The organism is Streptomyces sp. CNT372, assembly GCF_000377145.1.
On sequence record NZ_KB897777.1, the window covers coordinates 1 to 57671 of the forward strand.

Consider the following 57671-nt stretch of genomic DNA (forward strand, 5'->3'; position numbering starts at 1 on the left):
TAGCCGACGAGGGCGGTGGCGCCGGCCGTGTCCGGGCGGGCGAGGACGACCGCGTCCATCACCCCGTCCAGGCCCCGCAGCGCGTTCTCGACCTCGCCCAGCTCGATCCGCTGACCACGGACCTTCACCTGATGGTCGCGACGGCCCAGGAACTCCAGCTCCCCGTCCGGGAGATAGCGCACCAGGTCACCCGTCCGGTACAGCCGACCACCCGGCACCGACCCGAACGGGTCCGGGACGAAGGCCCCCGCCGTGCGCACCGCGTCGTCCAGGTAGCCCCAGGCGACCTGGACGCCGCCGATGTACAGCTCGCCGGGAACACCCACCGGCACCGGGGCCATCCGCTCGTCGAGGACGTAGAGGGAGGTGCCGGCGATGGGCCGGCCCGCCGGGACTCCGGTGCGTTCGGGCAGGGGCGTGGCCGGTGCGAGGGTGTGGACGGCGCAGCCGACGACGGTCTCCGTGGGGCCGTACTCGTTGACGACCGTGGACGCGGGCGCGAGGGCGCGGAAGCGGTCGACGAGGACGGTGGGAAGTGCCTCGCCGCCGACGACGAAGCAGGCCTCCAGGTGGTTCAGGCCGCCCTCGGGGAGGAGCCTGCACAGGGCCTGGAGGTGGGCCGGGGTGAGCTTGACCAGGTTGGGGCGGGCCGGGCCGGTCAGCACGTCGACCAGCCCGTCCAGCGGGGCTTCCTCACCGACCAGGTGGAGGGTGCCGCCCGCGGCGAGCGGCAGCCACAGGCTGGTCACCGCGAGGTCGAAGGCGACGCTGGAGTGGACCGGGGCGACGGGGGCGCGGCCGGGCGTGTACGCGTCGGTGGCCCAGCTCAGGTAGTGGGACAGCCCGCGGTGCGGCACGACCACGCCCTTGGGGCGTCCGGTGGAGCCGGAGGTGTAGAGCACATAGGCGGCGGGGCCGGCGCCGGGCAGGTCCGCCGGGTCGGCCGGGGCCGGGGGCAGCGCCCCGGCGTCGACGAGGACCGTGTCCGCCGCGACGTGGGCGGCCTTCTCGCCGGTGCCGACGACGACGGCCGCGTGGGCGTCGCGGACCAGGGCGGCGAGCCGTTCGGCGGGCTGGGCCGTGTCCAGGGCCAGATAGGAGGCCCCGCACTTCCAGGCGCCGAGCATCGCGGCGACGAGGTCCACCGAACGGGGCAGGAGGACGCCGACGACCTGGCCGGGCCGCACGCCCGCGGCGCGCAGCGCGGCCGCGACCCGGCGGGCCTGCTCGTCGAGTGCCGCGTAGTCGGTGCGGGTGCCGTCGGGGGCGACGGCGGCGGTGTCACCGGGGCGGGCGGCGGCGTGCCGCTCGAACAGCTCCAGGGCGTCGGTGCCGTCACCGGCGGCGGGTCCCCCGCGTGCCCAGCCGGAGAGCCGCACCTGGTCCTCGACGGAGACGGTGGTCAGGGTGCGCAGCGGCCGGTCGGGGTGGTTGACGGCGTTGAGGCCGAGGGCGACCACGGCGTCCAGGAGACGTTCGGCGGTCCGCCGGGTGAACAGCTCGGTGCTGTACTCCAGAGTGAGCCGGGCACCGCCGGGATCGTCCGCCACGAACAGGGTCAGATCGAACTTGGCCGTCTCGTTGGGGAGTTCGAAGCGCTCCGCGCGCAGCCCGGGGGCGAGGTCGAAGGCGTGCGGCATGTTCTCCTCGGCGACCATCGCCTGGAACAGCGGCTGACCGGGCCGGTCCTGGCCGTGGCCGAGGGCGCGGACGACCTCCGCGAAGGGCACGTCGGCGTTGCCCAGGGCGGTGGCGAGGCGGCCCCGGACCTGGTCGAGCAGCGCGCGGAAGCCGTCGCCGCGGTCGATCTCGGAGCGGACGACGAGGGTGTTGGCGAAGAAGCCCACCAGGCCCTCGGTGCCCGTGTGGTGACGGCCCGCAGTCGGGACGCCGATCCTGATCTCGCGCTGACCGCTGTAGCGGGAGAGGGTGGCGGCGAAGGCCGTGTGGAAGGCGGCGAACAGGCCGGTGCCGCGGTCGGCGGCCAGGGCGCGGAGCTGCTCGGTGGCGCGCTCGGAGAGCACGGTGGTCACCCTGTCGCCGCGGTGCGCCGGGGTCGCGGGGCGGGGGTGGTCGGTGGGCAGGTCCAGGACGAGGTCGTCGGCGAGGTCGGCGCGCCAGTGACCGAGCTGGCGCCCGGCGACGCCCCCGGCCAGCCAGTCACGGTGCCACACGGCGAAGTCGCCGTACTGGAGGGCGGGTTCGGGGAGGGCGGGTGCCGGGCCGCCGCCGGACGTCCGTCCGGCGTAGAGGGACCGCAGTTCGGACACGATGACGCCCATGGACCAGCCGTCGGTCACGATGTGGTGCATGGCCAGCAGCAGCACATGGTCGTGCTCGGCGAGCCGGTAGAGCACCGGGCGCAGCAGCGGTCCGGCGGCGAGGTCGAAGGGGGTGGCGGCGCGGGCGGCGGCGTCCCTGCGGCACTCCTTCTCGGCGGCCTCGTGGGTCAGGTGGTCGAGACGGACGTGCTCCGTCCGCCACCCCGGCTCCGGGTGGATGAACTGGCACACCTCGCCGTCGGCGGTGCCGAAGGTGGTGCGCAGGATCTCGTGGCGCCGTCCGAGGGCCCGGACGGCGTCGTCGAGCGCGCCGGTGTCCAGCGGGCCGGTGAGGCGGACGGCCACGGGGACGTTGTAGGCGGCCGACTCCGGCTCCAGCTCGCCCAGCAGCCACAGGCCGAGCTGGCCCGGGGAGGCAGGCATGACATAGACCTGATCTGCGGACATGAGTTCCTCGCTGTTCCGTCGCACGGTGCTGCCGGGCGCTCGAAGGGTGGGGTCGGGGGCCGGCGCGGTCGGTGGCGGTGACGGGCGCGACGGCGGCTGTCGGAAGGGTGGGTGGGTGGCGGTTTCGGGTGCCCGGGGCCTCGTGTCGGGCCGCGGGTGGCGGGTGGCGGTATCGGGAGGGTGAGGGCCCGGGGCCGCGGGGGCGGGGTGGTGACCCCGGCCCCCGCGTCGCGCGGCGCCGGTGGGGGGGGGGTGGGGGCGGTCCGGCTCAGGCCGTGCGTTCCGCCGCCTCGGCCAGCGCGCGCAGCACCTCCGTCCACCGGTCGGCGAGCACGGCCGCGTCGGCCGGCGGCTCCCGGTCGCCCGCGAAGGTGAGGACGAGGGCGTCCTCCGCGCCGCGCAGCACGTCCACCCGGACCGGGAACTCGGTCTGGGCCACCGACCAGCCACGCTGTGCCAGGGGGTGCGCCGGGGCGACGGCCTCCGACACGGCCCCGAGGGACTCGTCCACGGGGTAGTTGTCGAAGACGAGGACGGACTCCAGTGCCCGGCCGCCGGTCATCGCCGCGAGTTCGGCGCAGGCGTGCTCCTCCGCCTCCAGGCGCTGGAGGTGCAGCCGGCGCACGGCCTCGGTCACGGTCTCGTCCGGCCGGAAGCGGAAGCGCACCGGCAGGGTGCTGATGAACGGGCCCACCGCCGCCTCGGCCTCGGCCGTCGCGGGCCGGCCGTTGGTCGTGACACCGAAGACGACGTCCTCGGTGCCCGCACGGTCCGCGAGCACCCGTGCCCAGGCCAGTTGCGCGAAGGTGGCGTAGGTGGTGCCCGCGCGCCGTGCCGCCCGGTCGAGGCGGTCGGTGAGCTCCGGGTCCAGCGCGCGCTGCACCTGGACCGGCCGGCCGTGGTCGCGCTCCGGGGCGGTGGCCCAGGGGCCGGCGCTGTCCGCCAGCAGCTCGTCCCAGTGGGCGAGCGCCGCGTCCCGGTCCTGGCTCTCCACCCAGGCGACGTGCTCGGAGAACGGGCGGGCGGGCGCGGCCCCGGGCTCGGTGCCGGTGGCGAACGCCTGGTAGGCGAGGAGGAGTTCCTGCCGCAGGCGCATGCAGGACCAGCCGTCGAGGACGCTGTAGTGGTGGTGCTGGACGAGGATCTGGAGCTCGTCCGCCAGCCGGTAGCGCATGATCCGGATCAGCGGCGGGCGGCCGAGGTCGAACCCGGAGAGCCGCAGCTCGTCCAGCTCGGCCAGCATGCGGCGCTCCTGCTCCGCCGCGTCCAGCCCGCGCAGGTCGCGCTCCTCGAACCAGGGCTCGACGTGGTCGGCGACGACCTGCACCGGGGTGTCGCCGTCCAGGCCCTCGTAGGAGGTGCGGAGCACGGGGTGGCGGTCGAAGAGCCACTGCCACGCCTTGTGGAAGGCGTCCTCGTCCAGCCGGCCTGGCAGGGCGAAGCCCGACTGGATGACGTACAGGCCGGGGAACGGGTGCCGGTGGGCGGTGGTGAGCATATGGCGCTGGATGGGCGCGAGCCCGTAGCGGCCCGCCGGGGCGCTGTCCGGCGCGGCGGCCGGTGCCGGCGTGCCGGTGCCCGTCGGGCGGGCGGCGGCGGACGCGTCGACGGCACGGGCGAGGTCCTCGACGGTCTGGTTCTGGAACACCATCCGGGGGGTGACGGCGAGACCGGCCGCCTGGGCCCGGGTGACCATGCGGATACAGGTCACCGAGTCGCCGCCGAGGGCGAAGAAGCCGTCCGTGGCGCCGATCCCGGTGATCCCCAGGAGTTCCTCCCAGACGCCCGCGAGCAGCAGCTCGGTGGGTGTGGCCGGGGGGCGGCCGGCGGGCCCCGGCGTCGCGGCGGGCGCGTCGGGGGCGGGGAGCCGGCCGCGGTCGACCTTGCCGTTGGGCGAGAGGGGCAGGCGCTCCAGTTCCACCAGGGCCGCGGGGACCATGTAGCGGGGCAGCCGGGCCGCCAGCCGTGCGCGGACGGCCGCCTCGTCGACCGGCCCGGCGTCCTCCTCTGTGACGACGTAGCCCACGAGCTGGCGGCGGCCGTCGGTGGTGACGGCGGCGGCGACGGCCTGGCGCACCCCGGGCTGGTCCCGCAGCGCGGCCTCCACCTCGCCCAGCTCGATGCGGTGGCCCGCGATCTTGACCTGGAAGTCGGCCCGGCCGAGGAGTTCGAGGCTGCCGTCGGGGCGGTAGCGCGCGAGGTCCCCGGTGCGGTACATCCGGTCGCCCGGGGTCCCGCTGAACGGGTTCGGCAGGAACCGGTCGGCGCTCTGCGCGGGCGCGCCGGCGTAGCCCCAGGCGAGTCCGGTCCCGCCGAGGTACAGCTCCCCCGGCACGCCCTGGGGGACGAGCCGCAGGTCGGCGTCGGTGACATAGGCCGTCTGGTTCGCCATGGGGACGCCGTAGGGGATGCTCTGCCAGCCGGGGTCGACCTGTTCGATCTCGAAGATCGTGGAGTCCATCGACGCCTCGGTCGCGCCGCCCAGGCTGATCACCCGGGCCCCCGCGGCCCGGGCGCGCAGCCGGTCCGGCAGGGCGACGGGGATCCAGTCGCCGCCGAGGAGGACGACCCGCAGGTCCGGCAGGGCCGCCACGCCGAGGTCGTCCATGCCGTCGAGCAGCAGGCCGAGGAGGGCGGGGACGGAGTGCCAGACGGTGACCCGGTGCTCCCGCATCAGGTCGAGCCAGTGGCCGGGGTCGCGGTCCCGGTCGGGGCCGGGCAGGACGGCGCAGGCGCCGGTGATCAGGGTGCCGAGGAGGTCGTACGCGGTCATGTCGAAGCCCAGGGAGGACACCGACAGCACGGCGTCACCGGGGCCGACGCGGAAACGCCGGTTGAAGTCGGTGAAGTTGTTCACCCGGCCGCGGTGGTCCAGCAGGACTCCTTTGGGCCGCCCCGTGGACCCCGAGGTGAAGATCATGTAGCAGAGGTCGTCCGCGCGGGCCGGGCAGGGCACGGGGGTGTCCGCCAGCAGGGCCAGTTCGGCGCGCACGGCCTCGTCGTCGAGCACGACCACCGGCGCGTCCACGGCCGGCAGCCGGCCCGCGACCGAGGAGGTGGTGACGACGGCCCGCACGGCGGCGTCCCGGAGCATCATGGCCAGCCGCTCGGCGGGCTGCTCGGGGTCGACGGGCAGATAGGCGGCTCCCGTGCGCAGGACGCCGAGCACGGCGGCCGGCAGCTCGGCGGTCCGTTCGACGGCCACGGCGACGACCCCGCCGGGGCCCGCGCCGCGTCCGCCGAGGAGCCGGGCGATACGGGAGGTGGTGCGGTCCAGTTCGCCGTAGGTGACGGTGCCCGAGGGCGTGCGGACCGCGGGGGCGTCGGGGCGCGCGGCGGCCTGCTCGGCGAAGAGGTCCGGCAGGGTGCGGTCCCGGGGGTACTCGGCGCCGGTGGCGTTCCACTCCAGGGCGGCGCGGCCCTCCTCCTCCGCGGTGAGCACGCCGAGGTCGGCGACGGTCGTGGCGGGCGTGTCGATCAGGGTGAGGAGGGCCTGCTCCAGGTGGGCGAGCATGCGGTCGACCCGGGGCGCGGTGAAGATCCCGGCGTCGTACTCACAGGACACCTCGATGCCGTCGGGGCCGTCCAGGAGCGAGAGGTCGAGGTCGAACTTGGCGGTGCCGTTGTGGGTGTCGAAGGTCTCCGCCTCGACCCCGGGCACCCCGATCCCGCCGCCGACGTGCTGGTACACGAACATGACCTGGAACAGCGGGTTGGCGTCCGCGCTGCGCTCGGGGCTGGTCCGGGCGACCACCTTCTCGAAGGGCACGTCCTGGTACTCGAAGGCGGCCGTGACGTCGTCCCGGATGCGGCGCAGGGCCCCGGACGCCGTGTCCGCGCCGTCGAACCGGAGCCGCAGCGCCAGGGTGTTGGCGAAGCAGCCGATGAGGTTCTCGGTGCCGTCGGCGGGGCGGTTCATCGCGGGAGTGCCGACGAGGAAGTCGTTCTTGCCGCTGTAGCGGCGCAGCACCAGGCCGAGACCGGTGAGCAGGGTCATGAACGGTGTGGCGCCCTGCTCACGCGAGAACGCGTGGATCCGGGCCGCGAGTCCGGGGGAGAGCCTGCGCCTGCGGCGGCCTCCGTCGCGGCGGGCCCCGGCCGGGCGGAGCCGGTCGGTGGGCAGGTCGAGGGAGGTGTCCGCGCCCTCCAGCCAGGCCGCCCAGAAGTCGAGTCCCTGGCCGAGGCGTTCGGTGCCCGCGGCGGACTGCTGCCAGCGGGCGTAGTCGGCGTACTGGACGGGGAGTTCGGGCAGGTCCGCCGGCCCGCCGCAGAGGGCGGCGAACTCGCGGAACAGGATCTCCACGGAGGCGCCGTCGGTGGCGATGTGGTGCACCACGACGGCCAGGACCTGGTCCTCCTCGCCGAGCCGGATCAGCACCGCGCGCACCGGGAGTTCCGCGGCGAGGTCGAAGTCGTACGCGGCCCAGCGGTCCACGATCGCGCGGGCGGCCTCCTCCCGCTCCCCGGCGGGCAGGCCGGTGACGTCCTCGGTGGCGAGGGAGAAGCCGGCGGCGTCCGGCTGGGCCACCGCGACGGGCCCGTCCGGGCCGTCCGCGTAGCGGGTGCGCAGGATGGCGTGGCGCTCCACGATCCGGCGCAGGGCGAGGTCGAAGGCGCCCGCGTTGACCGCGCCGCGCAGCCGCAGGGCCATGGGCACGTTGTAGACGCCGGAGCGTTCCGGGTCCTGCTGCCACAGGACCCAGAACTGCCGCTGGGCGGCGGACAGGGGCGCCGGTCCGTCGTCGCCGCTGCGGGTGACGCGGGGACGCCCGGCGGCGCGCCGCTCCCGCAGCAGGCGGGTGAGAAGGGCCTGCCTGGCCGGGGTGAGCCCGGCTATCCGGGTGTCGAGGTCGTTCATGCCGCGGCGCTCCCGCGTGCCTCACGCACCGAGCGGGGGGTGAGGTCGGTCCAGACCTCGGCGATGTGCGCCAGGCACTCCTCGCGGGTGCCGCTCACGCCGGTCTCGGTCCATCCGGCCGGGAGCGGGCGCTCGGTGAACCAGACGGAGTACTGCTCCTCGTGGTTGACGACGACGCGGAAGCGGACGGTGTCGCTGCTGCTCATGTGCTGCCTCACTTGGTGGTGGCGGTGGTGGCGGTGGTGGCGGTGGTGGCGGTGGATGCGAAGAAGTCGTCGACCCGGTGCCCGGTGCCGGCCGCGCGGGCACGGTCCAGCACCCAGGAGCCGACGGCCAGGTCCAGGACGCCGAGCCCGAAGGGCGAGAAGACGACGGGGCGGGAGCGGTCGATCCCGACCCGGCCGGTCAGGACGTCGGCGAGGGTGCCGGTGACGAAGTCCCGGTCCCCGCTCCGCTGCTCGGCCAGGTGCAGGGAGGTCCGCTCGCGCAGGGCGTGGTCGGTGTCGTCCGTGATGTTCTGGGCGGCGAGCACCAGCTCGGGGGCGAGGTCGCGCAGCGAGAGGTGCAGCACGAGGGGTGCGTGGTCGAGCAGGCCCGGGTCGTGGATGTGGGGTTCTCCGGCGACGGTGGTGAGGACGACGAGATCGCACTCGGTGAACGCCTGACCCGCTTCGTCGGCGACGGAGTACTCGGGGGCGCCCTCGGCGGTGATCTCCTCGCCGAAGGCGCGCGCCGCCTCGGGGTCGAGGTCGTACAGGGTGAACCCGCCGGTCTTCCACTCCAGGTCGCGCAGGAAGCGCCAGACGTGGCGGGCGATCAGGCCGGTCCCGACGATGCCGATACGGCGGGCGTCGCGCCCGCCGCTCAGGGTCTGGGCCGCGAGGACCGCGGACGCGGCGGTGCGGGTGGCGGAGATCACGGAGGACTCCAGGCAGGCGGCCGGGTAGCCCGTGTCGGGGTCGTTGAGGAGGAGGACCGCCGAGGCGCGCGGGATGCCGTGGGTGCGCGGGTTGTCGGGGTAGCTGGCGATCCACTTCAGTCCGGCGACGCCGAACTCCCCGCCCAGGTGGGCCGGCAGGGAGATGATGCGGGCCCGCGGGTTGTCGGGGAAGCGGAGGAAGCCGCTCTGCGGGTTGACGCTGTCACCGCTGTCGTGGGTGAGGTAGGCGCGCCGCACGAGGTCGACGCATTCCTCCCGGCTGCCCTCGATCTGCGCCGTGACGGCGGCCTCGGTGACGAAGGTGAGGGACGGCGGGGAATGGGGGGTGCGCTCGGGCACGGGGTTCCTTTCGTACGGGCGGGGCGGCACCGTTTGTGGGCGGCGCGGAAGTGCGTGGCGGTGCGGGAAGTGCGTGGTCGTGCGTGGCGGTGCGGGGAGTACGTGGGGTGCGGGCGGCGGCCGGGGTCAGACGGCCGCCGCGACGCCCTGCGGGACGGGGAGGCCGGGGACGGCCGGCGCGCGGGGCGGGACGGCGGCCCGGTGCGGGGCGAGGGTGCGCTCCACCCAGGCGGGGTCGTAGACGGTCCGCGCGTAGGGCACACCGCGGTCGGCGCAGAGGAAGACCGTGGTGGGCCGCCGTCCGGCGGGAGGCGGGTTGTCGATGAAGTACCGGTTCATCGCGGCGTAGACGCTGCCGGTCGACCCGCCCGCGAACAGGCCGTGCTCCTCGTACAGGGCGCGGCAGCCGAGGACCGTCTCGTACTCGCTGACGCGGACGACGTCGTCGATGACGGCCTTGCCCACCAGTGGGGGCACGATGCTCGACCCAAGTCCGGGGATGTAGCGCCGGCCCGGCTCCCCGCCGAGGGCGACCGAGCCGAGGACGTCCACGGCGACGACGTTGACACCGGGGAACTGGTGCTTCACCCGCTGGGACAGACCGGCGATGGTGCCGCCGGTGCCGACGCCGACGAAGAGGTGGTCGATGTGCGACAGCGCGCCGCTCAGCTCACCGCCCGTCAGTTCGTAGTGGGCGTCCGCCGCGTCGAGGTTGGCGTACTGGTTGGTCCAGTAGACGTCTCCGATCTCGTCGCACAGTTCGGCGACGCGGGCCAGCCGGGCCGGCAGGAAGCCGTCGCGGCCGGGGTCCATGATCTTCTCGACGCGCTCGCAGCAGGAGCGCAGGACCGCCTCGGTGAGCGCGTTGCAGTTGGCGTCGATGACGGGGACGAAACGGATGCCGAGCGAACGGCAGAACGCGGCGAGGGAGGAGGCGAAGTTCCCCGACGAGGACTCGACCACGGTGGTGCGTTCGGTGATCTCGCCGCGTTCGACCGCCTTCTTGAGGATCCAGTAGGCGGAGCGGTCCTTGGTGCTGCCGTTGGGGTTGGCGTACTCCAGCTTGGCGAAGAGGCTCATCCGGTCGTCCGGCAGGGACAGCAGCGGGGTGTGTCCGACGGAGGCGCCGATCATCTCCAGGCGCTTGGCCAGGGCGTTCACGAGCGGCCCCCCGGAAGGTAGCGCGGCAGCGGGAACTGGGCGGCCAGCTTCTCCACCTCGGCGCGCAGCCCGGCGGCGGTGAACTCGTCCAGGGTGAAGTCCCGTTCCCCGACCGGGCGCATGGCCGTGAGGACGGAGTGGATGATGCGGGCGCAGACCCGCATCTCGGCGGGACCGAGACCGCGCTGGGCGACGGCGTTGGTGCCGATGCGCACACCGCTGGTGACCGTGGCCGGCCGGCTGTCGCCGGGGATGCGGTTCTTGTTGACGACGATGCCGATGGACTCCAGGGCGCGTTCGGCGGCGATGCCGCTGACGCCGTCGCGGGTCAGGTCGAGCAGGACGATGTGGTTGTCGCTGCCGCCGGTCACCACGTCGTGGCCGAGCGCCGTCAGCTCGGCGGCCAGGGCGGCGGAGTCGTCCAGGATGCGCTGCGCCGTGGCCCGGTAGGAGTCGGTCGCGGCGAGGGCGAAGGCGCGGGCCTTGGCGGCGATCGCGGGCAGGACCGGGGCGCCCTGGAAGAAGGGGAAGACCGCGCGGTCCAGGGTTTTGGCGATGGTGCGGCCGGTGCCGGGGAGCACGGTGTCCGCGTCCCGCCCGGACAGGATGATCCCGCCGCGCGGTCCGGCGAGCTGCTTGTGCGTGCAGGTCGTGGTGATGTGGGCGTGGTCGACCGGGCTGGGGTGCAGTCCCGCGGCGACCAGGCCGGCGATGTGCGAGATGTCGGCCATCAGCAGGGCGCCGACGCTGTCCGCGATGGCGCGGAAGCGGGCGAAGTCGACGGTCCGCGGGTACGCGGTCGCGCCACAGACGATCAGCTTGGGCCGGTGGGCCTCGGCGAGGGCGGCGACCTCCTCGTAGTCGATCCGGCCGTGCTCGTCGAGGCCGTAGTTGACGGCGGTGAAGTACGTGCCGGAGTAGGCGACGCCGTAGCCGTGGGTGAGGTGGCCGCCGTGGTTGAGCCGCATGCCGAGGACGACGTCACCCGGGTCCATCAGGGCGGAGAGCACGGCGTAGTTGGCGGTGGTCGCCGAGTGCGGCTGCACATTGGCGTACCGGGCGCCGAACAGGGCCCGGGCGCGGTCGACGGCCAGTTGCTCGATGGGGTCGATCGCCTCGCAGCCCGCGTGGTAGCGGGCGCCGGGGTACCCCTCGGCGGTGACGTTCATGGAGGAGGTGGCGAGGCAGGCCAGGACCGACGGGTCGGTGACGGAGGAGGAGGCGACCAGCATCAGCGAGTTCTGCTGGCGGGCGTTCTCCTGCTCGATGGCGGAGACGAGGTCCTCGTCGTCCGCCACCAGCAACCGGGCCGCGTGGCGGGCGAATTCTTCGGTGGCGAGCATGATCGGGCAGCTCCTTGGGCGGAGTCGGGTGTGCGCACGGGCACGCAGGGGTGGCCCGTGTGGTCACGGACGGGTGCGAATCGGGTGCGGGCGCGAGGACGGGTGCGGGCGCGAGGACGGGTACGGGAGCCGTGCGGGAGGGTCAGACCTTCTGCGGCACGGGCGCCGGCGCGGGCCGGGGCGCGGCGGGCGGCTCCGGCACCGGGTCCAACGGGGTGGGGTCGCCGTCGCGGCGGATGACCAGGCCCGGAAGACAGGTGGTGAGCAGGGCCATCACGACCATCATGGTGTACATCTGCCGGCTCAGCAGGCCCAGTTGGACGCCGATGTCGAGGACGATCAGCTCGGTCAGCCCGCGCATGTTCATCAGCAGGCCGAGCGTGCCGCTCTGCTGCCAGGACAGCCCGAACAGCCGGGCCGGCGCGATGGTGCCGAGCAGCTTGCCGCCGCAGGCGACGAGGAGGACGAGCAGCATCTCGACCGTGTTGCCGGCGGACAGGGTCCGCAGGTCGATGGACATGCCCACCACGATGAAGAAGACCGGCAGCAGGAAGGTCGCCACCTGCTCGATGGGTTCCAGCGCGTGCTTCTGGACCATGGGCTTGACCGGCCGGGGCATGCAGAGGCCGAAGACGAAGGCGCCGAAGATGGCGTGCACGCCGATCCACGTCGTGGCGCACGCGGAGAGGAACACCCCGGCGCCCACCACGGCCGAGAGGTACGGCGCCCCGCCGCCCGCGCTCATCCGCTCCACCAGGCGCCCGAGCAGCGGCCGGACGGCCAGGGCCATCACCGCGAGGAAGAGCAGCAGCCAGCCGGCCATCGCGGCCACACCGAGCATCGACCCGGCGGTCACGACGACCACCACCACCGCGAGCACACACCAGGCGACGGCGTCCCCGAAGGCGGCGCAGGCCAGGGCCATCACGCCCACCGGCGAGTGCTGCATCCGCCGGTCCGCCAGGAACTTCGCCAGCACCGGGAACGCGGTGATGGACATGACCACGCCGATATAGAGGGCGAACGGCACCTGCGCCACGCGCTCACCGTCCACCACACCGTGCTCGCGGTAGAGCAGCAGCGCCAGCGGCAGCCCGAGCAGGAACGGTACGGCGGTCGCCGACACCGAGACGCCCACGACGACGCGCCGACGCCCCTGCAGCAGACCGGCGTTGAACTCCCAGCCGATGAGGAACACGAACAGCACCACGCCCACCTGGGCGAGCACGGACAGGTAGGGGCGCACCTCGGTCGGGAACAGCACCTCCGTGGGATTCCCCGGGAGGAGGCCGAGCAGGGACGGGCCCAGCACCAGGCCCGCGAAGATCTCTCCGACGACGGCGGGCTGCCGTGCCCGGATCGCCAGCCGCCGCAGCACCACGCCGGCGATCAGGATGACCGCGGTGCCCGCCATCACCATCGTCGTGATGGTCTCACCCTCTGTTCCGGGGCCGGCCATGGCCCGCACCACCTCTCTGTCTGGGAATGTCCGGGCCGTGGCGGCCCGTCGCGGTCTCGGGGCGCCGGCGTCCGCGGGCGGCGGACGCCGGCACGCGTCAGGCGCCGGGAGCGCTCCGCGCGTAGCGGGCGCGGGGCAGGGCCACGGGGCCGGCGTGAGCCGCCGGGGCCGCCACGGTCTGCCCCGCGTCCAGCAGTTCCTGGACGCAGCGGGCGGCGCCGCGGGCGGTCGGCTCGTGGAAGAAGGCGTTGAGGTCGATCTCCACGCCGTGCCGTTCGCGCAGCCGGGCCGTGAGCCGGATGGCCAGCAGCGAATGGCCGCCGATGTCGAAGAAGTCGTCGTCCGCCGCGACCTCCGGCACGCCCAGCACCTCGGCGAGCAGGGTGGTGATCTCCCGCTCCAGGGGCGTCAGTCCGTCCGTGGCGCCCGCCGCCCGGGCCGCCGCTCCGGCGGGCGGCTCGGGCAGCGCGGCCCGGTCGATCTTCCGGTTGGGGTTCTTCGGCAGTTCCGCCAGGCGCAGCAGGACCGGGGGGATCATGTACCGCGGCAGCCAGTCCGTCAGGTACCCGGCCAGCTCCCGCGGGGACGGCGTCCCGGCGTAGTACCCGACGAGGCGCTTGTGTCCGGCGCTCTCGTCGACCACGGTCAGCGACTCCCGCACCCCGGGGTGGGCGAGCACGGCGGAGTCGATGTCGCCCAGTTCGATCCGGTAGCCGCGGATCTTGACCTGGAAGTCGATCCGCCCGAGGAAGTCCAGGGTCCCGCCCGGCAGCCAGCGCACCTGGTCGCCCGTGGCGTACATCCGCGCGCCCGGCTCGTCGCCGAACGGGTCGGGCAGGAAGACGCCCGCGGTCTGCGCGGGCCGGCCGAGGTAGCCGCGTCCGAGGCCGTCCCCGCCGATGAAGAGCTGACCCGGCACACCCACCGGCACCGGACGCAGCCACGCGTCCAGCACGTACACGCGGGTGTTCGCGATCGGCCGGCCGATCGGCACCCGCCAGGTGCCCTCGGGCACCTCGCGGACCTCGAAGGTGGCGGCGATGCTGGTCGACTCGGTCGGCCCGAAGTCGTTGATGAGGAGCGGCCCGCCGAGGTCGACGACCTCCCTGGCCCGCTTCGGGTCCATGGTGTCGCCGCCGACGACGAGTTCCCGGGCGCCGGCGAAGACCGTCGGGTCGTAGGCGGCGACCTCCGTGAACAGGGGCGTCGCGAAGACGACGGTGTCCGCGCGGGCCTCGCGCAGGGCCTCCCCCAGCCGGGGCGGGTTGAGGACGGTCGCCTGGTCGAACCCGTGCAGGACCGCGCCGTTCAGCACGGCGCCCCAGATCTCCAGGGTGGCGGCGTCCCAGGCGGCGTTGGAGATCTGCGCCATCCGGTCGCCGGGCTCGATGCGGACGAAGTTGGTGTCCCGCACCAGCCGGATCACGTTGCGGTGGGTGATGCAGATGCCCTTGGGCCGGCCGGAGGACCCCGAGGTGTACATCACGTAGAGCAGGGAGCCGGGCACGGTCCCCGGGTCGACGGCCGCGTCGTGGGCGGGGTCCCCGGCGACCTCGGGTCCCATGAAGGCGTCGACGGAGACCACCGGAGCGTCCCACTCCATGCCCGCGGGCCGGTCGCCGGAGGGGGTCAGCAGGACCGCGGGCCGTGCCTCGTCGAGGATCTGCCTCAGCCGCCGCGGGGGGTGGCCAGGGTCGAGGGGCAGATAGGCGCCGCCCGCCTTCACCACGGCCAGCATGGCGACGACGACCGCCGGGTCCCGGTCCACGTGCAGACCGACCAGGGTCTCCGGGCCGACGCCCAGGTCCCGCAGCCGGGCGGCCAGGGCGTTGGCGCGGCGGTCCAGCTCCCGGTAGGTGCTGCGGTGTTCGCCGTACACGAGGGCGGGAGCGTCCGGGGTCCTGCGGACGTGCTCGGCGAACAGCTCGGTCAGCGTGCTCTCGCGCGGGTAGCCGGTGGCGGTCTCGTTCCAGGAGGCGACGTCGCGCTCCTCGGCGGCCGAGGCGTTCGGCAGCAGCCGCAGCGGCTCGTCCGGTGCGGCGGACACCTGGGCCGCGAGGGCCCCGAAGTGGGCGGCGAACCGTTCCACCGTCTGACGGTCGAACAGATCGGTGCAGTAGGTGATCACGCCTTCGAGGGCGCCGTCCGTCTCGCCGAGGGTCATCCCCAGGTCCGTCTGGGCACTGTGGCGGGCCACCGCCACGGACTCCACGTCGAGACCGCCGAGGCGGGTACGGACCCCGCCCCGGCCGGTCTGGAGGGCGCCGAGGCCCTCAAGTCCCGCCAGATGGGCGTTGGTCAGGCTGAACATGACCTGGTAGCCGGGCGACCGGGAGGCGTCGCGCTGGAGTCCCAGGCGGCGCACCAGCTCGGGGAAGGGCATCTCCTGGTGGGCCAGCGCGCCGACCACGGCCTGCCGGGTCTCACGCACCCGCTGGGCGAAGGTGGCCTCCTCCGTCACCGTGGCACGGACGAGGAGGGGGTTGACGAAGTAGCCGATCACCCGCTGCAGGGCGGCGTCGTGACGTCCTGAGCCGGGCACGCCGACCAGGAAGTCGTCCTGCCCGGTGAAGCGGTGCAGCAGGACCTGGAAGACGGACAGCAGGGTGACGAAGAGGGTGGTGTCCTCGGCCTCCGCCCGCCGGCGCAGCTCCCGGGTGACGGCCGGGTCCAGGGTGAAGGTCACCGTGTCGCCGCGCAGGCTCTGCACGGGCGGCCGGGGCCGGTCGGCGGGGAGTTCCAGGACCGGCTCGCAGCCGGCGAGGGCCGTGTCCCAGTACTCCCGCAGGCGTTCGCCGCGCGGGGACTCCAGCAGGCGCTGCCGGCGGGCGGCCGACGCGGGGTGGGCGGCTTCCGGCGGCTCGGGCAGGGCGGGGCCCCGGCCCGCCTCATGGGCGAGGAGCCGGGCCAGTTCCTCCGTCAGCAGTGCCATGGACCACATGTCGGCGGCCACATGGTGCAGCGTCAGCGACAGCACGTCGCCGTCCGCGCGGCGGAGCAGGAGGGCGCGCAGCACATGGCCCTCGTCGAGGGCGAACGGGCTCTCGGCGCTCCTCTCCAGCCGGGCGGCGAGGGTGTCGTCGTCCCACGCGCGGGCGTCCTCGACCGTGAAGTCGGCGGTCCGGGAGGGGAGCACGGTCTGGTAGGGCTCGCCGTCCGCCCAGCGCAGGGCGGTGCGCAGCACGGGATGCCGGTCGACGAGCTGCTGGAAGGCGCGGCCGAGGGCGTCCGGAGCGACGGGCGACAGCAGCCGCACGGCCACCGAGATGTGGAGGGCGGAGGTGCCGGGGTGCTGCTGCTCCAGGAAGACCATGGACTGCTGGCTGGGCGCCAGGGGCAGCCGGCCGTCCGGGGCGGGGGGTGCGGTGTCACCGGTGCTGCCGGTGGGCCCCGCGTGTCCGGCGTCCCCCGCGTCCCCGGTGGCTCCCGGGGCGCGGACCGGCGCGGCGGGGGCGGTGAGGGTCAGGGCGTCGACACAGGCTCCGGCGAGCAGTTCCTCCAGGGAGAGTTCCACGCCCGTCGCCTCGGCGACGGCCGCCTGCAGCTCCACCGCGGCGAGCGAGTCCAGGCCCTGGGCGACCAGCGGCGCCGCCGGGTCCACCCGGACGCCGAGCCGGCGGCCGGCGAGCCCGGTGACCACGGCGCGCAGGTCACCGCCGCCGGCCGGGTCCGTGGTCGCGTCCGCCACCGGGGCGGAGGGTGCCGAGGAGGGTGCCGTGGCCGTGGCCGGGGCAGTGTCCGACCGGTGTGCGACCTTCATCGCGCCCTCGGCGAGGGCCGCCCGCGCCGCCGAGCGCTGGATCTTGCCGCTCGTGGTGCGGGGGATCACGCCCGGCCGTACGAGGACGACCGACCCGGGGGTGACGCCGTGGTCCCGGACCAGGGCCGCGCGGACGGCGCCGACCACCTCCTCGGCCTGCTCGGTCACATGGCCGTGGGCCGTCTCCAGGACGAGGCAGACCTCCTCGCGCCCGTTCCGCTCCACGCCGAAGGCGGCGGCCCCGCGCCGCAGCGTGGCGTGGGCGGCGAGCGCGGTGGTCTCCAGGTCCTGCGGGTAGTGGTTGCGGCCCCGGACCACGATGAGGTCCTTGCTGCGGCCGGTGACGTACAGGCGGCCGTCGCTCAGGAACCCGTAGTCGCCCGTGCGCAGATAGGAGCGCGTGTCGCCGGGGAGCACGGCGCCGAAGGTCCCGTCCGGGACGGGACGGCCCCAGTAGCCGTCCGCGACGTTCTCGCCGCACACCCAGATCTCGCCGACGGTTCCGGGAGCGCAGGCCGCACCCCGCTCGGCGTCGGCGACGACCACGTCCAGCGCCTCGGCAACCGGTCCGCAGTCGACGACCGGGAGACCGCCGGGCGCGGGCTCGGGGCGCCGGCCGGGACCGAGGCTGTCCGCGTCGAAGGTCCGGGCGACCTCTTCCCCGCCCACCCGGCGGCCGGAGACCATGAGGGTCGCCTCGGCCAGGCCGTAGCAGGGGAAGAACGCCTCACGGCGGAAGCCGGACGGCGCCATCCGCTCGGCGAACCGCTCCAGCGTCGAGGCGCGCACCGGCTCCGCGCCGTTGAAGGCGACCCGCCAGCGCGACAGGTCGAGCCCCGCCAGCCGCTCCGCCGGGATGCGGTCCACGCACAGGTCGTAGGCGAAGTTGGGGCCGCCGCTGATCACCGCGCCCTGCTCGGACATCAGCTCCAGCCACAGCAGCGGGCGGGTGATGAACGCGGTCGGGGAGAGCAGGGTGGCGGGCGCACCCGCGTAGACGGGCTGGAGGATGCCGCCGATCAGCCCCATGTCGTGGTACGGCGGCAGCCAGCTGACCACCCCCGTGTCCGGGCCGGAGCCGAAACGCTCCTGGATCTGGGCGGAGTTGACGACCAGGTTCCGGTGCGTCACCCGTACACCGCGCGGCGTGCCGGTGGAGCCGGAGGTGTACTGGAGGAAGGCGACGCCGTCGCCGTCGACGTCCGGCCGCCGCCAGCCGTCCGGGTCCGGGAGTTCGCCGTCCACCGAGAGCAGCACCAGCCCCGGTGCGCCCAGTTCGGCGGTCAGTTCGGCGCCGCGCCCGAGATCGGCGCCGGGCACCAGCGCCGCGGCGGGCGCCGAGTCGGCCAGCACGGCGAGGTGCCGGGCGGAGTACTTGCCGCCGCTGGGCGGATACAGCGGGACGGCGACGGCCCCGGCGTACAGGCAGCCGAGGAACGCCGCGACGTAGTCCAGGCCGGGCGGCAGCAGCACCAGGACCCGTTCCCCGGCCAGACCCCGCTCCGCCAGCATCGCGCCCACCGACCGCGCCCGGGCGTCGAGCGCCGGGAAGGTCAGCGACGGGCGCTCCGCCCGGTCGGGGCTGACGAAGGTGTAGGCCGTGCCGTCGCTCAGGGCGGCGCGCTCGGTCACCACGTCCACGAAGGTCGGGGCGAGCCGCACGGCGCGGTCCACCGGCGGGGCCGTCTTGTCCAGCAGATCCATGGCAGGGGCTTCCTCACGCGGTCATGACGCGGTCGTTACGCGGTCGTTCGGGTGGGCACGGGCGCACGGCGGAGCACACGCCGGTACGCGCCGTAGCGGGCCCGGGCGCGGGCCGATGTGCGGTGGGTCGTGGGAGATGGGTGGTGGGTGGTGGGTGGGGGACGGCGCCGGGGCCGGCGCCGTCCGCCCGGTCAGGCGGTGCGCCAGCGGATCCAGCGGCTCGCGCCGGCCAGTCCGGCGGCCGTCATCGCCGTCAGCACGGCGATGTTGAGCAGGAACGCGGAGCCGAGGTCCCCGACGAGGGCGAGCCGCAGGGCCTCCGCCGCGTAGGTCGGCGGCAGCAGGTAGCCGAAGACCTGGAGCGGCACGGGGAGGGACTCGATCGGGATGAGCACCGGCGCGACGAGCAGCAGGACGAAGATCATCAGATTGACGATCACCAGCAGCAGGTCCATGCTCCGCACCAGCGTGCCGATGGCCAGCCCGATCGCGGACAACGCCAGACAGGCCAGCGGGAGGACGAGGAGCAGGGCCGGGGAGATGACGAAGTCCGTGTCGTACATCAGCTTCGCCGTGATCATCGGGGTGATCAGGCCCGGCATGATCAGCAGCAGCCGGGAGAACACCATGGCGGCGAGGAAGGAGATCCGGCTGATGGGCAGTGAGGCGTAGTAGACCATCATCCCGTCCTGCCGCAGCACGCCGATCCGCTGCGCCAGGGTGCCGATGCCCTCGTTGGCGACCGAGAAGACGGCCGCGCCGCTGACGATGAAGAGCAGACTCTCCTCGTCCGAGAGCCCGTTGCCGATCCGGGTCAGACCGAACACCATGGCGGCCGGCATCAGCAGGCCGAACATCAGGACCCAGGACCAGGTGCTGCGGACCTCCAGCATCTGCTCCAGCCAGAGGTACTTCAGGTCGGTCCCCATACGCCGCAGACGCTCCCCCGCCCCGCGCCGGGCCGGCGCGGCGCCGGCACGCGCCACCGGGCCCGCGTCCCCGCCCGCGTCCGGCACCGGGGTGCCCTCGCGCACGAGCAACGCCACGGGCGCGGCGCCGGCCGCGCCGGTGGCGACCGGGGTGCTCATGGCCGGGGCGGGCGCGGCCGTGCCGGTCGTGGCCGGGGTGCTCGCGGCCGGGGTGCTCGTTGCCACCGGGCCACCCGCCGCGTCGGCGGCCACCGCCCTGCGGTAGTCCCGGGCCACGCTCGCGGCCGGGGCGACGGCGGGGCGGCCGGGCCCGGCCGGGCCCGCGGCAGCAGGCACGGGACCGGCCGCCTCCGGCACGGAACCACCGGCCGCGACGCCCATCCCGCTCGCGGACGCCACCGGCGCGGCGGCCGGGCGGGCGGCCCCCGCCGCGGACGGATTCGCCGCCGCACCCGTCTGCGCGGAGCCCGGCATACTCCCGGGTGCGGTCGCCGCCGCGAGTACGGACGGGGCCTCCGCCCCCACCGGGCCCACGCCCGCCGCGCTCGCGGGCGCGGTCCCGGCCGGGTCCGCCGCCACCGCCGTACCGGCGGACACCGCGGGCGCGGAGCCGCCCGACCCGGTACCCGGCCCACCCGCGCTCGCCGGTGCGACCGGCGCGACGGACAGGGGTCCGGGCCCCGCGGGATCCACGGCGGCGGGCACGGGACCGGCCGCCTCCGGCACGGACCCACCGGCCGCGGCACCCATCCCGCTCGCCGACGCCACCGGCGCGACGGCCGGGCGGGCGGCCCCCGCCGGGCCCGCGCCCGGCACGGCGCCCGTCCCGGTGCCCGCCGTGCCCCGCGCGGCTGCCGCGGCACCGCGGCCGTCCAGCGTGAGGTAGACGTCCTCCAGCGTCGGCCGGGTCAGCCGGAAGTCGGCGACGCGGTCCATGCCCAACTCGTCGTGCACCAGGCGCATCAGCTCCGGCATCCGCGCCGAGTCCGTCTGCACGAGGTAGCTGCCGTCCCGCTTGCCCGCGCCCACCTCCCCCACCCCGGCGAGGAGTTCCCGCTCGTGGCGGGCCAGCTCCCCGGCGCCGCGGACGGACAGCTCCAGCCGGACCCGGTCGCCGAGCGCCTCCTTGAGGCTGGCGGGCGTGCCCATCGCCGTGATACGCCCGCCGTCCATGACCGCGACCTGGTCGACGGCGGACTCCGCCTCCAGCATGTTGTGGGTGACGAGCACGACCGTGGTGCCGTCCTCCGCACTGCGCCGGGCCACCATCTCCCAGACGCGGCGCCGGTTGTGCGGGTCCAGCTCGTTCGTCGGTTCGTCGAGCACCAGCAGCTTGGGCCTGCCCATCAGGGCCATGCCGAAGTTCACCAGCCGGGTCATCCCGCCGCTGAGCTGGTCGACATAGCGGTCGCGCACCTCGCCGAGCCCCAGCTCGTCGATGAGTTCCGCGGTCTGGCGGCGGGCGTCCGCCTCCGGCTGTCCGCGCAGCCGGCCGGTGTAGTGCAGCGCCCGGCGCACCTCCACCAGCCGCATCGACAAACCGGTCTGCGGCAGGAAGCCGGTCATCGCCTTGACCTCGTCCGGGTGCGCGACCGCGTCGATGCCCTCGACGAGGATCTGTCCCGACGTCGGCCGCATCAGCCCCAGGAGCTGCGAGACGAGCGTGGTCTTGCCCGCGCCGTTCGCGCCCAGCAGACCGAACACCTGGCCGCGGGGGATGCTGAAGGTCAGGTCGTCGTTGGCCTTGACGACCTGGTCCGACCCCCCCGCCGGGAAGACCCGGGTCAGGTTGCGGACCTCGATCGCGACCTCGCGTGATGTGTGCTTCATGACGTCCTCAGATCTCTTCCGTCGTACGGGCGATGACGGAGTCCTCCGGCAGGAATCCGAATCCCACCGGCACGGTGTCCCGCGGTCGCGGCCCCACCAGCTCGCGCACCTGCGGGGTGAGGCCGAGGGTGTAGTCCGCGGCGTCCACCCGCAGCCGGGTCCCCGCCGTGACCTCGCAGGTCACCTCGACCGAGCGGGCGCCGTAGTGGTGCAGGACGACGTCCTCGGCACCGGCGGTCTGCTCCGCCAGGAGGGCGCGGTCCAGCCGGGTCTCCCCCACCGTGCAGGCGTTCAGCGGGGCGCGCGGCAGCCGGACCTGGATGCGCCAGGCGGGGCGCTGCGACTCGACGGTGAAGCGGACGGTCCGGACGTCTCCCCGGGTGGCGTCGCCGCGCACCGTGACCTCCGGGAGGGGGACGTCGAGCGCCGGGGCGTCGGCCACCATGGCCGGCTCGTCCCCCCGGGGCGGGAAGTAGTCGCTCACGGCCTCCCGCCCGGGGTCGCCGCCCAGCGCCCGCCGCGTCCAGGCGTCGGGCGCGGGATCGGCGCTGAACCACAGGTTCCGGTCCTCCGCCGCGTCCCGCACGTACAGCAGCGAGTTCGGCCGGGGCCGCTCCGCGCCGTACCCGTGCCCGGAGACGGCGCCGCCCAGCAGCACCAGGGCGAGCGCGGCGGCACCGGCGGCCCCCGCGCCGGTGGCCGGCAGGCGGGCGAGCAGCGGCAGCGCCGTCACCAGCCCCGCGGTCACGAACACCGCGGCCACCGAGGCCAGCGGCACACCCAGGGCGGTCAGCAGCATGGCGGCGAGGGGCAGGAAGAGCACCACGGCGACCGCGGGCCCGGCGGACCACAGCAGTACCCCGGTCCACTGGGTCCGGGCCCCGCCCGCCTCCGGGGAGCCGCCCGCCGCGGCACGGCGGACCGTCCACCAGAGCGCGGGCAGCGCGGCCAGCAGCGGCCACTGCACCAGATACCCGGCGCCCGGCAGGGTCACGGTCAGCGCGGCCAGCAGCACACCGGCGGTCAGCAGGGTCCCCGCCGCGCTCTCGGCCGGCCGCAGCCGGCGCAGTAGCCGGGCCGTGCCCAGCAGCACCGCGCCCACGGCCACGCCGAACGAGGCGGCGAACCAGCCCCGGTTGTACGGTTCGGCCAGCGGCAGGGCCGCCAGGTCCGGCGCCGTCAGCAGCGCCAGGGTCCACAGCCCGTGCACCGCCGCGCCGGCCGCGAGCAGGGCGCCGAGCCCGGCGCCCGCCGCGGCCGCCACCCTCGTGGGGCGCAGCGCGCGCCGGCGGACGCCCAGCGCTAGCACCCCGGCGAGCAGCACCAGGGTGCCCCCGGCCAGCGGGGCCGCCCAGGCGACGGGATAGCGCACCAGCAGCCGCGCGAACAGGTCGAAGTAGACCCCGTTCGCGCCGTCCTCGCCGCGCAGCCGCTCCGCCGGCGCACCGTCCAGCACCCGGGCCAGGCCCAGCATCGTCTCGCCGTGGTGCTGGAGGCTGTCCGGGTCGAGGGAGTCCACCGTGTCGGAGCGCGAGTGGTAGTCGTGGAACCCCTCGATGAAGGCGGAGTTCAGCCCGGCGGCCTCGTCCCGGAAGACCGTGAAGTCGCTGTCGTTGGGCAGCCGCTTGTAGATCTCGTACGCCAGCGAGGTGGCGACCGGACGCGGGTTGGCCTCGGCGAAGGCGTCGACCAGCGGCAGGTTCCCCTCACCGGTCTCGAACATTGTCAGCGGGCCGCCGCTGCCGCGCGCCTCCCAGTTGAAGACCGCCGCGTAGTCGTCGAGCCCCTGCTCACGGACGAACAACTCGGCTCCGAGGGCGCCGAGTTCCTCGCCGTCGGTGAAGAGGAGGACGAGGTCGCCCCGGACCCCGCCGGACGCCTGGACGGCGCGCAGGGTCTCCAGCATCGCGGCGACGGCCGCACCGTTGTCCGCGGCGCCGGGTCCGTTGGGAACGGAGTCGTAGTGCGCGACGAAGAGCAGCGCACCGGGCTCCGGCCCCGCGCCGCCGCCCCGGCCGGGCAGCCGGGCGACGACGTTGTGCACGGTCGCCGAGGGGAACGGGCTCCCCATGCCGGGCTGTGCGACCGGGCCGGACTGAACGGAGACCTCTGCCCCCAGGCCCCGGGCCGTCCGGACGAGGTACTCCCTCACCCGGGCGTGTTCCGCGCTGCCGACCGGATGCGGCCGGCGCGCGATCTCCCGGAGGTGCTCGGTCGCCCTGGCCGCGGAGAACTCACCGGCGGGAGCGTCCTGTCCGCGCGCGGGCGGGGGCTGGGACGCCAGTACGGCGAGGGTGCCGAGCAGCGCGAGCAGGAGCGCCGCGACCACGGCCGCCGGCGGCCGGCGGCGCCGTGCGGTCACCGCGTCCCGGTCGGCCGCGGACCCGTTCGACGGTGCGTCGAGGAGGCCGACGGGTGCAGAGGCCGTCGTGGTCATGCCGAGGCCGTGCCCTGGAGTTCGGGCTCCTCGGGAGCGACGAAGTCGACCTCGGCCGCGGACTGGAGGCGGATCTCGTAGGGCCGGCGCTTGATGTAGACGCCGTACCCGTCGAGGATCCGGTGGTGGTGGTCGATGATCGCCTCGACCGGCAGGTTCGTCGCGGGCGTCGAGTGCCCGTCCGAGACCAGGGTCACGTCGTAGCCGAGGGTCACGGCCTTGCGGCAGGTCGAGTCGATGCAGAGTTCGGTCACGAGACCGGCGACCACGAGGTGACGGACGCCGCGCGAGCGGAGGACCTCGTCCAGGTCGGTCTCGTGGAAGGAGTCGCACTCCGCCTTGCGGACCTTCAGGTCCCCGTCCGCCACGCCGAGGCGGGGATCGATCTGCCACTCCGCGGAGTCCGTGTCCCCGAGGTCGTCGTCCTGGACGTGGACGACCGGGACGCCCAGGGCGCGCGCCTTCTCGGCGAGCGGGCGCAGGCGGTCCAGCAGGGCGTCCGCGTCGGGCACGGCGTTCTCGCCGGCCAGCAGGCCGACCTGGAGGTCCACGAGGACAAGCGCCGTCGTCATACGGCTGCTCTCCTTACATCAGTTGGTCGTTGGGGGGGGTTCGGCGGGCCGGCCGGTTCCTGCGTCCGCGCGCCGTCAGGCGGGCACACGCGGGCCCGGTCCGGCCCGGCGTCCGTGCTTCACGGGGAAGTGGCCGGCAGTGCCACGGCGCTCACGGCGGCCGTGGCCGTCACGGGGGTCACGGCGAGCGTGACCGTCACGGGGGTCACGCGGGCGTGGCCGCCACCACGGTCACGGCGCAGGGGGAACGCCGCACCGTGGCTTGCGCACCGGCCGGGCGCATCAGGTGAACATGGCCTGCATGGTCTCGTGGGTCGCCTGCTTGGCCTGGTCCTTCTCGCTGCCCCAGCAGGTGTTCAGGATGATCCGCGTGCGGTCGGCGTTGAGCGGGATGGTGCGGTGCAGCGTGGTGTCCGAACGCAGGAAGTACATCTCGCCGGTCGCGTGCGGGTAGGTGCTGATCGGGTGCTGCGCGAGGTACTCGTGGACGCGCGGGTCGTCCTTGTTCCAGTCGGTGTGCGGGATGGCCTGCAGCTGGCCGCCGAACTCCGCCTCGGGCGCCTCGATGATCCAGATGACGGTGAAGCTGAAGTCACCCCAGTGCCAGCCGTGGGTGTCGCCCTGCTTGTGCTGGCGGATGAGGACGTACTTCTCCTCGTCCCACGGGCAGGGGAGCACCGGCTCGGCCGCGATACGGGACAGGGTGCCCATCATCGCCTCGGAGTTGTAGACGGTCCGGACCAGCTCGCTGTCCGTCTCGATCGCCTTCTGGCTCACCGTGCTCATGTAGCGCGGGGAGTTGCTGGTCTCCTTGAGGTGGATGTCGATGCGCTGCTGGTGGAGGTCGAGCAGGCGGTGGCACTCCTTCGTGACCGTCTGGAACAGGTCCTGGGACACGAAGTTCGGCAGCTTCACGTAGCCGTTGCGCCGGAAGCTCTGCGAGAGCCGGCGCAGGGCGTCGTCGTCGAAGGTGGCGGCGAAGTGGTTCGCGAGCTCCTTCTCGATGCGCGCCGGGGCGATCTCGTCGAACGACATGGGTTCTCCCTAATTCAACGCCGAAGCCCGTTCACCGGAGTCCGGTCGGGCGGGTCGGAGGGGAACGTAGGCAGCGCGGAATCCGGCCGACAACGAGGACGGGCAGCAACACGGTGCGGCTCTGCCGGTGCGCGCGGGTTCTGCCGTGCCACTGCCGCAACTGCCGGTGAATTGCCGCCGGACCGCCTGGCGCCGGGCCCCCGTCACGGGCCATGCTCGCGGCAGGACCGCCCCGTCCGCCCCCGCGACACCCCGCACCGCCCCCTCATCGCCCACAGGAGAGACCGAGATGACCGAACCTCTGGAGCCGGCGAACGCCGACACCGCACGGGACGCACGGCACCGGGTCCAAGCCCTCGTGGACGACCTGACAACCGCGAACGGCGACCCGGCCGACGCCCTCCTCCGCGCGCAGCTCAGCGGATTGCGGACCGTCCTCTGCCTCCTGCGCGCCGGCGAACGCGGCGTCCCCCGCCCTGAACGCCTCACCCTCCTCCGCCGCGCCCGCACCCACGCCCGCAGCACGACGGTCCTCACGTCCTGCGCCCTGGGCGAGACAACCCTGCTCCAGCGCCGCTGACGCGCCCCCGGGCGCGAACGTGCGACAAGCGCCCGAAAGTCCACACTCATCTCAACCTCTGGGTAACGGGTCCCCAGCCCGGCACCGGTGCCGCTGACGCCCGTCGCCCCTCCCGCGACCGGACCGGACGCGGAGCCGAGTGTGATGCGCACTATGCCGTTGTTCTCGCCGCCCGATACCGACGAAGCTCTCCACGCGACCGTCCCTGTTCAAGTCGAGCAGCTGAGCGCTGGTGCCGAACAAGTCACACGATTCCGCGGCTCTGGGCATCCAGGCGGTTCCTGGGTCCAGCCGGCCGAGCCGCGCACCTGAGTGGCGGGGCCCACGTACTCCGGTAGCTGGCGGCCTCGACGTGGACGCCCACCATCACGTCCGCGCACCGGTCGCCGTTCGTGTTGCCTACGCTGAGCGCGTGACCGAACAGGGAACCGCTCCCGACTACCACACACTCAAAGTGACACGACCAGCCAACAAAGCACTACTAGCCCGCCGGAACCGTCTCACACGATCGTGAGCGACCCGATGCTCCCAGCGGACTAAGACGTCGTCTCATTTGGCGTGCTGGGGAGTCTGCACTCTGTGGTGATGGTTGAGCGCATGGTTCCGGACGGGTTGTGGGAGCTGTTCCAACGGATGGTCCCACCTGCCCCATCACGGCCGCAGGGCGGCGGTCGACGCCGGTACGGGGATCGCGAGGTGCTGGCCGCGATCATCTTCGTGGCCACGACAGGCTGCACCTGGCGGCAGTTGCCGCCGGTCTTCGGCCCTTCGGGTCCGACGACGCACCGGCGGTTCACCGAGTGGAGTGCCGCCCGGGTCTGGGCAAAGTTGCACCGCCTCATCCTCGACGAGCTGGGTTCGCGCGGAGACCTGGACTGGTCCCGCTGCGCGATCGACTCGGTGAACATGCGGGCCCTGAAAGGGGGGACCTGACAGGTCCGAATCCTGTAGACCGGCGCAAGAAGGGCTCGAAGATCCACTTGATCACCTCACCGAGCACGCGGCGCTCATCGCGGAGGGGTCCTGGCCCTCGACCTACGCAGGGTGCGGCGGACACGCCCTACGGTCAGCCATTCGCACGCGCCGGTGCCCCTCAGCCCGGGAGGCCCTTCGCCGGGGGTTCGTTGCTGCGGGCGGACTCCCAGGAGTGCCAGAGGGAGGCGTACGCTCCCTGCGCCGCGAGGAGTTTGTCGTGGCTGCCGAGTTCGACGATGCGGCCGTGATCCATGACCGCGATGCGGTCGGCGTCCCGGACGGAGTCCAGGCGGTGCACGATCGAGATCACCGTCCGGCCCTCGATCAGGGCCGCGAGCGAGCGTTCTACCCGGCGCGACGCGGTGGAGTCCAGCAGAGCGGTGGCCTCGTCGAGAACCAGGGTGTGCGGGTCGCAGATCAGCAGACGGGCCAGCGCGAGCTGCTGGGCGGCGGACGGGGGGACCGGGGCGGCGCCCGGTCCGATCTCGCTGTCCAGGCCGTCGGGCAGCGTCCGTGCCCAGTCCGCGAGGAGGACCGTCTCCAGCGCCTCCCACAGCGGCCTGTCCTCCGCTTCCGGCTCCTCTCCCCGGCCGGTCAGGGTGAGGTTGTCCCGCAACGTGCCGCTGAAGACGTGCTGCTCCTGCGTCACCAGCACGATCTCGCGGCGCAGCTGCTCGACCGGCAGGGCGGACACCTCGACGCCGCCGATCCGCACTGTTCCCCGGTCCGGGTGGTGCACACCGGCCAGCAGCTTGCCGAGTGTGGACTTGCCCGCGCCCGACGCGCCCACCACGACGAGGCGTTCACCGGGCGCGATGTCGAGGTCGATTCCGGTCAGGACCGCCCGGTCCGGCCCGTACCCGAAGCCGACCCCTTCGAGGCGGATCGCGTGGCCCTCGGTGGGCGCGGGCGGGCGTTTCTCCTCGTTCGGCAGCAGGTCCACGCCCAGGATGCGGCGCAACGCCGCGTTGCCGATCTGGAGTTCGTCGGTCCAGGTCAGCAGGTCGTCGAGGGGTTCACCGAGGGCCTGTACGTAGAGGACCACCGCGGTGACCTCGGCCAGGCCCACCGCGCCCCGCTGGTAGGCGAGGCCGCCGATCAGCAGCGTCAGCGCCATCGGGACAGTGGTGGCGAGGTCCAGGCTGGGGAACCAGACGGTCTGCAGCCAGGTGGTGCGCTGCCGCGTGCGGACCACGGCGTCGACGGCCCGGCCGTGCCGGGCGCGCTGCCGCGTCCCGAGCCCGAGGGACTCGACGGTCGCGGCGCCCCGCGCGGTCTCGTGCACCACGGCCAGGACATCGGCCTCCTGGGCCAGCAGCCGCTCGTACGCCCGGGTCGCGCGCGGCCGGTACCACCACGTCGACAGCACAGCGAACGGCAGCCCCGCCAGCAGCGCGAGCGAGAGCAGCGGCGAGGTCAGCACGATCGCGGCGACGGTGAACACCAGGGTCACCGCCGCGAGCGCGATCCGTGGCACGGCCTGCCGAATGCTCTCGTTGAGCCGGTCGGCGTCGGTCGTGGCGCGGCTGAGGAGGTCGCCGGTGCCGACGCTCTCGACCTGGGCGAGCGGCAGCCCGAGGACCCGGCGGACGAAGTGCTCACGGGTGGCGGCCAGGACGCGTTCCCCGAGCAGGGTGGCCTGGGTGCGAGCCGCGCGGGCGAGCAGCGCGTGACCGGCCAGGACGCCGAGGAAGATCAGGGCGAACAGGTCGACGCGGCCGGTGCTGGTGCCGTCCTTCACGGACTCGACCAGCTGGCCGAGCAGCCGGGGGCCGACCAGCCCGGCGAGCAGCGCGGCGACGAACAGACCGAAGGTGAGGGCTAGTCGGCGGGCCTCGCGGCGCAGGAAGGCGCCGCCCCAGGCCCGTACATCGGTCCGGCCGGCCAGCGGCAGCCGCCCGGGGGCCGTGACCGCTTCGGCGGGGTCGGGCCCGGCGCCCGCTCGGGTGGGAGTGGTCGTCACGAGGGCTCTCCTGCGGGGCGGTCAGGGCGTGCGGGGGCGGGGCCCGCGTTCAGGCGGATCTCGTGGTCGGCGACGCCGCGCCACAGCGGACTGTCGCTGAACACGAGGGTGGTCCGACCCGTGCGGAGGGCGGCGACCCGCTCCGCCACCCGGGCCTCGGTGAGGGCGTCTACGGAGGCGGTGGGGTCCTCCAGGACCAGCGCGTCGGGAGACGCGAGCAACGCGCGTGCCAGGACCAGGCGTTGGCGCTGACCTCCGGACAGCGTCCGGCCTCCCTCGTCCAGCTGGGCGTCGAGCCCGCCGGGCAGCGCGTCGACCACGTCGGTGGCGTCGGCGGCCCACAGCGCCCGTTCCAGCGCCTCCGAGGAAGGTGCGGGGGCCGCGGCGGTCAGCTCCTCCCGTACGGTGCCGGTGAACAGCGGGTCGGCGGGGCCGGAACGCAGCGCTCCGGAACGCAGTTCGGCGAGGTCCACACGGTCGAGCGGTACGCCGCCGAGCAGGACGGGCGGAACGCCGTCCGACCGTACGGGCCGGGTGAGGCGGTCAGCGAGGTCCCCGGTCCGGTCGGCGGGCGCCACGACCACGGTCAGCCGCCCGGCCCGGGCGGTGATGCCGGTCTCCGGATCGGTGAGGGAGAGCGGGCCTGGGGGCAGCGGCTCGGGGTGCGGGGGCGCGACGGTGTCGGGCTCCAGGCACAGCAGGGTGCAGATGCGGCCCGCGGCGACCCGGGCGAGGCTCACCGTCTCGGCAGCCTCGGTCGCGGTGCTGACGGGCAGGGTGAGGAAGGCCGAAGCACCGTAGAACGCGATGAGTTCACCGGCGGTGATGGCGCCGTTGAGGGCGAGGTGGGCGCCGAACCAGACGATTCCCACGGTGACGAGGCCCGGCAGCAGAACGCCCGCCGCCTGGAGCCATGCCTCCATTCGTCCGGCCGACTCGCCTGCCCTGCGCACCTGTTGGCTGGTGCGGCGGAAGCGCTCGGCGAAGCGTGCCTCCCCGCCGATGCCGCGCAGGATGCGCAGGCCCGCGACGATGTCCCCCGCCTGGGAGGTTGCGATGCCCATCTGCTCACGCTGAGCCTCGTCGCGGGCCTGGAGCGGGCGGAGCAGCGGGCCGATGCCGAGTACGGCGGCGGGCACGCCGATGAGGACGGCGAGGCCGAGCAGCGGGGAGGTGACCGTGAGCGCGACGGTCACGAGGGCGGCGGCGATCACCGCCCCGACCGTACGGCCGACGACCTCGAACGCCTGGCCGATACTCTCGACGTCGGCGGCGGCCGAAGCGGCCACGTCCCCGGAGCGGGCCTTGCCGCGCAGAGTGGCGCCGAGCCGGACGACCTGCCGCATCAGCACTCGATGGCTGTACGACACGGCGTGCGCCTCGGCGCCGACGGCGGCCTGGATCAGGCCCGCGCCGGCGAGGGCCTGGACGACGCCGAGGCCGAGCGCCACCAGGGCCCACAGCACCACGTCACCCGCGCCACCGCCCTGTCCGGCCCCGTCAATGGCCTGTCCGACGACCAGCGGGGTCAGGGCGAGCGGCACCATCCAGGCCGTGCCGAGCAGCGCGCTGAGCACCAGCGGCCAGGGGCGGGCCCGGACCAGGCACCAGAGGAAGGACCAGGGGCCCCGGACGTTCACCTCGGGTACGGCGGCCGGGGCGACCGAGGGGTCGAAGAGCCGGTTCGTCACAGGTACCGTTCCCGGGTGGCTGTGCGGTCGACCTTGCCGGTGCGGGTGTGGGCGAGCGCCGGGACCGCGATGATCCGGTCGGGTACGCAGTGTTCGGGGAGAACGGATCGCAGCCGCTCCCGCAACTCGTCTGCGGTGGCAGTGGCTTCGGCGTTTTCGTCGGAGTCTGCGGCGGACGTGGTGTCCGCCCCCAGGACCACGAAGGCGACCAGCACCGTGTGTTCGCCCTTGGCATGCGGGGCGGCGGCCACCGCCGTCACGCCGGGGAGCCGCCCGAGTGCCTCCTCGACGTCCAACAGGTCCACCCGGTGGCTGCGGATCTTGACCTGGTGGTCGAGGCGGCCGTGGAAGACGAGGCTGCCGTCGGTGGCCTCGTGGACGAGGTCGCCGGTGCGGTACCAGCGGGCCGGGCCGTCGCCGAGGTCGGCCTCCGTGAAGCAGGCGGCGGTGCGTTCGGGGTCGTCGAGGTAGCCGGTGGCGAGCTGCGGTCCGGCCACCCACAGTTCACCGGGACCGTCGGGCGTGTCCGGACGGGGTACGACGGCCTGGCGCACGGACGGCAGCGGGCGGCCGATCGGCACGCCCTCGGGGAACGGGCCCGCGGTGTCGGGCCCCGCGAGGACGGCGGTGTGGGTGACGAGGGCGGTCTCGGTCGAGCCGTAGGTGTTGAGCAGCCGGACGTAACCGGCACCGAGCCGGTCCCAGCGTTCCAGCATGTCCGGGCGGACGCCCTCCCCGCCGACGACAACGGTCTGGACGCGGTCGGGGAGTTTGCGGCCTGTCTCCAGCAAGTGGCCGTTGTAGATGTGCCAGTAGTCGACGGGCAGGTTGACCAGCGTGACCTCGTGGTCGGTGAGGACCCGGTCGAGGTCGGTCTCGGCCTCCTCGTCGAGGATGACGAGCCCGCCCGAGAGCAGGGTGGGCAGGATCTCCTCCAGGCAGGTGTCGCCGTCGGCCCGGTGGAAGTTGAGGGCGACCGTGGCCGGACCGGCGCCGTACCGTTCGATCAGGTGGGGAAGGACGGCGTGCAGTGCGCCGTGCGGGACCGCGGCGGCCTTGGGCGCCCCGGTGGAGCCCGAGGTGAACAGCACATAGGCGGGGTCCTCGGCCCGAACGGGTTCCCCGGTCTGCCGTGACAGGGGACGAGGCCGGCTCCAGTTGGGGCGCAGGACGCGCGGCACGGCCGGCAGCCGCCCGCTGTCGGCGATGGCGACCAGCTCCTCGCAGCGGAGGGCGCGCAGCGCCTCGTCGAGGTGGCCCTCGGGGCCCTCGACCACGGGAACGAAGGCGCGCCCGGCCGCGAGGACACCGAGGACGGCGGCGATGTCGCGGACGCTGTGGTGGACCATGATGCCCACGGGCGGGCGCGGCCCCGGGGCGCGGGTGGCGACCAGTTCGGCCACTGCCTCCGCCCAGCCGGCCAGCCGGCCGTACGCCACGGTGACTCCGTTGTCGACGACGGCGGGCCGGTCGGGCTGTGCACGGGCGAGGGCGAAGAAGGGGTCGAGCACGCTGGGCAGGGTCATGGCAGGCGTCTTCACTTGATCCGTCCGTGGGGTAGAGGTCGGGGTGCGGTCGGCGGCGAACTGTCGGCCCCCGTGTGAGCGGGTGCCGTCGGCCGCGAACCGTCAGCCCCCGTGTAAGCGGGCGCGTCGCAGGTGCCCCGTCAGATGGTTCCGAGCGCCGGGCCGTTGGCCTCGCATGCCGTGAGAAGGGCGAGCAGGGCCGTCCGGTGGCGGGCGGCGAGCAGGCGCACGGTCGTCTCGTCGTGCAGAGCCGTTGAGTACCACCACTCGACGCGGAGCGCCCCGTCGTCGGTGGTGGCAATCACCTCGATGAGGTGGGGACGCACCCAGTGCGGGGCGGTGATCTCCCCGGCCGGCTCGAGCGCCACGTCCGTCAGGAGCCCGCCGAGCGGCAGCGCGTCCGCGTCGTCGCCCTCGAAGTCGAAGGAGATGTCGCTGGGCGGGGCGGAGCGCAGCGCGGCCGCGATCCGGGGGCGGCCGTGGCGGCTGAGCGCGCCGTGTCCCACTCCCCCGCCGGGCATCGCCGCGAGATGGCCGACGGTCCGGGCGAGCCGCCTGGTCGGGGTACCGGTGGCGAGGTCGAGCAGGACCGGGACGGTGGTGGTGAACCAGCCGGTCGTACGGGCCAGATGGCTGTCGCCCACTCTCTCCTCACGCCCGTGCCGCAGGATGTCGACACGGACGGTCGGCTCGTCGAGCCAGCCGGACAGCGCCTCGCCCAAGGCGTGCAGGACGAGGTCGCCGGGGTGGGCGCGGTGGACGCGGGCGGCCGCGTGGAGCCGGCCGGTCAGCTCCTCGGGCAGCTCCTCGCGGTGGGTGACGGCGGTGGCGGCGGTGTTCGCGGCGCGGGGATCGGGGACGTCGTGGTCGAGCGGGATGCCCGCGGGGGCGCGGACAACCTCCGCCCACCACTCCGCCTCGGCCTCCGCCTCGGGTGTCCGGGCGTGATCCGCGAGAGCGCGGGCCCACTCCGGGTAGGAGGTGCCCTCGGCGCACCACACGTCCCGGCGGCCCGCGGCGAGCGCCTCGTACAGCTCCTGGAGGTCTTCGAGGAGGACGGACCAGGACACCATGTCGATCGCCAGCTGGTGGACGGCCACGAGCAGACGGCCGGGCCGGTCCGGGCCCGCGTCGAACCGGATGAAGCGGGCCACCCGCCCGGTGCCGGGATCGAGGGCGCCCTGTTCGGCGGCGCAGCGCCGGGTGACCTCGGCCGACAGTTCCGCGTCGTCGAGCGCGGAAAGGTCGACGGTGTCCAGTATTCCGGCGAGGGCGTCGGCGGGGGGACCGTCGACCGGGACGGCGACCGCGCGCTGCCGGGGCCGCTTGGCCGGGGGCGCCTCGACGGCCAGGCGCAGGGAGGCGTGCCCGGCGACCAGGCGGCGTAATGCCTCCTCGAAGGCGTCCGGGACGACGCCGGGCCGGGTGGTGAAGAGCAGGGTCTGGCTCCAGTGGCCCCGGTCGCCGGTCTGCTCCTCCCACGCCTGCTCCTGGGGCGGGGTGAGCACGACCGGGCCGTGCTCGGCACCGGGCGGGACCGACTCGGGGGCGCCGCGCCGGGCAGCCCGTTCGGAGATCAGCGCGGCCAGCCGCTCCGTGGTCGTCTCCGGGCCGAACAGCTCGCGCAGTTGCAGCCGCACGCCGAAGACGGCCTCGACACGGCGGGCGGTGCGGATGAGGTCGAGGGAGTCCACTCCGAGGTCGCGCAGCGGGGCGGCCGGGTCCGCGTCGGGGGTGAGCATCGCTTCCGCGATCCACTTCACGACCTTGGCGCGGATCTCCTCGGGCGACGGCGAGCCGGGGCCGGTCTCCGCCGTGCCGGGCGCGGGGGCGACGGGGAGCGCGGACTCCCGGGGGCCGCTCACGGGGGTCTCCTCGCGGTACGGGGCGGTCACGCGCCCGCTCCCCCGGTGGAGCGGCGCAGCAGGAACGGCCCGAGCGCCAGGGCGTCCAGCGGGACGCGGTGGAAGGTGGCGAGCGCGTCCTGCGGGCTGCACACGACCGGTTCGTCGCGGCCGTTGAACGAGGTGTTGAGGACGACCGGGGTGCCGGTGTGCTCGCCGACCGTGCCGATGAGCCGGTGGTAGAGCGGGTCGACGGCGGCCGAGACGGTCTGCGGCCGGGTGGTCCGATCGCGGTGGACCACGGCGGGCATGGCCTCGGCGCCCGCGTCGGTGACCGGGGTGGTGACGATCATGTACGGGAGCGGGACGGAGGTACCGATCAGGGACTCGGCCGCCTCCTCCTGCATGCTGGGGGCGAAGGGGCGCCACGCCTCGCGGTCCTTGATCCGGATGTTGACGTGGTCGCGGGTGGACTCGGGGGCAGGCACGGCGACCATGCTGCGGTGGCCGAGCGCGCGGGGGCCGCCCTCGGCGCGGCCCTGGAACCATCCGGCGACGCCTCCTCGCGCCAGCACTCCGGCGGTCGCGGCGGCGATGTCCCCGGGCTCGGTGTAGGCGGCGCCCGAGGCGTCGAGAACGTGGCGTATCCGATCCGGGGTCCACTGGGGTCCCCAGGCGACGGAGCCGTTCATCGGCTTGATCCGGTCGCCTCCCTCGGCGGCGACCCAGACCGCCGCGCCGAGCGAGACGCCCTGGTCGCCCGCGAGGGGCTGGACGAAGAGGTCCTCGACCTCGGGCATGCGCATGAGCTTGCCGTTGAGGGTGGCGTTGAAGCCGACGCCGCCCGCGACCAGGAGCGTGGTCTCGCCGGTCTCCCGGAGCAGCCCCCGCACCAGCGCCATGACCGCGCGTTCGAGGGCGGCCTGGGCGGTGGCGGCGAGGTCGCGGTAGTCGAAGGGATCGTGGTCGGTGACGCGTGCGTAGCGCCCGGTGCGCGGGTCGAAGCGGCGCCGGGAGCGGTTCGGGGCCTGCTGGAGGGTCTTCTCCAGGTGCGCCGCCCAGTGCCGGACGGTGGCGTCCTCCTCGTCGGTGCCACCGGTGGAGCGCAGACCTGGGGGCACCACGCCGACCGTGAAGTCCTCGTCGGTGAAGCCGAGGGCACCGCCGAAGGTGAGGTCCTGGGGCGTGCCGTACGAGGCGAGGCCCATCATCTTGCCCGCGGCATCGGTGCCGAGCCCGGCGTACTCGCAGACGGCGGCGTAGAAGTACCCCAGCGACCAGCCCGGTGTGTGCGACCGCAGGGTCTTGATCCTGCCGTCGACGCCGACGGCGAGCGTGGTGCTCTCGTTCTCGCCCTGGCCGTCCAGGACGAGAACGGCGCCCCGGTCGCGCCCGGAGAGGAGGTAGGCGCTGGCGGCGTGGGCGAGGTGGTGGTTGACGAAGGTCAGCCGGGGGTCGCGGGAGCGGGGGAACAGCGCCTTGGGCAGCAGGTGTTCCAGCGCCTCGGCGTCGTCGGCGAACCAGTCGAGCCCGCGGTCCCCGAAGAGGGTAGGGAGGTCCCACCCATGAGCGACGACGTCGATGTCGTCCAGGGTGAGACCGCCCTCGGCGAGGCAGTGGGCCGCGGCGTGGAGGGGCGCCTGCCCGTAGGCGTGCTTGTCGCGGGTGAAACGTTCCTCCTCGGCCAGGGCTATGACGTCTCCGTCCACGACGAGGCAGGCAGCACCGTCGTGGCTGGCCCCGGGCCAGCCGTTGACTCCGAGCACACGCATGGTCAGTCCCCAAAGGTCGGTCGGGATCGTCCGGCTGTGCCCCGGGCCCGAAGGCGCGCGGCATGCCGGTCACGCCGACCGATCCTGACGGCCCGCCGGGTTGTACACGACCTGTGCCGTAGTGCGGAGATCCGCCGCGAAGATCGCGGAGGCCGCCTTGAGCACCTCGTTGGCCCGCCGCAGCTCAGCGACCTCGTCGCGCAGGCGGCGCAGCTCGTCGCGCTCGTCGGCGGTCAGCGCACCCTCGCCACGCCCCGCGGCACGCGAGGGGGCCGGACCGGTCTCCTGGCGCGGAACGCGTTCGATGCCGTACGGCTCCGGACCGTACGGGGCGACGGCGGGCTGGCCGGGGCGCGTGGGCTGTCTGGCCACAGGCTCCGTTTTACGGTGGGCCTCGGACTGTTCGGCTTCCAGTTCCTCGCTGACATCGTGCCAGCGGCGCACCCACGCCGGCACGTCGCCGCCGCACGCGGCCACATAGGCGAGGGTCACCTTCAGCGAAGGTTTCTGCAGTCCCCGGGCCGCTTCCGCGAGCGTCGCCACCGAGTAGTGGGCGCTCTTCGCCATGGCGCGATAGGAAGGGTTCCCGGCCTTTCGGCGCAGCCCTCGCAGGTCATGTGCGAATGCCTCCAGCGGTCCGTCCGTGGGGTCCAATAACCGCTCCGGCCTGGCCATATCTCCCCCTGCTCATCAATGGTGTCCCGAACGAGGCGCACGTGCGTCACCGACCCGCACAACCGTGGTCGGCGGTTGTACGGCCGGCCGTGCGGCCGGGCGGAGACTGCCGGGCCGGCAGGAGACCTCCGCACCTGATCTCTTGAATATTGGTACATGCCACCGACATGCCGATCAAGCGATCGTCTGTCGGTTCCAGCCACTTCGAAAGGTGATCGTCCCGATTTCGGCGCGCCGCACGGCGCTTTCGCCGACGGCACGCCGCCGCCTTCCGCTTCCCGGCCGGGCGGAGTTGTACGGGTCTCTTGCGTCAGGAGCCCCGTACAACAACCCCCGGCAATCTTCCCTCGTGTACAACCTCCGGCCTCTGCAGGATCAGTGGCGACAGGCGACACGGCCGAAACCGACGAGAACAGGTGGCGGGTTGGTGGACACGGCACGCAACCAGACGGAGACCGCGGCGATAGCAGGCGCCTACGAGTACCGGAGCCGTCCGCTCGTGGAGCCGGACTGGCGACGCTTCCCGGGGTGGCGCGAGGTCACCGCGGCCGAGTGGGCGGACCCGCAGTGGCAGCGCGCGCACTGTGTGAAGGGTGCCAAAGGGCTGCGCGCCGTCATGGGCACGCTGCTGGACGAGGGCTTCTACGAGGACCTGGAGCGCGACCGGCAGGAGCGCGCCACCATGTCGGTTCTGCTGCCGCCCCAGATGATCAACACGATGGCCCCGGAGTCGGCGGGCGCCCGCCCGGGTGAGCTGACCAAGGCGTTCTACGACGACCCGGTTCGGCGCTACATGCTGCCGGTCCTCTCCGACCGGCACCCCGAGTGGCCCTCGCACCCGATGGCCGACCGGGACTCACTCCACGAACAGGACATGTGGGTGGTGGAGGGGCTGACGCACCGCTATCCCACGAAGGTGCTCGCCGAGCTGCTGTCGACGTGCCCCCAGTACTGCGGGCACTGCACCCGCATGGACCTGGTGGGCAACTCCACGCCCCAGATCACCAAGACGAAGCTCACGCTCAAACCGGCCGACCGGGCCGATCTCATCCTCACTCACCTGCGCTCCTCCCCCGGCATCCGGGACGTGGTGGTCTCCGGCGGCGACCTGGCGAACATGCCTTGGCTCCGGCTGGAGCGCTTCCTCGACCAGCTCCTGGACATCGACTCGATCCGGGACGTCCGGCTGGCCAGCAAGGGCCTGATCGGGCTGCCGCAGCACTGGCGCTCCGGCCCGATCCTGGAGGGCGTCGCGCGGGTCGCGGCAAAGGCCAGGGCCCGCGGGGTCCGGATCGCGCTGCACACCCACGCCAACGCGGCCCAGCAGGTGACGCCCGCGGTGGCGGACGCGGCCTGGGCACTGCTCGACGCGGGGCTGCACGACGTCCGGAACCAGGGCGTGCTGATGCGCGGCGTCAACGACAGCGCCCACGAGCTGCTCGACCTGTGCTTCGCGCTCGCCGACCACGCCGGCATCACGCCGTACTACTTCTACATGTGCGACATGATCCCGAACGCCGAGCACTGGCGGGTGCCGTTGCACCGGGCGCAGCTGATCCAGCACCAGATCATGGGATACCTCCCCGGGTTCGCCACTCCCCGCATCGTGTGCGACGTGCCGATGGCCGGGAAGCGCTGGGTGGACCAGACCGACTCCTACGACCGCGAGCTCGGCGTCTCGCACTGGAGCAAGAGCTACCTCACCCCGCTGGAGGCGGCGGACCCCGAGGCCCGCACCGGCTCCTACCACTACTACGACCCCATCGACACGCTCCCGCTCTCCGGTCAGCGGTGGTGGCGGGACTCCCGTCAGGGATAGAAGGGACAGGTGCAACAGCCATGAGCAGTCTGCGTCCGCGGCACGAGGACCCTCCGGTGCTGGAGGAGTGGTACCGCCGCCATCTGGCCCCCGGCATCCACGACATCAGCTCCAGCGGCGTCCATCCGTACTCCTTCGCCGAGATACGCGAACTGTGCGGCATCCGGGCCGAGGACCTGGACGCGATCGTGATGGACGACAGCATCTCGCAGGGCGGGACGGGCGTCCGGCAGGCGATCGCTGACCGTTACGCGGCAGGCGACGCCGACCGGGTGCTGGTCACCCACGGTTCCAGCGAGGCGATCGCGCTCACCCTGCACGCCCTGCTGCGCCCCGGCGACCGGGTGGTCGTCCAGGAGGGCGTCTACCACTCGCTCGCCCATTACCCCCGGGCCGCGGGGTGCGAGATCGCCGAACTCCCGGCCGCCGCCGTACGCGAGGGCGAGATCGACCCCGGCGCGCTGGAGCGGCTGGTCACACCGGGGACCCGGGCGGTGATCGTCAACTTCCCGCACAACCCCTCCGGGGCGACCCTCTCGCCCCAGGGCCTCGAGAAGCTGGCCGAGCACGTCGAGGCGGCCGGCGCGACCCTGGTGTGGGACGCGGCGACCGCCGAGATCACCCACCGCTGGGAGGCCCTGCCGACCCCGGGCGCGGCAGGCGGGAACACCGTCTCGTACGGCACGTTCTCCAAGACCTTCGGCCTGCCCGGGCTCCGGGTGGGTTGGGCGGTGGCGCCGCCGGAGCTGATCCGGGCGTCCTTCCCGCTGCGCGACCGGACCACGCTCTTCCTCTCCCCGCTGGTGGAGCAGATCGCCGAGCGGGCCATGCGCCACGCGGACAGGCTGATCGGCGCGCGGGCGGCCGAGGCCCGGCGCAACCTCGCCCGGCTGACCGACTGGGCGGCCGCCCATGTCGATCTGGTGCACTGGACCCCGCCGGAGGGCGGGGTGTGCGCGCTGCCCGTCTTTCGGAAGCTGGCGGACGCGGACGCTCCGCCGGAAGCGGTGGAACGTTTCTGCCTGGAGCTGCTCGACCGGCACCGCACGCTGCTGGTGCCGGGCACGGCATTCGGCGCGCCCCACGGCGCCCGGCTCGGCTTCGGCGGCCCCGAGGAGAGCTTCCGCGCCGGACTCGCGGGCCTCTCGGCCTTCCTGCGCGAGCACGCCACCACCGGGGCCGCCCGGTGACCGCCGCGACCGCACCCGATGTAATCGGCCTGTGGGACCGCTCCGTCGGCGCCCACCCCGAGGCCCCCGCTCTGGTGACCCCCCACCGGGTGTGGACGTACGAGGAGGCGGACCGGCTGACCGATGCCTGGGCCGACTTCCTGGCCGGACAGGACGCGGGCCCCGGCCGGCTGGTGGGCCTCGCCTTCCCCGACCCGGCCCGTACGGTCCTGGGCATGGTCGCCGCGCTCAAGGCGGGGGCCGGGTTCACCGTCCTGGACGACCGGCTGCCCGCCGCCGCGCGCGCCGCGCTCGTACGGCGCACCGATGCGGCCGTGTGGCTGGGCGACGGCCGGCACGCCCCGGACGGGGCCTACGTACCCGTTGGCCTGAGCGCCGTACGTCCTCCGGTACGGCACCGGCCCGACGACCCGGCCTACGTCCTGTTCACCTCCGGCTCCACCGGGGAGCCCAAGGGCACGGTCGTGGAGCGCGACGCGCTCGGCCGGTTCGCGGCCGGGGTCGCCGTACGGCTGGAGCTGACGCCCGGGGACCGCTGGCTCCAGGTGGCTTCGCTCGGCTTCGACGTCGTCATCGAGGAAGTCTTCCCCGCCCTCGCCGTGGGCGCCTCGGTTGTCTGCCGGGCCGACACCCGGGCGCTGGACGCGGAGGAGCTGCACACCACGATGGACCGGACCCGGACCACCGTGGTGGAACTGTCCACGCAGTACTGGCTGGAGTACGCGCGGTGGCTGACCGCCACCGGCCGGACCACCCCGCCGGAGCTGCGCACGGTGGTGGTCGGCGGCGAGCGGATGGACCCGGCTCCCTACCGCGCGTGGCAGGCCCGCCAGCCCGCCTCGCTGGCCCATGTTTACGGGCTCACCGAGTGCACCGTCAGCTCGGCCTTCTACACCGGGCTGCTCCCCGAGGGGGCCGAGGAGGTCCCGCTCGGCACTCCGCTGCGGGACGTGGAGATCAGCATCCGGAGGGACGGGCGACCGGTGCCGGACGGCGAGACGGGCGAGATCCACATCGGCGGACCGCTGCTGGCCCGGGGCTTCCTCAGCGACGAGGCCGCCACCGCCCGCCGGTTCGTCCCCGACCCTGCGGCGCCCGCTCCCGGCGCGCGGGTGTACGTCACGGGCGACCTGGGGCGGATCGACGCCGACGGCCACCTGGTGTTCCTCGGGCGGGTCGACGACCAGGTGAAGATCCGGGGCCACCGGCTGGAACCGGCCCGGGTGGAGCGCGCCCTGTGTGAGAACCCGGAGGTGGACCAGGCCGTGGTCTTCCCCGACCCGGGGACCGGAACCGCGCTGTGGGCGTTCACCGTCCCGGCCGACCCGCACCGTGCCCCGCCCCCCGGAGCGGCGGTCCGCCCGGCCGCGGCCGAACGGGACGCGATGATCCGGCCGTTGGCACGGGCGCTGCCGGAGTGGGCCGTGCCCCGGGTGCACTACCGGGTGGCCGTCCTGCCGAAGAACCCGCACGGCAAGATCGACAAGAAGCTGCTCGCCGCCTGGGCGGCGGACGCCGACCGCACGACCCCGGCGGGGCCGTACCACCCCGCCGAGGCCACGCCCGTGGAGCGGGATGACCCCCTGGGCGCCGTCCTGACCGCCTTCCGTGACGTCCTGGGGGCGCCCGGGCTCGGCCCCGACGACGACTTCTTCGCCCACGGCGGGCAGTCCCTGCTGGCCATGCGGCTGCTCGCCCGGCTGCGGGACTCCTTCCCGGCGGCGGCGGGGCTGCGGGCGAGCACCCTGTTCGCGTGTCCGACGCCCCGGCTGACGGCGGCGGCGCTCGACGCGCGGGAGACCGCCCGCACCTGACCACCCGGCCGCGAAGAGACCACACGCCTCAGGCCCGCATCCGAACAGCCCGACCCAGCGGCCCGGACGCCCGGCCTCCCGTACGGGAGCGGCTCCGGCCCGCGCCGCCTCGGCACCCCGGCACCACCACGCACCACCCCGAGGGCCCACGGCCCGGCTCCGGCTGTCCGTGGGCAGCACCCCTTCCCGACCACTCAGCGAGAGTTGGCATGTCGAGCCTCACCGACCCGTCCACGCCCGGCTACACCCTGACGCCCGAAGAGGCCGCCGCGACCGCGGAGATCAGTATCCAACTGGCCTCCGCCTACCCGTCCTTCGACGATCCCGCGCTGCTGCGGGACCTGCCGCGGCTGGCCGCGTCGCTGCCGCCTGGCACGCAGCGCTTCCTGCGCGAGTTCCAGCTGAGCGACCGCCGCGGCCACGCGGTGATCCGCGGGCACGTCTTCGACCAGGACCGCATCGGCCCGACGCCCGAGCACTGGCGCGGCCGGAGCAGGCCGGGGCCGGAGTTCCCCGAGGAGCTGCTGCTCATGCTCTACGGCGCCCTGCTCGGAGAGCCGTTCGGCTGGGCCACCCAGCAGAACGGCCACCTCGTCCACGACATCTTCCCGATCCGCCAGCACGAGAACGACCAGCTCGGCATGGGCAGCGCGGAGCTGCTCACCTGGCACACCGAGGACGCCTTCCATCCGTACCGCAGCGACTATCTGATCCTCGGGGCGCTGCGCAATCCCGACAGCGTCCCCACCACCGTCGGCGAGCTGGACCTCTCCTCGCTCTCGGCCGATGACATCGGCATCCTCTTCGAGCCGCGGTTCCACATCGCCCCGGACGAGTCCCACCTGCCGAAGAACAACACGATCACCAGCGACGAGGAGGCGGCCCGGTTCGCCACCATCCAGCGGATGATCGACGAGCGGCCCCTCGTTCCCCTGCTCTACGGCTCACGCCTCGACCCGTACATGCGGCTCGACCCGTACTTCACCTCCGTACCCGAGGACGACACCGACGCCCGGCGCGCCTACGACGCGCTGTTCAAGGTGGTCGACGCCGGAATGCGGGAGGTGGTCGCGGACGAGGGCGACGTGCTCTTCATCGACAACCATCGGGCCGTGCACGGGAGGCTGCCGTTCCGGGCGCGCTACGACGGCACCGACCGCTGGCTCAAGCGGGTGTGCGTCACCGCCGATCTGCGGCGCTCCCGCGAGATGCGGGCCACGACCGAGACCCGGCTGCTCGGCTGAGTGCCCCGATGAACCCCGCCCTCACCGACCTCGCCCGGGACCCGTGGCTGCTGCCGCAGCTGGACGCCCTCATCGGCGCCAACATGCCCGCGTTCATGAGCTGGGAGTCTCCCGGCAACTGGCGATGGCACGGGATGTACGACCGCTACCCGGCCCACCAGCTCTGCCTGGTGGACGGGGACGGGCGTCTGGTGGCCGCGGCCAACGGGCTGCCGGTCCGGTGGGACGGCACCGCCTCGTCGCTGCCCTCGGGCAGCGACGAGGTGCTGGTGGAGGCCGTCGACCACGGCCCGCCCGCGCGCCCCGAGGCGCTGTGCATGCTCTCGGTCTCGGTCGAACCCGCGCACCGGGCGGCCGGGCACGCCGAACGGCTGCTCACCGAGGCCCGCCACCGGGCCGCCGTGGACGGCCCGCGCGGCGTCATCATTCCGGTCCGGCCCACCCGCAAGCCGCGCTACCCGCTGATCCCGATCGAGACGTACGCCGCCTGGAGCGGTCCGGACGGCCGCTGCTTCGACCCCTGGCTGCGCACGCATCTCAATCTGGGCGCCCGACAACTCGGCATTGCTGCCGCGTCCTTGGTGATCCGTCAGCCGGTTGAGCGGTGGGAGGCGGAGCTGGGTCACCCGCTCCCCGGACCGGGCGACCACGTGCTGCCCGGCGGCCTGGTGCCGCTGCGGGTCGGCGAGGACGGCCATGGGACGTACACCGAGCCGAACGTCTGGGTCCACCACACGGCCGCCCCGAGATCCTGACCGCCCCGCGCCCTGTCCCGTAACGCCACCGCCACTGCTCCCCGCCCCCGTACCCCGACACCCTGGAGACACCGTGACCACCCCCGTACGCCTCGCCATCGTCGGCTGCGGCGCCGCCGCCCGCGGCTGCCACATCCCCGCGCTCCCCCTGCTGAAGGGAGAAGTGCGGCTCACCGCGCTCGTCGACCGCGACCCCGCGCAGGCCCGGGCCGCTCTCGCCCTCTACCGCGAGCTGGGCGGCGCCGACGCCGACGACGTGGTGATCGCCACCGACCCGGCCGAGGCCGCCGACGCCTTCGACGCCGCTGTGGTCGTCGTCCCGCACACCCGCCACGCCCGGACCGTGGAGGGGCTGCTCGACGCGGGCAAGCACGTCCTGCTGGAGAAGCCGATGACCACCTCGGCCGAGGACGCGCGGCGGCTGGCCGCCCACGCCGCGGAACCCGGGTCGCCGGTCCTCGCGATGGCTCACCCACGCCGCCTGTTCCCGGCCTACGCCTGGGTCAAGCGCCTCATCGACGCGGGCGACCTCGGCGAGATCGTGCGCGTGGACTGGTCCGAGGGCCACCCGTACGCCTGGGAGCCGGTCTCCTGGTCGATGTTCGACCGGAGGCTGGCCGGCGGCGGTGTGCTCACCGACACCGGTTCACATGTCTTCGACACCCTGCTGTGGTGGCTCGGCCCCAGCGTGGAGGTCGTCCGACACCAGGACAACACGCTGGGCGGGGTCGAGACGGACTCCCACGTCCACCTGCGTTTCGGCACGGCCGACGTGCACTGCGACTTTAGCCGTCTGCGCGATCTCGGCATCACCTGCACCGTCACGGGCACCCGCGCCGCCGTCACCATCGGCACCGACTTCCCCGCCGGGGAGTGCCTGCTGACCACGGCGGACGGGGAGGAGCTGCACCGGGGCGACGTCGAGGCCGTCGCCCCCGCGCAAGACGAGTGGGAGGCGCTCTTCACCGAACAGCTCGCCAACTTCGCCGCCGCCACACGCGGTTCGGCCACCGTTCACTCCGGCGCTGAGGACGGGGCCCGGGTCGTGGAGCTGATCCAGGAGTGCTACGAGGGTCCCGCGCGCGAGCGGACACCGCAGCCCTGGACCACCCGCGGCACTGGAGGCGGGCCCACTCTCGAAGGCCGTACGGTCGCGGTGACCGGTGCGGGCGGCTTCATCGGGGGCAGGCTGGTCGAGCGGCTGATCCTGGACAGCCAGGCGGAGGTCCGGCCGGTCGTACGCGGCTTCGGGCGCGTCGCGCGGCTGTCGGTGCTGCCGCAGGAGCAGCTCGACTTCCGGCGGGCCGACCTGATGGACACCGCCGCGCTGCGGTCCGCCTTCGAAGGGTGCGACACCGTCGTGCACGCCGCCTTCGGCAGCTCCGGCGATGAGGCCGAGCGCTGGGCGGCATCGGTCGACGGCACCGCCCGCGTCCTGGCCGCGGCGCGCGCCGCGGGGGTCCGCCGGGTGGTGCACCTGAGCACGGTCGACGTGTACGACCCCGCCGTCTCCGGCGATCTGACGGAGGAATCCCCGGCCCGCCCGGCCGACCCCGCCGACCGTGAGTACGAGCAGCAGAAACTCGCCGCCGAGCAACTGGTGCTGGACGCCCATGGACCGGACCTGGAGACCGTCGTGCTCCAGCCGGGCGTGGTCTACGGCCCCTGGGGCGGACAGTGGACCATCACCCAACTGCAGCGACCCGGCAGTGACTTCGCGGCACTCCCGTCCGGCGACGGCGGCGGTGTGTGCAACGCCGTGCACGTCGACGACCTCGTGGACGCGGTGCTGCTGGCCGTCGATACCCCCGCCGCGGCCGGTGAACGCTTCCTCGTCGGCCACGACGAGGAACTGCGCTGGGGCACCTTCTTCGACGCGATCCGCGCCCTGCGCGGCCCGGCGGAGCAGGTGACCGGCCGTCCCGCCGAGCCGGTTCCGGACTGGGAGCTGGAGCTGTACCGCTCCCGGGCCCGGGCCCGTTACGACAAGGCCCACCGACTGCTCGGCTTCCGGGCCCGCACCTCGTTCGCGGAAGGTGTCGCGGCGACCGGCCGGTGGGCCGCGTGGGCCGGGAAGATCACGGAGGCGGGGGCATGACCGGCGTCCGTGACGTGCTGGTGGTGGCCCCGCACCCCGACGACGATGTCATCGGGTGCGGTGGCTCCATCGCCAAGCACGTCCAGGGCGGCGCCCGGGTGACGGTGGTCGTGGTCATCGGGCGCGAGCGCAGCGCCCTGGACGACGGGGTCGGCGACGCGGAGTTCGCGGCCGAGACGGCGGCCGCCGCGAAGGCCATGGGCGTGCACCGCTGCATCCGTCTCGATGAGCCGTCCCGGGATTTCGCGCTCTCCCGCCGGGTCCATCTGGAGCTGGTCCGGATACTGCGCGAGGTCCGGCCGCAGGTGGTCTACCTGCCGCACGACAACGACGACGACGTGGAGCACCGGATGGTGCACCAACTGGCCACCGAGGCACTGTGGATGGCGGGGTCGGACTTCTTCCACGAGACGGGCGGGGAGCCGATGCCTGCGCCTCGGCTGGTCCTCGGTTACGAGGTGTGGGCGCCGATGCCCCGGTTCCAGTACGCCGAGGACATCGACGGCCAGATCGAGACCAAGGTCGAAGCGATGCGGGCGTACGCCTCGCAGCTGCGCCATGCCGCCTGGGACGAGGGCATCCGGGGGCTGGCCCGCTACCGGGGCGCGCTGGCCTCCGGCTCCGGCCACGCGGAGGTCTTCCAGGTACTGAGCCTGGGCGCCCCGGCGGCCCCCGCCCCCGGAGGCGGCCGTGACTGACCGGCTCCTGGTATGCGGGCTCGGCTCGGGGATGGACCGGTCGCTCGCCGAACTCAGGTACCCGAGAACGGAGTTGGTGGTAGCCACCGACACCCCCACCGACCGGTCCCTGGAGGCCGCGGACACCCTGGTGCTCTGCGACCCCTACGACACCACGGCCGTGCTCGCGGCGCTCTCGGCGGCCGGGATCGACCGGCTGGACGGGGTCTTCTCGCTGGGCGCCGACAACCCTCCGGTGATCAGCGCGGTGGCGCACCGGTTCGGCTGCCCGGGGCTGCCGCTGGAGACCGCGCTGAACTGCACGCTCAAGGACCGGAGGCTGGGGATCCTGCGCCGGGCGGGGCTGGACGTGCCCCGCTTCGCGACGGCCGCGAGCGTGGAGGAGACGGTACGGGCCGCCGCAGGGATCGGGCTGCCGGTCGTGCTCAAGCCCTCCGACCGAACCGGTTCGCTGGGCGTGATGAAGGTGGAGTCGCCCGAGGAGGTGCCCATCCGGGCCGCGGAGGCGCTCCGGATCAGCGGCGGCCGGATCGTCGTGGAGGAGTTCCTGCGCGGCACTGAGCACACCCTGGCGGGCTTCATGGTCGACGGCACGCTGCACCGGTTCGGCTTCGCCGACCGGGAGTACGGGCGCAAGGAGCAGTTCGCCCCGTACTTCTTCGAGGGCGGTGACACACTGCCCAGCCGGCTCACCGCCGAGCAGATCGACGAGATCAGCGAGACGGTCCGGCGCGGGGCGCGGGCCCTGGGGCTGGACCCGGCGGTGATCAACACCGACATCCTGCGCACCCACGACGGGCGGGTGGTGCTCCTGGAGATCACCTGCCGGATCACCGGTGCCCGGATCGCCACCGAGGTGATGCGGTTGGCGACCGGGGTGGACCCGCTGCCCAACCTGGTGCGCCTGGCGCTCGGCCGCCCGCTGGACCTGGCCGAGCTGGAGCCGACGCGGGACCGGGCAGCCGTCCAGCGGTTCCAGCCCGCCGACGGCGGGATCGTCGAGTGGGTGGGCGACCCCAGGAACGTGGCCCGCCGGGCGGGGGTGCACGACGTGTTCTGGGGTATGGAGCTGACCCCCGGCACGGTCGTACCGCCCTACCAGGGCGGGGCCGACGTCCTGGCAGGCGTGATCGCCCACGCCGACGACGTGGCCACGGCCGAGGCCGTCGCGGCGCGCATCTTTCGCACGCTGCCCCTGCGGTTCAAGGACGCGGCCGGATGACCGCCGCCGGGGCCTCTCTCACCGCGACGACAAGGAAGGGAAGGAAGAACAGGATGGCCACCGATCCCATGGACGAGGCCGCGGTCGACCGGGGCATCGCCCGGACCGCGGTGGTGATCGCGCTCCGCGACGATCTGCGGATCGCAGACTGCATCGCCTCGATCGACGAGGACGTGGAGATCGTTCTCGCCCTCAACGGGCCCAGCGACGCGGTCCTCAAACTGATCGCGGACCACCCGAGGGCGCTGACAGTGACCGAGATCGAGGATGTCGGCAACCTCGGCGCGGCCTACAACGCGGGGGCCGCCGCCACCGACCGGCAGTACCTGCTGCTGATGGACTCCGACTGCACCTTCGCCCCCGGCGTGGTGCGGTCCATGGTGCGCTCCGTACTCACCAAGCCGGTGGTCAAGGGGCAGGTGGTGTACGGGGAGTCGGCGGGGCTGCTGAGCCGTCTCACGGCCCGGGTGCGGGAGTTCGACGAGGGCGACTACATCAGCGCGCTCTCGCCGCCGCTGATCTACAACCGCGTGATCGTGGACCACATCGGCGGCTACCACTTCGACGAGCTGATCCACTGGTGCGAGGACCGGGAGTTCGACTTCCGGCTCCAGCTCGCCGGGATTCCGGTGACGTATCTGCCCGAGGCCCGGATCTTCCACGACGCCCAGCACGGCTTCGCCAACATGCGCAGCTACTTCCGCTACGGCGTCGGGGAGGGCATCGCGCAGGAGACCGGGGTGTTCACGACGCCGGCGATCCCGGTGGTGTGGCGGCTGTTCGAGGCGGCGCGAACCCTGGTGCACTGCGCCCGGGACAAGGGCCTGGGCGCGGCGGCGTACTACGCGCTGCTCAAGGCGGCCCTCCACACCGGCACCGCACACCATCTGCTCAACGACCCCTACCGGGTGCGGGACCGTTATCCGGCCTCGGCCAAGCGGGCCCGGATGGTGCGCTCCATCCCGCAGCACAGCACCCGGCTGACCGGTCCGCAGCAACGGCGGCTGCGGCGGGCGCACTGGGAAGCGGGCCGGCGGATCGAGCGGGTGCGTGACCTGTCGGTCTTCCACCCGGACGCCACCGGCCCGGAGTCGTCCTCAGTCATCGGCGAGGCACGGCAGCAGCAGGCGTGAGCGGTGGTCGCCGCCGTAGTGGACCGTGTGGTGCGCGACCACCGGGGGGTGCACGTCGAAGCGCGGCGCGTTGCTGGCCGCGATCTCCAGGCGGACCCGGTGGCCGGGGCGGAAGACGTGCCCGACGGCGCCCGTACGGACGGTGACCTCGACCGGCCCGCCGTCCCCGGGCACCGCCCCGGCCGTCAGCCGGTGGACGCCGTCGCAGAGCAGTTCGGCCCGGCCGTCCGGGTGGACGTCGACGAGCTTGCCGGTGATGTCGGCGCCCGCCGCGTCCGGGGTGACGAGGACCGTCAGGGCGGTGTCGCCGACGACGGTCAGCGGGGCGGTGAGCGGGGGGCCGGTGAAGCAGAGAACGTCGGCGCGCCGCTCGACCTCGCGCTGGTCGAGCGGTCCGCAGTCACCGCCGGTGAACTGGCCGGGCAGCGCGGTGGCCCCGCCCGTGGTGGGCACGGGATCGCCCGGGTCGTGGCGGAGGAGGCGACGGCCGGGCTCCTCCGGGCCGGGTCCGGGCACGAGAGCCTGCCCGTCCAGGTGGAGGGCGTACTCCTCGGTCCCGGGGACGGGCCAGTCGGGGAAGGAGCGCCAGATGTCGGCGCCGGTGAGAAAGAGCTGTACGGAGTCCTGCTCCGTACGGGGCTCAAGCCCGCGCAGATGGCGGTCGAAATGGTCCAGGTGGAGTCCGGTGACATCGAGATGCTGTTCGTCGGCGGAAATTCCGTAGCGCCGCTGCGGGAATATCCCCCCGGTGACACCATGAGCCCAGGGGCCGACCACCAGCCGCGATTCCACCCCCTGCCCGCGAATTCCCCGGTAATTTTCCAGGGCTCCGGCGAGAAAGATGTCGTACCAGCCCGTCAGGTGGAGGGCCGGGGCCTGGATCGCGGGATACAACTCGCGGGGCGCGACCCGGCGCCAGTACGGGGCGTCCGTGGGGGTGTCGCGCCACCGCCGGTAGTACGGGGCGAGCCGGCCGAGGAGGTCGTCGGCGGCTTCCGGGGCCCGGTAGAGGTCGTCGATCCGGTCCACCGCTTCCTCGACCTCGGCGCGTTCGGCGCCGGTCAGCCCCGCCCCGCCGAGCAGCAGGTCGTAGAGGACCCAGTAGAGGAGGAAGCCGAGCTGGAGGGCGCCGCCCTGGCGGGTCCACCCCTCGTCGAAGCGGGACGCGGCCACGTACGGGGCGACGGCCCGCAGGCCGGGTGGCCGTTCGGCGGCGGCGAGCAGCGCGGCCATGGCCTCGTAGGAGCGGCCGAACATCCCCACCGTGCCGTCGCACCACGGCTGCCGCACCGCCCAGGCGACGGTGTCGGCGCCGTCAGCCGCCTCGTTCACGTACGGCTCGAAGACACCCCCCGACCCGAACCGACCCCGTACGTCCTGCACCAACAGGGCGTACCCCTCGCGCACCAGCCGCAGCCCGTCGACCGAGGCCCCGCCCGGCCTTCCCGACGTCCCGTAGGGGGTGCGCCGGACGAGCACCGGGACGGGCCCGGAGATATCCGGGCGGTAGAGGTCTCCATTCAATAAACAGCCGTCCCGCGCGGTTATTTTCACGTCACATTCCATCACCATACGCATGATCCCCACTATTCCATCACGGCAAGGGAATTCACAATGCAGTCCGCCGAAATCTCCTTTCTTGAACCGTTCTTCGGAATGGCGCGCGACGATCCGGACCGCCCAGCCGTCATCGACAACGGACTCGTCGTCGGATACGGCACCCTGGCCGGCTGGGCCCGGTCGGTGGCCCGGTCCGTCGCCCCGCGCACGGCGGAGCCGCAGCCGCCCGTGGGCATCGTCACCCACCACTCGGCCCGTGATGTGGCGGCGATCCTCGGGGTACTGGCGGCAGGCCGGGCGTACGTCCCTCTGGAGGCGGGCCACCCCGAGGCCCGGCTGGCGGGGATCCTGACCCGTCTCGGCTGCCGCGAAGCGGTGGCGACCGCCGAGTCCGGCTGGCAGCCCCCGGTGGAGAGCGTGATCCGTCCCCGCTGGGCGCTCACGGACGCGCCGCCGGCCGCCGGGGACGGCCTGCCGGTGGCACCCGGCCCCGAGGACCCGGCGTACGTCCTGTTCACCTCCGGCTCGACCGGTGACCCCAAGGGCGTCGTGGTCCCGCACCGGGCCCCGGCGGCGGTCGTACCGACACTGCGCACCCTGTACGGCGTCGGCCCGGACGCGTGCGTGCTGCACTTCCACGGCGCGGGCGGCGACACCAGCCTGGAGGAGATCCTGCCGACCCTGACCGGTGGCGCCACCCTCGTCCTGGACGACGCGGCCCAGGAGGGGTTCGGGCGGGTCGTGGAGGAGCAGGGGGTCTCGGTCGCGGTGCTGCCGACCGGGTTCTGGAACACCCTGACCGGCGACCTGCTCCACCAGGGCGCCGGGCTTCCCGCGTCGCTGCGGACGGTGGTGATCGGCGGGGAGGCGATCCGCGCGGACATGCTGGAGCGCTGGCGGCTGCTGGGCGCCGACGGCGTACGGCTGCTCAACACCTACGGCTCCACCGAGACCGCGCTCGTCACCCACGCGGTTCTCCTCGCCGGGCCGGGCGCTCCCCCGCTGCCGGAGACCGGCGGCGACCTGCCCATCGGCCACCCGCTGCCACACGTCGGCCAGCGAGTCGGCCCGGAGGGAGAGCTGTACGTCTCCGGCCCGAACCTGGCGCTCGGCTACCACCGCGCTCCCGCGACGACCGCCGCCCGCTTCGTGGAGAAGGACGGCCGCCGCTGGTACCGCACCGGCGACCTGGTGGAGGCGGCCGGGGACGGTGCGCTGGTGTTCCGAGGCCGCTCGGACCACCAGGTCAAGATCCGGGGCTACCGGGTGGACCTGCTCGGCGTGGAGGAGCTGATCGGGCGCTGCGAGGGGGTGGCGGCGGTGGCCGCGTCCCGTGTGGAGCGGGCAGGACACAGCACGCTGGCCGCCTTCTTCGTCCCGCTGCCGGACCACGGCCCGGGCGAGGTCGCGGCGGACGTCCGCGCCCGGCTGGCGCGGACCGCTCCCCCGCACCTGGTGCCGAGCCTCATCGTGCCGGTGGAGGCGCTGGAGCGGACCCACACCGGCAAGGTGGACCGCGACGCGACCCGGGACCGGCACCTGGACACCTCGGCGGCCCCCCGATGAGCGCCCAGGACGGCGGGACCGGGGCCCCTGAGCTGATCGCTCACGCCTCAAGGGAGTTGGGGATCGAACTCGATCCGACGTCGGCGCGGTCCGACGACTCGGGCTGGGACTTCCGGGTCACCCACGTCCGCGCCGCCGACGGCACCCCGTGGATACTGCGGCAGCCCCGACGCCCCGCCGCCTCGGAGCAACTCGCCGTCGAGGGTGCCGTCCTGAGCGCCGTGCGCGACCGGGTCCCGGTGCCCGTGCCGGACTGGCGGCTGCACACACCCGATCTGGTCGCCTATCCGAGTCTCCCCGGCGAGGCGGCGGGGCTGGAGGACCCCATCACGCTGGGCTACGGCTGGTCGATGGACCCGCTGGCCCACCCGGACCGCTATCTGGAGCCGCTGGCGCGCTCGTTGGTGGCGGTGCACTCCCTGCGCCCCGACGGGCGGTGGAACACCGCGGGCCGCCCGCCTGCCACCCCGGAGACCGTACGCGCCGGGATCGCGGTGAAGCTGGACCGCGCGCACACCGAACTCGGCCTGAGCGAGGCGCGGCTGGCCCGCTGGCGGCGATGGCTGGACGACGACCGGATGTGGCCCGGACAGCTGGCGCTCGTGCACGGGGACATCCACCCCGGCCACACGCTCGTGACCCGGCCGCGGCACGGACCACCGGCCCTGTCGGGCCTGCTGGACTGGGCGAACGCGGGCCCCGGGGACCCGGCGGCCGACTTCGCCGACATGCTCTACGCCGGAGGGGAACCGGTGCTCGACGGCCTGCTGGACGCCTACCGGGCGGCGGGCGGCGAGGTCCGCGACAGCCTGCGCGCGCACGTCCTGGCCCGGGCCTCGTTCCTGTGGGTCCATGTGGCGCTGCGCGGTCTGGACACCGGGCGCCCGGCGTGGGTCGAGCTCGCCCTGTCGAGGGTCGCCCGGTGACCGGCACGGGCGGAACCAGCCGCGTCGACGACTCACCCGGCACAGGCCGTTCGGACGCCCGAGGGGCCGTACGGGAGACAGGGGCGACGCCCGGCGGGACGCCGTACTCCCTGCACGGCACCGGGGAGCCGATCGTCCTCGTGGCGGGCGCGGGCGGTACGGGCAGGATCTGGGAGCGCCACACCGTCCCGGCCCTGACGGCCGCGGGCCGCCTCGTCGTCACTTTCGACCACGAAGCGGCCGATGAAGCCGAACTGGCCTTTGCTCTCGGCGAGTTACTCACCTCCCTGAAACTGACCTCCTGCCCGCTCGTCGGCCACTCCCTCGGCGCGCTCGCGGTCCAGGAGCTGCTTCTGACCGATCCGCGTCCGGCGGGCGGAGCGGTACTCGTCGCGACCCGAGGCCGTCCCGACCCGGTCGGCGAGGCACTGGCCCGGGCCGAGGACGCCTGCGCCAGGGCGGGCATCCGGCTTCCGCCGGAATACCAGGCGTCTGTCCGGCTGGCGCAGAACCTCTCGCCACGGACACTCGCGGACGACCGGGCGGTCACGGAATGGCTCGACATCTTCGAACTGGCCGCGCTCATGGAAGACCCTGCGACCCGGCCCCCGGGTCTCACGGTCACGGGAGACCCGGCGGCCCGGCCCTCTCGTCTCACGCTCACGGAAAACCCGGCAGCCCGTCTCACGCTCACGGAAAACCCGGCAGCCCTGCCCCCGCGTCGATCCGTCCGGAACCGGTTGGCCGAACTCGGCCGGATCACCACCCCCCTGCTGGTGGTCGGCTTCGCCGACGACGTCCTGGCACCCGCCCCGCTCGGGCGCGAGGTGGCCGGGGCGGTGCCCGGCGCCCGGTACGCGGAGCTGGCGGACACCGGCCACCTCGGCTTCCTGGAGCGGCCCGACGCCTTCCACACCGTCCTGCTGGACTTCCTCGCCACCCTGCCCCCGACCGACCCGGAGCCCTCCATGTCCCTTGAGTACCCGGTTGATTCCCCCGTGTCCCCTGACTCCTCCCTGCCCCTCGGTTCTCCCGCCACCGCCACCGTGCACGTCGTTCATGTCGGTGAAGAGGCTCCCGCGAGCTGGGCGGCAGCCGTCTACCTGTGCGGCCCCACGCCCGCCGACCCGGCCGAGCCGTCCTGGCGCCCGGAGGCCGTCGCCGCCCTGCGTGCCATCTGGCGGGGCGCGGGGACGCTGACCGTCTTCCTGCCCGAGCCCGCACCGGGCGGCTCCTACCCGGCGTACGCGGACCAGATCGAGTGGGAGGAGGACGCGATGCGCCGCTCCGACGTGATCCTGTTCTGGATTCCCCGCGACATGGAGCGGCTGCCGGGCCTGGTCTCCAACATCAAGTGGGGGGCCTGGTACGACTCGGGCCGGGCAGTGCTGGGCACGCCGCCGGAGGCCGAACGCATGGCGTATCTGCTGCACTTCGCCGAGGCCATCGGGGTGCCGGTGGAGCGGTCGATCGCGGGGGCGGCGGGCGCGGCCCTGCGAGCGGTGGGCCAGGGGTCCCCCCGTACGGGCGGGGAGCGGACGGTGCCGCTCCCGGTCTGGCGCTCGGAGCGCTTCCGCGCCTGGTACGCGGAGCGCACGGCGGCGGGCGACCGTCTGCTGGACGCCCGGGTGGAGTGGTACACCCGGGAGGGGGACGGAGCCGCATGGCTGCTCACCGTCACCGTCGCTCCGGGTGACGGCTCCGCCCGCGCCGTTCACCAGCTGCTGTCGGCTCAGGGGCAGGGCTTGCTCATGTAGAGAGCGTGCTCCCCGGCCGAGGAGGTGAACTCGTAGAGCGACGTGTCGAGGCCGCAGAGGGAGAAGCCCATCCGCCGGTAGGCGTGGATGGCGGGTGCGTTGATGTTGGTGACCTCAAGCCAGACCTGCCCGGCGCCGCGCTCCCGGGCGAACTCCTCCGCCCGGGCCATCAGCATCCTGCCGACGCCGCGCCCCCGGTGCCCGGGGGCGACCTCGATGTCCTCGATGGTGAGGCGGCGGTTCCACGGCGCGTACGAGACGGAGACGAAGCCCGCCAGGGACCCGTCGGCGCCGAGGGCGAGGAAGGTGGGGCTGTCCTGGTCGTCGCCGTCCTCGTCGTCGTCTCCGTCGGACTCGTCCTCGGGGAACACCTTGGTCAGGGGCCGGTCCACAGGGGTCTCCCGCAGGGTGAACCCGTTCTCGGCGATCTCCACACGGAAGACGGTGGTCGTGGTGAAGGAGCCGTCCAGCGCCTCGATGGCCTCGGCGTCCTCGGGGCGGGCGGTACGGAGAGCGTAAGTGGTGTCATCGACTGTGGTCATGACGTGACACTACGACCGCTGTCCGAGGCAGGGTCGGTATCCGGCCGTGATGCGGTGGGACAGCCTTCGTAACGGGAACGCCGGAGTGGGTGATCGCCCATCCCCAGATGCCTGGGGAGCCGGTGCTGGTGATCCCCTCGGAGTACGGCCGTTGGACCGGCACCGACGGAGTGCCGTCCCGTGACCGGCGCGACCGCGCCGTCGTGGTCGGCGCCCGGCCGGCCGCTGGTTCCGAGAACACGCATGGTCCCTCCTGAGGTCTGTGGAGCCACACTCCACAGACCTCACGCATGTGGGAGGCCATGGCCTTCCGTCAGGGCATGCCGGGCAGGGCGCTGAGGAACGCGTGGAGGCTGCGGCTGTTGACCGGGTCCTGCGCACGTGCGTCCGGGAACACCTCGCTGATGACGGCGTCGGCGTCCCGGTGCCGTGCCGCGGCCCGTACGGTCTCGCCCCAGCGCTCGTGCAGCAGTGCGAGCTGCGGCCGCCAGTCCAGTCCGGCCAGGCCCGGCGGTAGCCGGTCGATGTCCGCCGGGGGCGGGGCGGGCGACTCCGCGGCGGTGCCCGGCGAGAGGTTGACCGCGGTGAGGTCGTGCACCTCGCGGCGGGCCCGGCAGTCCTTCCGCAGCACCATGAAGCAGGTGTAGAGGCGGGAGGCACCGAGGGCGTCCGTGTGGGCGTCGAGGCGGCGCAGCAGTTCCTGGGGGGCGGCGCCGGGGTTGTACGGGGCGGCCCGGAGCGCGGTGAGTGCGCTGCGGGTGCGCATCGGCAGTCGTGCGTGAACGGTCACCAGCACCGAGCTGTCACCGGCGAGATCGAAGATCTCCGGCAGCGCCCAGGGGCCGACGAGGTCTCCGGCGCATTCGAAGCGCATCACCACCGCCCCGCCGTCGCGGAGCATCCGGGAGGCGTTCTCCCATACGGTCCGCACGACGGCGAGTCCGTCCGGGCCGCCGTTTCCGGCGGGGCTGTAGGCCACGGTGTCGGGGACGGGGAGGCCGGGCGGGTTGGCGGCGACGAGGTCGTAGCGGGCGGCGCCCGCCAGGGCCTGGTCTGCGTCCGCGTGCACGGGCTCGACACGGTCGGTGACCCCGTTGAGCGCGGCGGTGGCGGTGGTCGCGGCCACGCAGTCGGCGCTGATGTCGATCGCCGTGGTGCGCAGGCCGCGGGTGGCCAACGCGGAGGCGGTGAGCCCCGATCCGCAGCCGATCTCCAGGGCAGTGCCCTCGGCGTGCGTGCTCAGCACCCGGTCGGTGAACATCAACCCGTCCTCGCCGAGGTACACGCCGCTGCGGGGCGGGCGGGCGTGGTGGTCGGCGACGGTGAGCAGCCCGCGGAAGGCGGTGAAGTAGTGGTGGGCGGTGCGGTACGGGGCAGCGTCCGGAGCCGGGTCACTGTCGGCGGACCCGCCCGGGGATGCCATCAGGCCCAGGGCGGCCAGGGCATCGAACAGTTCGGGCGGCGGGGCGCTGCGCGACCGGCCGAGGTGCAGCAGGCTGAACAGGGGATCGTCGCCTGCCGGGTCGGTCAGCCACGGGTGGTGGATCGACCCGCCGGCCTGTCGGTACGCCTCCGCCCGTAACGGCCAGTCCAGCGCGCGCAGCACCTTCCCCAGCCGCGACCAGGCGACGAGATCGCCGCGGGGGGCGGGTGCAGGGGCGGGAGGCGCCGCCGGAGCGGTACCGGATGCGGTCACGGGAAGGCCCTCTGCTGTGGGCGGCTGTCCTGGCACAGTTGTCTCGGGCTCCTTCTGGGTTCGGGTGCCGAAGGGGTCGCCCCTGATGACCGGGGCGCGGAGCTCCGTGCGCGGTTCCTGCCGCCGCGCTTCGCGGGGCGGTCGCGCAACCTCGACCACCGATCCTGCCGAGTCGGGGAGTTGTGCACCACCGGCCGCATTGTGCGGAACGGTGTTGCCTTCAACTGCCGCACAAAACCGGCACCCGAGACCGGCCATGTGGTGGCCACGACATGGCCACCACATGGCCACCGCGCTGAGGCCAGTTCAAAGCCCTGCAGCGCAGAACCGCTACCGACTGCAAACTTCAGACCTACGCATTGTGACGCAGAGACCACACGTGCCCGATCAGCCCGGATTCCAAGGTCACCCAAAACAAGAAACCCCAGGTCAGACATCCGACCTGGGGTTTCACAACGGAGCCGCCTTCGGGATTCGAACCCGAGACCTACGCATTACGAGGGCCCACAAGATCATCCCGACTGGTGCCAGACGATGCCACAGACTGCCGTTTCCCCAGTTCAGAGACGTCCGACCGTGATCACCATGACGCTGGGTCCACCCTAGTGCCGTCCAGTCCGCTCACGCAGCGCTCACGCAGATCCTTCGGGGCTGCACCGCTGAGCAACGAGCCTGTAGGCGCGGCCGCCGAGGCCCTGCTACGCAGGCGTCGATGGACAGGCCCAACGGCCCTGCCTTCCGGCCGGGCGCCATCTGTACTGACCTCCCTACCGGGCAGGCGGGAGGACGCTCCAGCACATGCCCTCAAAACCGATAGGTCCGCGCGGCCGCCGTGCGGTCACCGAGATCGATAGCGCACACTGCCGCTTCCCCTTGTGTCACCAGGGCGCCCTCCTCGCCTGAGGATCATCAGGGCAACCGCAAATGCCGCTATCCACCCCGCAGCATGGCGTCCTCCTATAGGGTTCCCGACTAGGTGACGGTCTTTCAAAACGGGTGATGGATGTCCACTGTCGACGCTGCTCTGCGGGAGATCGAAGGACTGTGCAAGGCCGTCAAACTCGACCAGGCCCAGGACCTAGCCAACGGGTTGATAGAGGACCTTCCCATCCACGACCTGGAGGCGTGGGAGACCCGGATCCGAGACGTGTTCACACGCGCCTTCCTCAAGAAGCGACGGAACGCACTGCTGGCCCAGCTTGACGAGAAGTTGCATGGGCCGTCCCCCTCTGCAACCTCGGATACCGACGATCCAGCACAGGCGGAGGACGCCGAGGACGACTGGCTGCCAGAGTTCCTCGCGGCCCTCCAAGACCTCAGCGACCGACACATCTTCCAGTGGTCCACCTACTACCGGAACCGCCTCGCAGAGGACTTCACCTTCTTCCTGGAGCGCCTGGCGCACCCGGAGGAAGGCACGACGCTCCTCCCGAAGATCGCCCTCGCGCTATCCAGCCATGCTCAGGACATCTTCCAAAAGGGGTTCAACTACCAAATCTCGCAGGGTGAATCCGAGCACTACGCCCTGA

At 73.7% G+C, this 57671-nt stretch carries 34 protein-coding genes and 2 pseudogenes (1 of these 36 running past the window's edge); 15 read left to right on the forward strand and 21 right to left on the reverse strand.

Annotated features, from left to right (window positions below):
• The 12 genes from C593_RS28665 to C593_RS0102745 all read right to left on the reverse strand — a co-directional run.
• A partial coding sequence (locus tag C593_RS28665; protein ID WP_037744682.1) for an amino acid adenylation domain-containing protein occupies positions 1-2729 on the reverse strand: 2729 nt, incomplete at its 3' end.
• A 268-nt stretch (positions 2730-2997) separates the two neighbouring features.
• On the reverse strand, positions 2998-7587 hold the full coding sequence (locus tag C593_RS0102695; protein ID WP_018845772.1) for a non-ribosomal peptide synthetase: 4590 nt from the start codon (positions 7585-7587) through the stop codon (positions 2998-3000).
• A complete protein-coding gene (locus C593_RS0102700; protein ID WP_018845773.1) occupies positions 7584-7793 on the reverse strand; it encodes an MbtH family protein in 210 nt (69 codons plus the stop codon). Before C593_RS0102700 ends, C593_RS0102695 begins: the two co-directional genes overlap by 4 nt.
• Before the next feature lie 8 nt (positions 7794-7801).
• Positions 7802-8866 (reverse strand): 2,3-diaminopropionate biosynthesis protein SbnB, encoded by a 1065-nt coding sequence (sbnB, locus tag C593_RS0102705; protein WP_018845774.1) that lies wholly within the window; start codon positions 8864-8866, stop codon positions 7802-7804.
• A 126-nt stretch (positions 8867-8992) separates the two neighbouring features.
• Entirely contained in the window at positions 8993-10027 is a 1035-nt protein-coding gene (gene sbnA, locus C593_RS28670; protein ID WP_018845775.1) for a 2,3-diaminopropionate biosynthesis protein SbnA, read from the reverse strand.
• Positions 10024-11370: a serine hydroxymethyltransferase gene (locus C593_RS0102715; RefSeq protein WP_018845776.1), complete on the reverse strand. Its 1347-nt coding sequence runs from the start codon at positions 11368-11370 to the stop codon at positions 10024-10026. Before C593_RS0102715 ends, sbnA begins: the two co-directional genes overlap by 4 nt.
• Positions 11371-11512: 142 nt before the next feature.
• Entirely contained in the window at positions 11513-12829 is a 1317-nt protein-coding gene (locus C593_RS0102720; RefSeq protein WP_018845777.1) for a cation:proton antiporter domain-containing protein, read from the reverse strand.
• Between the two features lie 97 nt (positions 12830-12926).
• A complete protein-coding gene (locus C593_RS0102725; protein WP_018845778.1) occupies positions 12927-18293 on the reverse strand; it encodes a non-ribosomal peptide synthetase in 5367 nt (1788 codons plus the stop codon).
• A gap of 191 nt (positions 18294-18484) precedes the next feature.
• On the reverse strand, positions 18485-21052 hold the full coding sequence (locus C593_RS33540) for an ATP-binding cassette domain-containing protein (protein WP_018845779.1): 2568 nt from the start codon (positions 21050-21052) through the stop codon (positions 18485-18487).
• Positions 21053-21059: 7 nt separating this feature from the next.
• Positions 21060-23489 (reverse strand): M20/M25/M40 family metallo-hydrolase, encoded by a 2430-nt coding sequence (locus tag C593_RS0102735; protein ID WP_018845780.1) that lies wholly within the window; start codon positions 23487-23489, stop codon positions 21060-21062.
• Positions 23486-24061, reverse strand: a complete 576-nt coding sequence (locus C593_RS0102740) for an isochorismatase family protein (protein ID WP_018845781.1) — start codon at positions 24059-24061, stop codon at positions 23486-23488. The genes C593_RS0102735 and C593_RS0102740 overlap by 4 nt, the downstream gene beginning before the upstream one ends.
• Positions 24062-24343: 282 nt before the next feature.
• Positions 24344-25096, reverse strand: coding sequence for a HalD/BesD family halogenase (locus C593_RS0102745; protein ID WP_018845782.1), 753 nt, complete (start codon positions 25094-25096; stop codon positions 24344-24346).
• 289 nt (positions 25097-25385) lie between these two features.
• On the opposite strand from C593_RS0102745, the gene C593_RS0102750 reads away from it, so the two are divergent.
• Both C593_RS0102750 and C593_RS0102755 read left to right on the forward strand, forming a co-directional pair.
• Positions 25386-25676 (forward strand): hypothetical protein, encoded by a 291-nt coding sequence (locus tag C593_RS0102750; protein WP_018845783.1) that lies wholly within the window; start codon positions 25386-25388, stop codon positions 25674-25676.
• Positions 25677-26261: 585 nt separating this feature from the next.
• Positions 26262-26662, forward strand: a pseudogene (locus C593_RS0102755) (transposase); the annotation flags it as partial.
• 107 nt (positions 26663-26769) lie between these two features.
• On the opposite strand, the gene C593_RS0102760 reads toward C593_RS0102755, so the two are convergent.
• The 6 genes and pseudogenes from C593_RS0102760 to C593_RS33545 all read right to left on the reverse strand — a co-directional run.
• Positions 26770-28614 carry an ABC transporter ATP-binding protein gene (locus C593_RS0102760; RefSeq protein WP_018845785.1) on the reverse strand — a complete coding sequence of 615 codons (1845 nt, stop codon included), beginning with the start codon at positions 28612-28614 and terminating at the stop codon, positions 26770-26772.
• Entirely contained in the window at positions 28611-30305 is a 1695-nt protein-coding gene (locus tag C593_RS0102765; protein WP_018845786.1) for an ABC transporter ATP-binding protein, read from the reverse strand. The genes C593_RS0102760 and C593_RS0102765 overlap by 4 nt, the downstream gene beginning before the upstream one ends.
• Positions 30302-31831: an AMP-binding protein gene (locus C593_RS0102770; RefSeq protein WP_018845787.1), complete on the reverse strand. Its 1530-nt coding sequence runs from the start codon at positions 31829-31831 to the stop codon at positions 30302-30304. The genes C593_RS0102765 and C593_RS0102770 overlap by 4 nt, the downstream gene beginning before the upstream one ends.
• A 140-nt stretch (positions 31832-31971) precedes the next feature.
• Positions 31972-33726, reverse strand: a complete 1755-nt coding sequence (locus C593_RS0102775) for a condensation domain-containing protein (RefSeq protein ID WP_018845788.1) — start codon at positions 33724-33726, stop codon at positions 31972-31974.
• Positions 33723-35447: a carbamoyltransferase C-terminal domain-containing protein gene (locus C593_RS0102780; protein ID WP_018845789.1), complete on the reverse strand. Its 1725-nt coding sequence runs from the start codon at positions 35445-35447 to the stop codon at positions 33723-33725. The genes C593_RS0102775 and C593_RS0102780 overlap by 4 nt, the downstream gene beginning before the upstream one ends.
• 138 nt (positions 35448-35585) lie before the next feature.
• A pseudogene (locus C593_RS33545) lies at positions 35586-35684 on the reverse strand (XRE family transcriptional regulator); the annotation flags it as partial.
• An 865-nt stretch (positions 35685-36549) separates the two neighbouring features.
• Here C593_RS33545 and C593_RS0102790 point away from each other — a divergent pair.
• The 9 genes from C593_RS0102790 (at position 36550) to C593_RS0102830 (ending at position 48095) form a co-directional block, all read left to right on the forward strand.
• Positions 36550-37941 carry a lysine 2,3-aminomutase gene (locus tag C593_RS0102790; protein ID WP_018845791.1) on the forward strand — a complete coding sequence of 464 codons (1392 nt, stop codon included), beginning with the start codon at positions 36550-36552 and terminating at the stop codon, positions 37939-37941.
• A 20-nt stretch (positions 37942-37961) separates the two neighbouring features.
• Complete coding sequence (vioD, locus tag C593_RS0102795) at positions 37962-39131, forward strand: capreomycidine synthase (protein ID WP_018845792.1); 1170 nt, start codon at positions 37962-37964, stop codon at positions 39129-39131.
• Positions 39128-40945, forward strand: coding sequence for an amino acid adenylation domain-containing protein (locus C593_RS0102800; protein ID WP_018845793.1), 1818 nt, complete (start codon positions 39128-39130; stop codon positions 40943-40945). Before vioD ends, C593_RS0102800 begins: the two co-directional genes overlap by 4 nt.
• Positions 40946-41154: 209 nt before the next feature.
• Positions 41155-42189, forward strand: a complete 1035-nt coding sequence (gene vioC / locus C593_RS0102805; protein ID WP_018845794.1) for an arginine beta-hydroxylase, Fe(II)/alpha-ketoglutarate-dependent — start codon at positions 41155-41157, stop codon at positions 42187-42189.
• Positions 42190-42197: 8 nt separating this feature from the next.
• Entirely contained in the window at positions 42198-42944 is a 747-nt protein-coding gene (locus tag C593_RS0102810; RefSeq protein ID WP_018845795.1) for a hypothetical protein, read from the forward strand.
• A gap of 73 nt (positions 42945-43017) precedes the next feature.
• Positions 43018-45042 carry an NAD-dependent epimerase/dehydratase family protein gene (locus C593_RS0102815; RefSeq protein WP_018845796.1) on the forward strand — a complete coding sequence of 675 codons (2025 nt, stop codon included), beginning with the start codon at positions 43018-43020 and terminating at the stop codon, positions 45040-45042.
• Positions 45039-45740, forward strand: coding sequence for a PIG-L deacetylase family protein (locus tag C593_RS0102820; RefSeq protein WP_018845797.1), 702 nt, complete (start codon positions 45039-45041; stop codon positions 45738-45740). Before C593_RS0102815 ends, C593_RS0102820 begins: the two co-directional genes overlap by 4 nt.
• Positions 45733-46962 (forward strand): ATP-grasp domain-containing protein, encoded by a 1230-nt coding sequence (locus C593_RS0102825; protein ID WP_026277289.1) that lies wholly within the window; start codon positions 45733-45735, stop codon positions 46960-46962. Before C593_RS0102820 ends, C593_RS0102825 begins: the two co-directional genes overlap by 8 nt.
• Before the next feature lie 53 nt (positions 46963-47015).
• Positions 47016-48095: a glycosyltransferase gene (locus tag C593_RS0102830; protein ID WP_018845799.1), complete on the forward strand. Its 1080-nt coding sequence runs from the start codon at positions 47016-47018 to the stop codon at positions 48093-48095.
• On the opposite strand, the gene C593_RS0102835 is transcribed toward C593_RS0102830, so the two are convergent.
• The gene (locus C593_RS0102835) at positions 48060-49667 is read right to left on the reverse strand and encodes a CocE/NonD family hydrolase (protein ID WP_486591068.1); all 1608 of its coding nucleotides are present in this window, start codon (positions 49665-49667) and stop codon (positions 48060-48062) included. The genes C593_RS0102830 and C593_RS0102835 overlap by 36 nt on opposite strands.
• A gap of 42 nt (positions 49668-49709) precedes the next feature.
• On the opposite strand from C593_RS0102835, the gene C593_RS0102840 reads away from it, so the two are divergent.
• Genes C593_RS0102840 through C593_RS33225 form a run of 3 tightly spaced genes read left to right on the forward strand, consistent with a single transcriptional unit; the run spans position 49710 to position 53904 of the window.
• Entirely contained in the window at positions 49710-51221 is a 1512-nt protein-coding gene (locus C593_RS0102840) for an AMP-binding protein (RefSeq protein ID WP_018845801.1), read from the forward strand.
• On the forward strand, positions 51218-52147 hold the full coding sequence (locus C593_RS0102845; protein WP_078521130.1) for a macrolide 2'-phosphotransferase: 930 nt from the start codon (positions 51218-51220) through the stop codon (positions 52145-52147). Before C593_RS0102840 ends, C593_RS0102845 begins: the two co-directional genes overlap by 4 nt.
• Positions 52144-53904 carry an alpha/beta fold hydrolase gene (locus C593_RS33225; protein ID WP_018845803.1) on the forward strand — a complete coding sequence of 587 codons (1761 nt, stop codon included), beginning with the start codon at positions 52144-52146 and terminating at the stop codon, positions 53902-53904. Before C593_RS0102845 ends, C593_RS33225 begins: the two co-directional genes overlap by 4 nt.
• Here C593_RS33225 and C593_RS0102860 read toward each other — a convergent pair.
• Together C593_RS0102860 and C593_RS30860 are read right to left on the reverse strand one after the other, a co-directional pair.
• Positions 53880-54446 carry a GNAT family N-acetyltransferase gene (locus C593_RS0102860; protein ID WP_018845804.1) on the reverse strand — a complete coding sequence of 189 codons (567 nt, stop codon included), beginning with the start codon at positions 54444-54446 and terminating at the stop codon, positions 53880-53882. The two genes, C593_RS33225 and C593_RS0102860, sit on opposite strands and share 25 nt — an antisense overlap.
• Before the next feature lie 313 nt (positions 54447-54759).
• Positions 54760-56142 (reverse strand): methyltransferase domain-containing protein, encoded by a 1383-nt coding sequence (locus tag C593_RS30860; RefSeq protein ID WP_158686792.1) that lies wholly within the window; start codon positions 56140-56142, stop codon positions 54760-54762.
• A gap of 1003 nt (positions 56143-57145) precedes the next feature.
• Between C593_RS30860 and C593_RS0102875 the strand changes: the two genes are divergently transcribed.
• Positions 57146-57671: the 5' portion of a hypothetical protein gene (locus C593_RS0102875; RefSeq protein ID WP_018845807.1), read on the forward strand. 1883 nt of this gene lie beyond the right edge of the window; 526 of the gene's 2409 nt are visible here — the first part of the coding sequence; it begins with the start codon at positions 57146-57148; its stop codon lies off the right edge, out of view.

What these genes read in the sequence shown, in the direction of transcription:
- C593_RS0102860 (WP_018845804.1), bottom strand. Translation starts at nt 54,446, where the DNA reads ATGACCACAGTCGATGACACCACTTACGCTCTCCGTACCGCCCGCCCC.
- C593_RS0102740 (WP_018845781.1), bottom strand. Translation starts at nt 24,061, where the DNA reads ATGACGACGGCGCTTGTCCTCGTGGACCTCCAGGTCGGCCTGCTGGCC.
- C593_RS0102845 (WP_078521130.1), top strand. Translation starts at nt 51,218, where the DNA reads ATGAGCGCCCAGGACGGCGGGACCGGGGCCCCTGAGCTGATCGCTCAC.
- C593_RS0102695 (WP_018845772.1), bottom strand. Translation starts at nt 7,587, where the DNA reads ATGAACGACCTCGACACCCGGATAGCCGGGCTCACCCCGGCCAGGCAG.
- vioC (WP_018845794.1), top strand. Translation starts at nt 41,155, where the DNA reads ATGTCGAGCCTCACCGACCCGTCCACGCCCGGCTACACCCTGACGCCC.
- C593_RS0102725 (WP_018845778.1), bottom strand. Translation starts at nt 18,293, where the DNA reads ATGGATCTGCTGGACAAGACGGCCCCGCCGGTGGACCGCGCCGTGCGG.
- C593_RS0102745 (WP_018845782.1), bottom strand. Translation starts at nt 25,096, where the DNA reads ATGTCGTTCGACGAGATCGCCCCGGCGCGCATCGAGAAGGAGCTCGCG.
- C593_RS0102780 (WP_018845789.1), bottom strand. Translation starts at nt 35,447, where the DNA reads ATGCGTGTGCTCGGAGTCAACGGCTGGCCCGGGGCCAGCCACGACGGT.
- vioD (WP_018845792.1), top strand. Translation starts at nt 37,962, where the DNA reads ATGAGCAGTCTGCGTCCGCGGCACGAGGACCCTCCGGTGCTGGAGGAG.
- C593_RS0102830 (WP_018845799.1), top strand. Translation starts at nt 47,016, where the DNA reads ATGGCCACCGATCCCATGGACGAGGCCGCGGTCGACCGGGGCATCGCC.
- C593_RS0102810 (WP_018845795.1), top strand. Translation starts at nt 42,198, where the DNA reads ATGAACCCCGCCCTCACCGACCTCGCCCGGGACCCGTGGCTGCTGCCG.
- C593_RS0102735 (WP_018845780.1), bottom strand. Translation starts at nt 23,489, where the DNA reads ATGACCACGACGGCCTCTGCACCCGTCGGCCTCCTCGACGCACCGTCG.
- C593_RS0102750 (WP_018845783.1), top strand. Translation starts at nt 25,386, where the DNA reads ATGACCGAACCTCTGGAGCCGGCGAACGCCGACACCGCACGGGACGCA.
- C593_RS33540 (WP_018845779.1), bottom strand. Translation starts at nt 21,052, where the DNA reads ATGAAGCACACATCACGCGAGGTCGCGATCGAGGTCCGCAACCTGACC.
- C593_RS0102720 (WP_018845777.1), bottom strand. Translation starts at nt 12,829, where the DNA reads ATGGCCGGCCCCGGAACAGAGGGTGAGACCATCACGACGATGGTGATG.
- C593_RS0102770 (WP_018845787.1), bottom strand. Translation starts at nt 31,831, where the DNA reads ATGACCCTGCCCAGCGTGCTCGACCCCTTCTTCGCCCTCGCCCGTGCA.
- C593_RS0102840 (WP_018845801.1), top strand. Translation starts at nt 49,710, where the DNA reads ATGCAGTCCGCCGAAATCTCCTTTCTTGAACCGTTCTTCGGAATGGCG.
- C593_RS0102820 (WP_018845797.1), top strand. Translation starts at nt 45,039, where the DNA reads ATGACCGGCGTCCGTGACGTGCTGGTGGTGGCCCCGCACCCCGACGAC.
- C593_RS0102700 (WP_018845773.1), bottom strand. Translation starts at nt 7,793, where the DNA reads ATGAGCAGCAGCGACACCGTCCGCTTCCGCGTCGTCGTCAACCACGAG.
- C593_RS0102835 (WP_486591068.1), bottom strand. Translation starts at nt 49,667, where the DNA reads ATGGTGATGGAATGTGACGTGAAAATAACCGCGCGGGACGGCTGTTTA.
- C593_RS0102715 (WP_018845776.1), bottom strand. Translation starts at nt 11,370, where the DNA reads ATGCTCGCCACCGAAGAATTCGCCCGCCACGCGGCCCGGTTGCTGGTG.